Genomic DNA, 55,741 nt, shown 5'->3' with positions numbered 1-55,741 from the left:
CGTTCGCACCCTGTCCCTGAGCCTGGAGTCTGCGGACAACCTCGCCGCCTTTCGCGCGAAGCAGGAGAAGCAGCGCCAGGAGTGGGGAGACGCCTACAACGAGAGCGGCCGGGTGTGGACGCACGAGAACGGCGAGGCGCTGCACCCCGACTGGATATCCCGACGCTTCACCCGCCTGGTCGAGCTGTCCGGCCTGCCGCCGGTCCGCCTCCACGACCTGCGCCACCTCGCCGCCACCCTGTCCCTGCTCGCCGGGCACGACATCAAGGTCGTCCAAGAGAAGCTGGGACACTCCTCGCGCCAGATCACCTCCGACACGTACACCAGCGTGCTGCCCGAGATGCTGCGGGCCGAGGCAGAGTCGGTCATGGCCGTCGTCCCCCGCGACGTCCCCTTCCAGGTGCGCACCCCGCTGACGATCCCCGAGGCAGCTTGGCAGAACGACATCGCCGTCTTCTTCGCGCACGGCGCCAGGCAGTCAGGCGACACCTGGGCCGTCGGAGCGCAGACCCAACCGGACTCCGACCTCCTCGGCATGATCACCCTGACCGGCCGGGGTCAGGACGACGCCGCCAACGGAGCGGTGAAGTGGGTACGTGATCACTGCTCCGCGAGCGACCTGGAGCTGGTGCGCGTGGAGGACTTCAACGACCGCTACCTCGAGGAGCAGCGAGCCGACTTCTCGCTCACGCGCTTCACGGTCGCCCGCTCCGAGTCCCCGACCGTCGAGGCATGGGCCCTACCGACCGGCTTGCCTCCGGCGGCGTCCCGCCACGGTCTCCGGGCTCCGAAAGGGCGCCGGAAGGCGGCGTGAGGGCGCTTCTGTCCACTGAATCGCCCCCGCGTCCACTGTGTGTCCACTGGATCTTGGTCTGAACGGATGAACGGGGGGCACCACCTTGGAGTGGTGCCCCCCGTTCTTACGTTTCCGCAGGTAGAAACGGTTCTCCCCGCGTAGTGGGTGGTGGGGCGGGTGGGACTCGAACCCACGGCCGACGGATTATGAGTCCGCTGCTCTAACCGGCTGAGCTACCGCCCCGTAACGGCGCGTCGTGCGCATCTGTGCGCGCCGTCTGCCGCAGCATAGCCGCTCATACGATCTGTTGCTTCGGCGGGCCGATGTTGTGCGCCCGCATGCCGTGGATCGGCCCGGGATCAGGGGGGTGACCAGGGCGTGAACAGGGGACGAGGGCATGAAAAAGGACCCCGCGCGGGGCCCTCTTCCGTGCTGCTCCCCCGACTGGACTCGAACCAGTAACCCTCCGGTTAACAGCCGAATGCTCTGCCAATTGAGCTACAGGGGACCGAGCTCCCCCGACTGGACTCGAACCAGTAACCTGCCGGTTAACAGCCGGCTGCTCTGCCAATTGAGCTACAGGGGATTGCTCCGTGTGCCTCGACCGCGCCCCCGTCCGGGGTTCCCGGAGGGCGTGCGCTCGCTGCGACACATACATTAGCGCAAGCAGGGGGGTGGTCCGCCAATCGGTATGCCCGTGGGTGATCGGAGGGTGATCTGCGGCGCGTGCGGGTAGACGTGCGGCACGACTCCGGGGTCCGAGACGAAGGACAACCAGAAGGGCAGGTCGATGCGCTACCGGCTGACGTTCATGAGCGGGTTGGCTGTGGGTTACGTGTTCGGCACGCGAGCCGGCCGCGAGAGGTACGAGCAGTTGCGTGCGTGCACGCAGCGGTTCGTGCGGAACCCGGCCGTCCGTAACACCGCCGAGTCGGCCGCGCTGGGCGGCCGGGAGGCCGCCACGAAGGCGCTCGGCAAGGTGCGGCCGCTGCGGGACAAGATCACGCAGCGGGAGTCACGCTCCGCGGCGGAGGAGGACGACTGGGGCACCAGCAACACCTAGCCACCGCGGTGGCATGATCTGGTCCATGGGGATAGTCGCCGGGTTGGACAGTTCGTCCGAGAGCACGCGCATCGTCGTCTGCGATTCGGATACGGGTGCCGTACTCAAGCAGGGGTACGCGCCGCACCCGGCGCCGTCCTCCGGGGGAACACCCCATGATGTGGACCCGCAGGCGTGGTTGCTGTCCCTCGGGGAGGCCGCCGAGGGCGGGCTGCTGGAGGGGGTGCGGGCCATCGGCGTCTCGGCGCAGCAGCACGGGCTGCTGACGCTGGACGGGAACGGGGCACTGGTGCGTCCCGCGCAGATGGGCAACGACCGGCGGGTGCAGTCCGCGGCCGCCGATCTGATCGAGACGCTGGGCGGGCGGGCGGCGTGGGCCCAGGCCGTGGGCGCGGTGCCGACCGCCGCCCAGTCGGTGGCGAAGCTGCGCTGGATGGCGCGGTCGGAGCCGGAAGCGGCGCGCCGGGTGGCCGAGGTGCTGCAGCCGCACGACTGGCTGGTGTGGCAGCTGCTCGGGCGGCCGCTGCGGCGTACGACGGACCGCGGTACGGCCTCCGGCACCGGCTACTGGTCGGCGGCGACCGGCGCCTGGCGGTCGGATCTGGTCGAGCTGGCGCTGGGCCATCAGGTGCGGCTGCCGGAGGTCATCGGACCGGCCCAGCCCGCCGGGCAGACGCCGGAGGGGCTGCTGATATCGGCCGGTACGGGCGAGACCATGGCCGCGGCCTTCGGTCTTGGCGTGGGGGTCGGCGACGCGGTGATCTCGCTGGGTGCCTCGGGTTCGGTCTTCTCCATCCACCATGAGGCGCTGGCCGACCACACCGGCACGATCCTGTCGTACGCCGACGCCACCGGCATGCACCTGCCCGTCGTGCACACGCTCAACGCGGTCCGGGCCCTGCGCGGTACGGCGGAGCTGCTGGGCACGGACCTGGAGGGGCTGTCGGCGCTCGCGCTGAACTCCACCCCCGGGTCGTACGGGATGGTGATGCTGCCGTATCTGGAGGGCGAGCGGACCCCGTACCTGCCGCACACCGCCGGGACCCTGACCGGACTGCGGCGCGAGTCCATGAAGCCGGAGCATCTGGCGCGGGCCGCGTTCGAGGGCATGCTGTGCGGGCTCGCCGACGCGCTCGACATCCTGCGGGGGCGCGGGGTCGGGGTGCGTCGGGTGTTCCTGCTGGGCCCGGCGGCCGATCTCCAGGCGGTACGGGCGATCGCGCCCGCGCTGCTGGGGGCGCAGATCGTGGTGCCGCAGCCCGCCGACTACGCCGCGCTGGGCGCCGCCCGGCAGGCCGCGTGGGCGCTGGGCGCCGCGCAGGGGACGCTGTCCCCGCACGAGCCGCCGCGCTGGCCCGCGGCCGCCAGCCAGGTGTTCGAGCCGGGCGACGACCTGGCGGTGGGGCAGGCGGTGCGGCAGCAGTACGTGGCGGTACGGGAGCAGACGCATCCGGGGGCGTTCGAGGCGCAGCCGTAGTTAGTCGAGGTAGCCGCGGAGCTGGTCGGCGAAGGCGTGGTCGCGGAGCTTGTTGAGGGTCTTGGACTCGATCTGGCGGATGCGTTCCCGGGTCACACCGAAGATCCGGCCGATCTCCTCCAGCGTGCGGGGGCGGCCGTCGGCCAGTCCGTACCGCAGCTGGACGACCTTGCGCTCGCGCTCGCCGAGCGTCGACAGCACGGCCTCCAGATGCTCGCGGAGCAGCAGGAACGCCGCGGATTCGACCGGTGAGGCGGCGTCGCCGTCCTCGATGAGGTCGCCGAGCGCGACGTCGTCCTCCTCCCCGACCGGCGCGTGCAGCGACACCGGCTCCTGGGCGAGGCGCAGCACCTCCCCGACCCGCTCCGGGGTGAGATCGAGCTGGAGCGCGACCTCCTCGGGGGTGGGCTCGTAGCCGCGCTCCTGCAGCATCCGGCGCTGCACCCGGACGACCCGGTTGATCAGCTCGACGACATGGACCGGCACCCGGATGGTCCGGGCCTGGTCGGCGAGGGCGCGGGACATCGCCTGGCGGATCCACCAGGTCGCGTACGTCGAGAACTTGTACCCGCGGGCGTAGTCGAACTTCTCGACCGCGCGGATCAGGCCAAGGTTGCCCTCCTGGACGAGGTCGAGCATCGTCAGGCCGCAGCCCACGTAGCGCTTGGCGACGGAGACGACGAGGCGCAGGTTGGCCTCGATCAGCCGGCGCTTGGCCATCCTGCCCAGGACCACCAACCGGTCCAGGTCGAGGGCGAGTTGGCTGTCGAGGTCGGGGGCGGAGGCGAGCTTCTCCTCGGCGAACAGGCCCGCCTCGACCCGGCGGGCCAGCTCGACCTCCTCGGCGGCGGAGAGGAGCGGAATCCGGCCGATTTCGCGCAGGTATTGGCGGAAGAGGTCGGAGGAGGGGCCGGTGGTCTCGGGGCGGGCGGGGCGGTCGGCGGGGCCGCTGTCCGCCTCGACCTCGACCTCGGCTTCGGCTTCGACCCCGGCTTCGGCTTCGACCCCGGCTTCGGCTTCGACCCCGGCTTCGGGCTCAGCTTCAGGCTCGGCCTCGGCTTCGACCTCGGGCTCGGCCGGTTCGGCGGCCGGCTCGGTGCCTGGTGCGGCGTCGGTCCCGGCGTCCTGGGGCTCCGGGACGAGGGCCGCGTCGGGGGGCGCGGGGGGTTCCGGTGGTCCCATGGCCGACGGGGCCGGGGACTGCGGCGGCGCCATGGAGGCCGCGTCGGTGAGGGTCTGGGTCTGCACGGGGGCGACCTCCAGGGTGATCGCTGCTGAGGCGGCAGAACGATCGGGTACGAACGCGCCGGCCACGCCGCCGTCCGTCCCGTACATCATGAGCGGATCTGCGGGGGATTCCGGCCTACCCGGCCAACACCGCCGCGCTCCGAGGACTCAGGCACCGCACCCCAGTGTGGAGTACGACACACGCCCGCCACGAGGGGCGTGCGGGCACTTTTTACGCAGCGGCCGGTGACCGCCCGGTCACGCGACGTCCGCGGTGCCCGGCCACGGCCCCGGCCGCGGCCCGGTCAGAGGGCCGCGGCGCCCTGGGTCTGGAGGGACTGGGCGTACTGCTGGAGGACCCACAGCTCGTTCTGGACGGCGGCCAGATGGGCCGGGTCGGCGCGCTGCCCCAGGCGCTGCAGGGTGCCCTGGACCTCCCTGACGCGGTGGTTGACGGCGGCCTGGCGGACCCGGACCAGATGCTCGCCCGCGTACGCCTCGTCCGCCTCGCGGCGGGTGTGGAGGGGCTCCACGGCCAGCTCGGTGACCATGGCGCGAACCGTGTCGTCGGGGGCGGCCTCGCGGACGCGGCGCAGATAGTCGGTGTCGGCGCCCTCCGCGCCGCCCGCGTCCTCGATGGCGCGGCGCACGGCGGCGTAGGGCGGGGCGGTGAACTCGTCCTCGCCGTAGGCGTCGAAGGCCGGGGAGACCAGCTCGGGGCGCTGGAGGGCCAGCTTCAGCAGCTCGCGCTCGACCCGGTGGGCGGGGCTGCGGAGGTTCAGCGCGGGGCCCCGGGGGCCGGTCGGAGCCGCCGGGCCCCGGGCCTGGCCGGGGCCGCCCGGGCCGCCGGGCCCGCCGGGGGCCGCGCCCCGGCGGCCGCGCTGGTCGGGCCGCTGGTCGCCGCCCCGGCCGCGGTCCCGCGCCCAGCGGGCCAGCTGGCTGACGCGCTGCACGACGAACTGGGTGTCCAGGATGCCCAGCAGACCCGCGAGATGGACGGCCGACTCGTGCTGGATGGAGCTGTTCTTGATGCCCGCGACGACCGGCGCCGCCTCGTCCAGGGCGGCGGCGCGGCCCACCGCCGTGTCGAGGTTGTGGCGGGCGACGATCTGCCGGATGGCGAACTCGAAGAGCTGGGTGCGGCTCTCGACCAGCTCCTTGACCGCGCCGTCGCCGTGCGCGAGCCGCAGCTCGCAGGGGTCCATCCCGCCCGGGGTGATCGCGATGTAGGTCTCGGCGGCGAACTTCTGGTCGTCCTCGAAGGCGCGCAGGGCGGCCTTCTGGCCCGCCGCGTCGCCGTCGAAGGTGAAGACGACCTCGGCGCCGGAGTTGTCCATCAGCAGCCGCCGGAGGATCTTGATGTGGTCGCCGCCGAAGGAGGTGCCGCAGGTGGCGATGGCGGTGGTGACACCGGCCAGATGGCAGGCCATGACGTCGGTATACCCCTCGACGACCACGGCGCGGCTGGTCTTGGCGATGTCCTTCTTGGCGAGGTCGATGCCGTACAGGACGTGGGACTTCTTGTAGAGGGGGGTTTCGGGGGTGTTGAGGTATTTGGGGCCGTTGTCGTCGTCGCGGAGCTTGCGGGCGCCGAAGCCGACGACCTCGCCGGTGATGTCGCGGATGGGCCACATCAGGCGGCCGCGGAAGCGGTCGATGGGGTTGCGGCGGCTCTCCTGGGCGAGGCCGGAGGTGAGGAGCTCCTGGTCGGTGAAGCCGCGGCCGCGCAGGAAGCGGACGAGGTGGTCCCAGCCGGCCGGGCTGTAGCCGACGCCGAAGTGCTGGGCGGCGGCCTGGTCGAAGCCGCGCTCGGCGAGGAACGTGCGGCCGATCTCCGCCTCGGGGCTCTCCAGCTGCTCGACGTAGAACTGCGCGGCCGCCCGGTGCGCCTCGACCAGGCGGGTGCGCTCGCCCTGCTGGCGGCCGGGGGTGGCGCTGCCCTGCTCGTACCGCAGGGTGATCCCGGCCTGGGAGGCGAGCCGCTCGATCGTCTCGGCGAAGGAGAGGTGGTCGATCTTCATGACGAAGTCGACGGTGTCGCCGCCCTCCTGGCAGCCGAAGCAGTAGTACAGCCCCTTGCTGGGGCTGATCTGGAAGGACGGTGACTTCTCGTCGTGAAAGGGGCAGAGCCCCTTGAGATTGCCACCGCCCGCGTTCCGCAGCTGGAGATATTCGGATACGACGGCGTCGATCGGGACCGCGTCCCGCACCGCCTTTACGTCGTCATCGTTGATCCGGCCTGCCACGCGTGAATTCTACGGCCGGGGTCCGACACCGGTGTCCGTCCCGGGTCGGGCCCCCGGCGCGCTGGGGAGTCCTACGGCAGCAGGGAGCCGAGCGGGACGGACGGGTCGGCGAGGGCGCCGGGGTCGGGCCGGGCGCCGGTGCGGATGAGCCGCTGGATGGGCTCGGTGACGTCCCACACGTTCACGTTCATGCCCGCGAGCAGGCGGCCGTCGCTCAGCCAGAAGGCGACGAACTGCCGCTTGCCGACGTCGCCCCGGATCAGGACCTGGTCGTACGAGCCGGGCGGCGCGTAGCCGGAGTACTCCAGGCCGACGTCGTACTGGTCGGAGAAGAAGTACGGCACCCGGTCGTACGAGACGTCCTGGCCGAGCATGGCGCGGGCGGCGGCCGGGCCGCCGTTCAGCGCGTTGGCCCAGTGCTCGACACGCAGCCGGGCGCCGGGCGGGAGGGCGGTGCGCGCCGGGGTGCCTTCGAGGAAGGCGAGCGGGGCGGAGGCGGCGTCGCCCGTCGCGAAGATGTCCGGGTCGCTGGTGCGCAGCGCGGCGTCGACGGCGATGCCGCCGCCCGACGCCCGGTCCACCACCTCCAGCCCGGCGGCCTCGGCGAGGGCGGTGCGCGGGGCGGCGCCGATGGCGGCCAGCACACTGTGGCAGGGGTGCTCCTCGCCGTCGTCGGTGAGGGCGGCGAGCACCATGCCGTCCTGCCCGGTGATCTCGGTGAGCGTGGCGCCGAAGTGGAAGCGGACGCCGTGCTCGCTGTGCAGGTCGGCGAAGAGGGCGCCCAGCTCGGGCCCGAGGACGGAGTGGAGCGGGGTCGGCTCGGGCTCGACGATGGTCACCTCGGCGCCGTAACCGCGGGCGGCGGCCGCGACCTCCAGGCCGATCCAGCCCGCGCCCGCGATGACCAGCTGTCCGTTGTCGCGGCCGAGGGTGGTGAGGACGCCCTTCAGCCGCTCGGCGTGGGCGAGGCGGCGCAGGTGGTGCACCCCGGCCAGGCCGGTGCCGGGGATGTCCAGGCGGCGCGGCTCGGCACCGGTGGCCAGCAGGAGCCGGTCGTAGTGGATCCGGGTGCCGTCGCCGAGGGTCACGGCCTTGGCGGCGCGGTCCAGGTGGGTGGCGGGCTGGCCGAGGTGGAGTTCGATGTCGGCCTGGGCGTACCAGGCGGGTTCGTGGACGAAGACGCTGTCGCGCTCCTGGCTGCCGGTGAGGAAGCCCTTGGACAGCGGCGGACGCTCATAGGGGTGGTCGCGCTCGTCACAGATCAGGATCACCCGGCCGGTGAACCCCTCCGAACGGAGGGTTTCCGCGGCTTTCGCCCCGGCCAAGCCCCCTCCGACGATGACGAACGTCTGGTGTGCGTCGACCACTTGTTTTCCTCCTCGCTGCCGGGCGGTGCCTCTGCGTTTGCTTCTACCCCGGTCGCGTCGGCCAGTCGCATCGGCCGGAGCCTTGGCCGAGGGAAGCCGCTCCGGGGAGCCTCCCGCACCAAGCGGGGCGGGGGAAGGGGGCCGTGCGGAGTGGCGGGAACGGGTCGTGGGGGGGGTGGCACGTGGTTCTACGGGGTCATACGTGGCGTACCGAGCGCGGGACCGTCAGGCGGGCGTGGAGGGAGCGGGCCGAGGCGTCCGTCAGGGCGGCGATCTGGTCCACGATCGCGCGCAGCCGCCCCGTGTCGTCGCCCGCCGCGTCGGCCGCGTCGAACAGGGCGCGGAACTGCGGGTCGAGCCCGTCCGGGGCGCGGGCGATCAGCGCCTCGCCGAGCTCGGCGATCACGACGCGCTGGTCGGCGCGGACCAGCTCCTGGTCGGCGCGCTGGATGACGTAACGGTCGGCCACCGCCTTGAGCACCGCGCACTCCAGCCGGGCCGTGCGCGGCACCACCAGCTCGGCGCGGTAGCGGGTGAACCGGCCCGTGCCGTACGCCGCCCGGGTGGCGGCCTCGGCGGCGAGGCAGAACCGGCCGATCAGCTGGCTCGTGGCGTCCTTGAGGCGGGCTTGGGCGACGGACGTGCCGTCGTAGCCGTGCGGCCACCACTCCTGGTCGAGCAGCCGGTCCAGCGCCTCGGCCAGCTCCTCCGCCCCGGCGCCCGGCGCGTAACGGGCGGCGGCGACCGCGAACACCTCGCGCCGCTCGGGCTCGGCGAGCAGGCTGTTCGGGTCGAGATGGCCCGCGTGCAGTCCGTCCTCGACGTCGTGCACCGAATACGCCACGTCGTCCGCCCAGTCCATGACCTGGGCCTCGAAAGGAGTACGCCGCTCGGGCGCGCCGCGCCGGAACCAGGCGAACACCGGGAGGTCGTCCTCGTACACCCCGAACTTCGGCGAGTCCGGGTCGCGGGGGTGACCGCCGCGCGGCCAGGGGTATTTGGTCGCCGCGTCCAGGGCCGCCCGGGTGAGGTTGAGCCCGACGCTGACCGGTTCGCCGGTCTCGGTGTCGGGGACGAACCGCTTCGGTTCGAGCCGGGCCAGCAGCCGCAGCGACTGGGCGTTCCCCTCGAAGCCGCCGCAGTCGCGGGCCACCTCGTTGAGGGCCTGCTCACCGTTGTGACCGAAGGGCGGATGGCCGAGGTCATGGGCGAGGCAGGCCATCTCCACCAGATCCGGATCGCAGCCCAGGGCGGCCCCCAGCTCCCGGCCCACCTGGGCGCACTCCAGGGAGTGGGTCAGGCGGGTGCGGGGCGTGGCGTCCCACGCCGGGGTGCGGGCCGTGCCGCCGAGGTCCGCGTCGGTGGCCGGGGCGGCGGGCACGACCTGCGTCTTCCCGGCCAGCCTGCGCAGCGCGGCCGAGTGCAGCACCCGGGCCCGGTCCCGCTGGAACGCGGTCCGGCCGGGCCGCTTGTCGGGCTCCTGGACCCAGCGCTCCAGGTCCGCCGCGTCATAGCCGGGGGTCGTTGGTGCGGTGGTGCGGTGTGCGGTGCGATCTGTCGTACGACCTGCTCTGCGGCTCATACACCGACAGTAACCGCCCGGTCCGACAGCGGAGCACCGGCGAGGGCCTGTGCGTACCGGTGGAGCACCAGCCGGGCGACGGCCGGGTGGGCGCCGAGCGGGGCCGCCGCGATGCCGGGAGCGGCGTCCGCGCACTGGGTGGCGAAGCGGCCGGGGGCGGTGAAGTACGAGGCCACGGCGATGTCCCGGGGGTGGCCGCGCCGGGTGGAGGTGAGGGTGCGTACGGCGTCGGCCACCGTGGGGGCGACGGCGGAGGCGTAGGCCGGGACGACCGGCACGCCGCCGAGCCGGGTGCTGAGCAGGGCGGCCGTGGCGGCGGCGTCGGCGGCCGCGTCGGGGTCGCGGGAACCGGCGGCGGCGAGGACGACGGCCTGGATGGTCCTCGGGTGCTGGTGGGCGGCCTCGTCCAGGCGTGCGTGCAGGGCCTCGGCGAGGAGCGGGTGGGGGCCGAGGGGTGCGGCGATGCGCGTGGTGAGGTGGCCGGCCCTCGCGGCCGCCTCCGGAAGGTCCGCCTTGACGTGATGGCCACGGCCGAGCAGCAGCGGTACGAGGACGGCTTCGCCGCGCAGTGCCTTGAGGGTGTCCGCGAGGAGCGGTCGGTCCAGCTCGATGTGCCCGAGCCGTACGGGTACGTCGGGCCGCAGGGCCCGGACCGCGTTCACGAGCGCCGTCACGGTGCGTAGCGCCGCCGGGTCCCGGCTGCCGTGCGCCACGGCGACCAGCGTCGGGGGACGCGTGCCGGTGGGGCGGCCGGAGGGGCGGGGGCGGAGCAACGCTGTCATGACGCGACTGTGGCAGGGGCGTGTTGCGCCGCCGTTGCGCGGCCGTGACGGGGGATTTCGGTGACTTCACGGTGGGGTGCGGTGCTTGGTGCGGGAGCCGGGTGCGGGCGGACGCCGTGGCCGGCACGGTCCACGCCGAGGATGTCCAGCGCCTTCCAGACGTACGCGGGCGGACCCTCCTCGCCCGCGCCCGGCTCCTTCTCACCGCGCCGTACGGTCGGCCGGGCATCTCGAAACTCGCCGCCCACCGGGCAGTTCGCCGATGCCAGCCGCTTCACCCGGGCCTTCGAGAAAGCGCTACGGCCGGGCACCCACCCCATACGCACGCGCGGTCAGCTCGGCCGATCGGTCATCAGCCGGGCCCTTCGGCATCAGACGTCGGCCTGCTTGAGGATGCGGGCTGCCGCGTTGAGCCCCTGGCGGACGGCCTGGTCCATGTCGATATAGGTGTACGTCGCCAGCCGTCCGGCCAGGTGCACGTGCGGGCCGAGCTCCTCGGTCACCAGCGCGCGGTAGTCGTTGGCGAGGCCGCGGTTCTTGCCCTCGACATCCTCGACCGGGTAGTGGCGTGCGGGCGCGCCGGGATATTCGTAGCTGACGACGGTGCCCTTGAGGGTCTGGCCGCTCATCCACTTGGTCTCGATGCGCCGGGTGTAGGCCTGGTCCAGCCCCGGATGGTTGACCACGCCGCAGGGCAGTACATGGTCGGCACCGGGGATGAAGTGGTTTTCCAGGCGTACGCCCCGCCATGGCAGCTCGCCCAGGGCATGCTCGAAGAAGACGTCGAGGGGTGCTGTGAGCACGACGGCGTCCGTTCCCCGGGCGTACTCGGCAAAGGACTCGACCGTCACGCCGGCGCCAAGCTCGACAGGGACGTCGCGGAGCAGGGCGTCGATGAGCTTGAGGTAGCCGCCGCGGGGCCAGCCCTGGTACGGATCCCGGAACAGGTCACGGTAACCGTCATGGCGCAGTTCGATCCGCTTGGGCGCCCACTGCGCGGCGAGGTTCTTCGGGTCGGTCCCCCACTGCTTGACCGTGTACGGCCTGACGAACAGCGAGTAGAGCGTCACTCCCATGATGTCCTCGCACCACGTCTCGAAGTTCGTGGTGCGCGCCCGTTCCGGACGTTGCTCGAGCTCGCGCCGGATGTCGGCCCACTGCGGCAGTTGCTCGAGCTCGGAGACCTGCGGTGGCCAGGAGAGCAGGCGATCGCAGACCTCGGTCATCACTTGGTGCCGGTAGGGCAGCATCTCCACCCGGTCGGTGACGAATTTCCACACCTGCTGGTCGGCGGTGTGCAGAATGTGCGCGCCGTGCGGCTCATACAGGATGCCGTTGGCATTCTCCGTGCGAAGCTGTCCTCCCCACACCGGTCTTTGCTCGATGACGCGGACCTCTGCGCCGGCATCTTTCAGGACTGCGGCTGCGGTGGCTCCGGCGAGGCCGCTGCCAATGATGAGCACCTTCAATTTTACGTATCCTCCTTGACCGAAAACGCGGCGTTCTCCTCGGCGAGAACGCGGCGGTGGAAAACCCAGAGCCGCAGCACCACGAAGCGGCCGATCGTGCCGGCGGCCGACGACACGACGAGGACTGCGAGCTCCAGCCGTCGTGGCGGCGTGGCCACCACGACGTCGAGCAGAAGCAGGGCGCCCGAGGTGAGCAGGTAGTACGCGGCGAAGACCAGCAGGCCTTGCAGCTGCGTCCGGCCGGCCGAGCCCCGGCCCGCCTCGAAGGTGAAGCGGCGGTTGGCCTCAGTGTTGAGGACCGTGCACACCAGCAGGGCCGCGAGGTTCGACACCAGCGGTGGCAGCCAGGTGCGCAGCAACGCGTACAGCGCGATCTGCAGCAGCACGCAGAGAGAGCCGACGAGGCCGAACCGGACGACCTGGCGGACGAGGGCCCGGTTCACGGCTCCTCGCCCGTCACCCGGCGCCACAGCGACGACGAGAAACGAGGGTCGACGAACTCGCGGAACGCCGTCCACTGCGGATACATCAGCTTGAACGTGCCCGGGTCGAGAGCCGAGTCCTTGGCCAGGTAGACGCGGCCGCCCAGCTCGATCATCAGCTCGTCCAGCTCGTGGAAGAGCCGCAGGGTGCGCTCGCCGCGGTTGACGAAGTCGAAAGCCCCGCCCACGCCATGGACCGGGAAGGACATCATGCCGGGCGCCGCGGACGGCCCATAGCGCTTCAGGATGGCGAGCACGGCGACGTTGTCCGAGCTGCGTACGGCGTCGAGCAGCCGGGGCAGCCCGTCCGGCACGGCCGCCGCCGGGATGAGGAAGTGATACTGGTAGAAGCCCTTGCGGCCGAGCAGCCGGTTCCAGTCGCCGAGCGAGTCCATCTGGTACAGGTACTTCTGATAGCTGACCCGGCCGGGCTTCTTGCGCCCGCACAGCCGAAAGTAGGCCAGGTTGAACGCGTGCATGTGAGGTCGGTTCACGCACAACCGCGGCAGGTCGAATGGCACTCGAGGCTGAAACCGATCCTGCGGGAAGGAGCGTTCGCCGGGACCTTCGTTGCCGATTTCGAGCACTCCGCGGAACGTCTGGCGGCCCACCAGGTCGAGCCAAGCGGTGGCGTACTCGTGGGTGTCGGCGGTCGCGTCGATGTGGGCCATCAGCTGGGACAGATCCGTGTGGCAGTGGGTCTCGACGTTGATGAACGACGACTTCACCGGCCGCAACTGGAGCTTCACCGTTGTGATCAGGCCTGTCAGCCCCATGCCGCCGACCGTCGCGCGGAAGAGCTGATCGTCGGCGCCTGGGCCGCACAGTCGGCGGCGGCCGTCACTGCGCATCAGCTCGATTTCGAGAAGGTGATGGCCGAAGGAGCCGGCGAAGATGTGGTTTCTGCCGTGTACGTCGTGGGCCACGGAACCGGCGACCGACGCGAGACCTGTGCTCGGCGAGACGGCCAGGCGCCAGCCGTACGGGGTGGCGTACCGCTGCACCGCGCCGATCGTCACGCCCGCCTCGCAGTGCAGGACGCCGGTCTCCGGGTCGAAGGAGAGAATCCGGTTCAGCCCCCGCGTATCGAGCAGCGTGTTGTCCGCGTTCAGGCAACTGTCGCCGTATGAGTGGCCGAAGCCTCGCGGCAGCACGGACCCGCTGGTCTCCGGCACGGCGCTCAGCCCGCGCGGCACTTCCAGCACCCGCTGCCGGTACCGGTGCACCCGGTTCCAGGCCAGTGGCGTGGTCCAGTCGTCAGTTCGCATCGTGTCCCACCAGTTCGTGTGCGGCGCGGCCACTGCGGAGCAGGGCAAGGCAGGCGCCAAGGGCCAGCAGGGCGGCACTGACCGGGAGCAGTGGCAGCTTTCCGGTCGGCTCGGGTGGCACGCCGCGGGACCGGAGTTCGTTGAGCGTCTGCTGATGCTCGGTCTCCCGGTCGCCGATGAAGACGTTCACATAGTCGTTGGCGGCCCGCCGGCAGGAATCCGCGGCATCCGCGTCGGGGTGCGCCCTCAGATCCGCCGCGATGCCGGTGGCGATCTGATAGTCGCGTACGGGCTCGTTCCAGCGGGAGTCGCCGCCGGCGTAGAAGGTGGGCGACTCGCTGCCGGACAGCATGAACGCCCCGATGAAGATCGCCACGGCCGGTACGGCCGTCAGCAGCAGGGTCCTGAACCGGACGCGCTGACTTCCGGCCGGGAACCACAGCTCCTGCACGGCGAGATAGTCACGCGTCAGGAAGTACGCGCTCACCCCGAGCGTACCGATCACCACCACGGTGGCGATCGTCGTGACGACGTCCGCGCTCACCGGATGGGGCCTGCACGGCGGCAGGTAGGCGATCAGTGCATCCGCCGGGTCACCGTATCCGTAGTACAGGCCGGATCCCAGATACTGCAGCCCGGCAAGCAGGTTCACGGCCCCGTACGTGATCAGGAAGAGCCGGAGCCACCGCGACCGGAACGGAATCCGGCTGAGCAGCATGGTGATCACGCCGCCGAGGATGTGCGACATCGGCCCGATGATCAGGGCGAGGAACCGCGGCGTGGCGCCCGTGTCCCCGGCGAACGAGAAATTGCCGTACCCGTCGCCGAACAGCGGCACGTGCAGCCCGGCGATGTCAGCGCCGAGCAGGCCGCTGACCAGCAGGTGCGACGACTCGTGGAGAGCCACACCGAGGCGCGACGTGATCCAGATCAGCAGGGTGAGCGCTACGGTGAAGCCGAAAAGGCGACGCCAGGTCACGGCTCAGACCGTCACGTCGAGCGGGCGCTGGTGCGCACACGGTACCTGGCCGGACACGTACGCGCCGTGGGCTGCGAAGATGTACCGGATCCGGCGGAACCGCAGCCGCCAGGCGAGCAGCTGCCCGAGGCACTGCAAGCACGCGCGCACCAGGCGCCAGCTGACGATGGACACCTTCCCGGTGGTCCGCTTCCGGTGGGTGATCGGTACGTGGATCACCGGAACCTGCAGGATGTGGGCGAGGATCGCGATGCAGACGTTGGGAATGAAGACGCCCGGCGGGATATTTTCAACCGCGAAACCTAAGTAGTAACGATTCATCAGACGGTATGGCACGTTGGAATCGGGAATGCGGACGCGGAACAAGAATTTCAGCAGCAACCGCAGGGAAAGCGATATGAACCGGCGCGAGGGCGGTGTGCTGCGCCGCACCCGGCACCCGAAAACGAACGGCGCACGGTCGCGGTGCTGCCAGATCTTGGGAAACTCGTACGGATCGAACTCGTTATCGGAATCGACTTGGAAAATGTGTTCGGCGCCGGAATCGAGGGCAAGTCGATAGCCATTCACCACTGAAGGGCCGTGCCCGATGCCAGTCTGTCGCACGAAGCGGATCCGAGGGTCGGCCGCTGCCAACTCCGCCAGGATTGCGGTGGTACGGTCCGTGGAACCGTCGTCGATGACGATCACCTGGACCGCCTTCTCGCTGGTGAGCCCCGAGCTACTCAGGACATTCAGCCATTCGTCCAGCGTCTGCCGGATGCAGCCCTCCTCATTGCGAGCGGGCATGACTATCGCGAGTTCCATTGTCACACAACACCTTTTCTCTACGCACTGGAGCATTTCCTCTTGGCGCGGATGTCAAGACGTGGGTACCTGCCGCGAGGCCTCGACTTTCAGCTCGGGCATGACGCGCCGGCGGCTGCTGCAGGACCCGACTACTGCCAGGACCACAACCTCTGCCGCGACCAACTTCGCGCTCGGAATTGCATGGCTTCTGGGATCTGCGCATCCGATGGGACATCCACGAAGTGTTCCTCGAAATCGCCCGTTGTCTCATCACCCACCGACAACTCGGCTCACCACATCAGCCGTTGTCAGCCGCAGCCGGCAAGCCTGTGCACACCTTCAGCCCCGAGCTGTTCCGCGTTCAATCCGTGGCCCTCACCTCGTCGATCGCGGACGGCGAGGCCGCGCGCGAGCGCGTCGGCGTCGAAGCCGGCGCCGAGCGCGCCGGTGGGGGCCAGGATGCGGAGTTCCATGAGGATGGCGCCTTTCGTTGTGTCCGGGAGTGGAAATCGCGAGGCGCCCTCGCGCTACATGCTATAGCAAACAAGAGAGAGATTCCTGTCCCGCAGGGGCACATCCCCTGCGCCGGGGCCCCAGGGCGGGCGGATCGACGGTCAACCGCCGCCCAACTGGGCCAGGGCAGCGCCGTGGTGCCGCATGGCAAGTTCCTCGGCACGGCCCTCGTCCCGTTCGAGGAGAGCGTCCAGCAACTCACGGTGCTCGTGGTAGCGAGTACGGAACGCCTCGACATGCCCGGGTACGAGCCTCAAGGCGAGGTCGAGCCGCTCCTCTTCGCTGAAGGCCCGGGTCTGCCCCAGCAAGCCTTCCAGAACGGAGTTGCCCGCACACGCCTCGACCTGGCGGTGAAAGAGGCGCAGCTTTTGGAAGATGTCCGCGAGCCGGTCGGCCACATCGGCTTCCAAACCCTGCTCGGCGACAGCCTTCAGCGATGCGGTCTCCACGAAACCCAGGGCGTCAGCGGTCATGTCGGTGACATTAGTTCTGCTATAGCAAACAGTCAATAGCTGAAGTTGAGTCGGTCCGGCGGCCCCTGCCCCAGTAGCGGCAGATGCGGTCGATGGCGCGCAGGAACCTGGTCCGCCACCGGCGGACCATCGACCGGTCGGTGTCCAGCCACGCGGCCACTGCGGTGTCGCTCCAGCCCTGGGCGCAGGCCGGACGGTGGTGAGGCTCGGCCGGGGCTCAGTGGTGCCAGGCGTGGCCGTTGGTGTTGTGGATCATGCGCTGAAGGACCTTCAGGGTGGCCACGTAGTCCTCGTCGGGGATGCCGTCATGGATGCGCCCCCGCATCGTCACCTGGTGGTCCGCCGCCCGGGCCTGTAGTGCGCGGCCCTCGGGGGTCAGGCGGAGGCGTTCGGCGGTGGTGGTCAGCAGGCCGCGCTCCAGGAGGGCGTCGATCTCGGGTTCCAGGGCGGTGCCCACGTCCAGATAGCCCTGGAGGACGGCCCGCACCTCGGCGCGGGTGCGGCCGTCCTCGCCGCCGTCGTGGACCTGGTTCAGCACCCACCACTGGGGCTGGCTGAGACCGAATTCGGACAGCCCTTCGCGGATGTAGGTGACGACCGCCTTGAAGGCGGCCCAGCTCCAGTAGCCGATGGGCTGGCGGATCAGTTCGTCGTCGCTGTGCGAGTACTCCATGCGGACGAACGTAGAACTTGAACCAAAGTTGAAGTCAAGACGCGTCGAGTTCCTTCAGGTACGCCGCACGTGTCTGCTCGTCCAGGAAGGAGGCCCGGAAGGAGTTGCGGGCCAGGGTGCGCAGCGTCGCCCGGTCGAGCCCGAGGGCGTCCCGTACGGCGGTGAAGTTGTCCTCCACGTAGCCGCCGAAGTAGGAGGGGTCGTCGGAGTTGACGGTCACCAGCAGGCCGGCGTCGAGCATCGCGGGGAGGGGGTGGTCGGCGAGGTGGTCGACGACGCGGAGGCGGACGTTGGAGAGCGGACAGACGGTCAGCGGCACCTGGTCGGCGACCAGCCGTGCGACCAGGGTGTCGTCCTCCAGACAGCGGACACCGTGGTCGACTCGGTCGACGCCGAGGATGTCCAGCGCCTCCCAGACATACGCGGGCGGGCCCTCCTCGCCCGCGTGCGCGACGCACTTCAGCCCGGCCTCCCGCGCCAGCGCGTACACCTCGCGGAACTTCGACGGCGGGTGGCCGACCTCGGCCGAGTCGAGGCCGACGGCGGTGATCCGGTCGAGGTAGGGACGGGCGGATTCGAAGGTGGCCAGGGCCGATTCGGCGGTCTCGTCGCGCAGGAAGCACATGATCAGGCGGGTGGTGATGCCGTGGGTGCGGGGCGCGGCGTCGAGGGCGCGGGTGAGGCCCCGGATGACGGTGCCGATGTCGACACCGCGGGCGGTGTGCGCCTGGGGGTCGAAGAAGATCTCGGCGTGCCGGACGCCCTGCTCGCGGGCGCGGGTGAGGTAGGCGTTGGTGAGGTCGGCGAAGTCGTCCTCGGTGCGGAGGACGGTCATGAGCGCGTAGTAGAGGTTGAGGAAGTCCTGGAGGTCGGTGAAGGAGTACGCGGCGCGCAACTCGTCCTGGGTGGCGTAAGGCAGCTCGATGCCGTTGCGCTCGGCGAGCGCGAAGGCGAGTTCGGGCTCCAGGGTGCCCTCGATGTGGAGGTGGAGTTCGGCTTTGGGGAGCGGCGGCACGGCTCGATCACCTGCTGGTTTCGCTGGTACGGGACGACTCCCCAAGGCTATGCGGGATGGGGCACATCGCTCGTTCGGGGTAATGCGAACGGATAACGGATACGAGTCACGCACCGTCGCTACGGTGAGGCCGAGAGTACGCTCCGTAGCAGATGGAGGATGCAGTGACCGCGATATTGGAGCGGCCGATGACCACAGACACACCGGACACCGATGAGCCCCAAAAGGGGTTCGACGACCTGCTCCGGACCACGGAGGAACTGGATACACCGGACGGCTTCAAGGCCGAGCTCATCAGGGGGAAGATCGTCGTGTCGCCGTGGTCGAGGCCGTTCTACAAGCTGTCCATGAGGTCACTGCGCCTTCAGCTTGCGGCCCATGTCCCCGAGGGGCATGACGCGGACACCTCGCCGTTTCTCTTCAGCTTCGCCACCTCCGAGCGCGCCTACGGACCGGACCTGCACGTCGCGGACTTGGCGGCCTTCCGCGGCAGTGCGCGCCACGTGGACGGCGATGCGCTCTCTCTTGTCGCAGAGTTGACCTCGGTCTCCACGCGTGACGTCGACTGGCAGGAGAAGCTCGAGGTCTACGGTCGCCATGTGCCGGTCTATCTCGTGCTCGACATGCAGGCCCAGGAGATCACCGCCTTCTGGGACCCGTCGGACCACGGCTACCGGGCCCATATGACCGTCCCCTTCGGCAAGCCACTGCCCATCCCCGCTCCGTTCGGTTTCGATCTCGACACCAGCGAATTCGTTGTGACCGAGGAGCCCGAAGAGGACGACGACGCCGAATAGCCCGGCGCAACCGCCGCGCCCCTTGGCCGCGTCACACAGCGCGATGGTGCTGGTGGGGCCAAGGGGAGGCGGGCATGTTCGGGTGGGTACGGCGGCGGTTGCCGCGGACGCGGCGGGGGTGGCAGCGGGCGTTTCAGGTCGCCGTGCTCGTCAGCGTGCTGGCACTGCTGCCCGCGACCTGGCTGCGGCTGAGCACCGACGGGCGGGTGGGGACGGCGGCCGGGGGCGCGCCCTCGGCGCCGGTGGGGGTGGTGTTCGGGGCGGGGCTGTGGGACGGGGAGCCGTCGCCGTATCTGGCGCACCGGCTCGACGCGGCCGTCGAGCTGTACCGGAACGGGAAGGTACGGGCGCTGCTGGTCACCGGGGACAACAGCCGCGACGACTACGACGAGCCGAACGCGATGCGCGGCTATCTGGTGAAGCGGGGCGTACCGGACCGGCGGATCGTCCGTGACTTCGCGGGCTTCGACACCTGGGACTCGTGCAGCCGGGCCCGGCGCGTGTTCGGGGTGCACCGGGCAGTGCTGGTGAGCCAGGGGTTCCACATCCGCCGGGCGGTGGCGCTGTGCGAGGCGGCGGGGATCGACGCGTACGGGGTCGCGGTGGACGAGCCGCACGACGCGACGTGGGGCTTCGGCGGGCTGCGGGAGACCGTGGCGGCGGGCAAGGCGGCGCTCGACGCCACGTTCCGGCCGGACCCGCGCTTCCTGGGGCCACGGGAGCGGGGTATCAGCGATGCGCTGGCGGATGACGGATGACGGATGGCGGATAACAGGTAGTGGGTAACAGATATCGGGCAACAGATGACAGGTGACAGATTTTGTTTTCTGTTAGTCAATGGTCGTTTCCGCTACGACCCAGGCCAGATAGTCCTCACTGCCCTGCGTGATCGGCGTCGCGATCACTTCCGGCGTCTCGTAGTCGTGCGCCTCGCGGATGTGCGCCTCCAGCTCGTCGTACCGCGCGGCGGTCGTCTTGAACAGCACCTGCCACTCGGCGGCGGTCTCGATGACGTCCTGCCACCGGTAGACGGAGGTCACCGGCTGGCTGATCTGCGCGCAGGCCGCCAGCCGCGCCTCCACGGCGCCGCGCGCCAGCGCCTCCGCCTTCTCGGGGGTGTCGGTGGTCGTCAGGACGGTCAGGTAGTCGGCCACGGCTGCCTCTCTCGATGTCGCCGGGTTGTTTTTCGCGAGGTGCGAACTGGCGCGCATCACGCTAGCCGGTGACGATTGAGGGAACCCGGCGACGATCAGATCAGGCCGATCGAGGGGCACTCATGGATGACCTCACCGCGCTCGCGCGCCACCATCTGGACCAGGCGAAGGCCGATCCGCACGGGCGCAGCGCACATCTGTTCCTGCACGACGGGCCACTGCGGCAAAGCGTGATCGCGATGGTCTCCGGTTGTGAGCTGGACGAGCACAACGCTCCCCCGGCGGCGAGTCTGCACGTGCTGCACGGTCATGTGCGGCTGACCGGGAGCGGGGTGCGGACGGATCTGATCGCCGGGCAGGTGGAGCGCATCCCGCATGAACGGCACGGGGTGCTCGCGCTGGAGGACTCGGTGATGCTGCTGACCGCCGTGACCGCCACGGTGGGCTGTCCCACCCCCACCCAGGACGCGGCGACCGCTTGAGGGTCCGCGGCCCGGGAGCGCGCCGTCCCGGCGTCGTACCGCGCTGACGCCGGGGCGGGGACAGGGCCCCGGTGCGCTGCACGCCGCACCGGGGCTCATCGTGCGGTCAGCCGATGACCGGGGCCAGGTCGATCCGGTCGAGGTGCGGGGCGTACGCGCCCGGGTTGGCGAAGGTGAGCTCGGCAACGGCACGCCCAAGTTCGCGGTCAGCACGGTGACCGACCGGGTCCGTCCGCCGGCCAGGGCGAGCGCGGTGGCGCTGCGGCGGAAGCCGAGGGTCTCGATGGCGGCGAGGACGCGTTCGCGGGTGGCCGGTCTGACGCTCGGATGGTCGTTGATCACCCGGGAGACGGTCTGGTACGAGACCCCCGCGGCGGCGGCGACGTCGCGGATGCCGGGCCGCTTGCCGCCTCTTGTGTGACCGGTCACATGCACGCCAGGATTGTGACCGGTCACACAGGGGGCGTCAAGGGACGCGTCGCGGGCGCGGATGCGCGTCAAGTGGCCGCCGGCGGAAGGGGCGTGGCGTGCTGCAGACGTTCACCTGGGGCCATGCGGCGCTCACGGCCGCGTTCGCGACCGGGCCGGACGGGGTGCTCCGGCTGATGCGGCTGGGGCCCCCGGGCGAGGCCGCTCCGCCGGACGAGGGCGCACCGCTGCCGGTGGTGGAGGTGCTGGCGCTCGGCTACGGCAGCGAGTGGTCGGGGCAGCGCGGCATCGAGACGGCGCTCGGCGCGCGGCTGCGGTACCGCGGCCACCGGACCGGGACGGGCCAAGGCGAGAGGGGCGAACGCGGCTGGCACCGGCTGACGCTCGACCTCCACGACCCCGGCTCCGGCCTCACCGCCGAGGTCCGCCTCTCCTCCCCCGACGGCCTGCCGGTGCTGCGCTCCGAGGTGCGGCTGACCAACGAGGGCACCGGCCCGCTCGTCGTCCAGGCCGTCCCCGGCCTCGTCCTCGGCGGCCTCCCCTCCCCCGACGCCCTCGACGTGCACTGGGCGCACAACGAGTGGCTGGCCGAGTGCCGTTGGGTCGCCGTACCGCTGCGCGACCGGGTCGTGGACCTGTCGCGAGGCGCCCACGGCCGCGACAGCCGCGCCGCCCTCGTCCTCGGCGGTGTCGGCAGCTGGCCCACCGATGGCCATCTGCCGATGGGCGCCCTGACCGAGCGCGCCACCGGCCGGGCCTGGCTCTGGCAGATCGAGTCGCCGGTGGGGTGGCGGTGGGAGGCCGGGGAGCGCGCCCACGGGACGTACGTGGCGCTCGGCGGCCCGACCGACGCCGAGCACCAGTGGCGGATGCGGCTCGAACCCGGCGCGTCGTTCACGACCGTCCCCGCCGCCCTCGCGCTCGCCGGCCGGGGCGGTTTCGACGCGGCGATGGCCCACCTCACCGCGTACCGCCGGGCTGTCCGGCGCCCGCATCCCGACCACACCGCCCTGCCCGTCGTGTTCAACGACTACATGAACACCCTGATGGGCGACCCCACCACCGAGCGGCTGCTGCCCCTGATCGACGCCGCCGCCCGGGCCGGGGCCGAGTACTTCTGCGTCGACGCGGGCTGGTACGACGACACCGGCGCCTGGTGGGACGGCGTCGGCGCCTGGCAGCCCTCCACCCGCCGCTTCCCCGGCGGGCTTCAGGCCGTCCTCGACCGCATCCGCTCCCTCGGCATGGTCCCCGGGCTGTGGCTGGAGCCCGAAGTCGTCGGCGTCCGCAGCCCGGTGGCCGCCGAACTGCCGGACGACGCCTTCTTCCAGCGCGACGGCGTACGCCTCACCGAAGACGGCCGCCACCACCTCGACCTGCGCCACCCCGCCGCCCGCCGCCACCTCGACACGGCCGTCGACCGCATCGTCGGCGACTGGGGCGTCGGCTACCTCAAGCTCGACTACAACATCAGCGTCGCCCCGGGCACGGACTGGGATCCGGAACACGGCCGTGCCGCCCCCGGCGCCGGCCTGCTCGCCCACGCCCGCGCCTACCGGCGCTGGCTGGCCGAAGTGCTCGACCGCCACCCCGCCCTCGTCATCGAGAACTGCGCCTCGGGCGGTATGCGCATGGACGGCTCCTCACTCGCCCTCACCCAGCTCCAGTCCACCAGCGACCAGCAGGATCCGCTCCGCTGCCCGCCCATCGCCGCCGCCGCCCCGACCGCGGTGCCACCGGAGCAGGGCGCGGTGTGGGCGTACCCGCAGCCCGGCTTCACCGACGACGAGATCCGCTTCACGCTGACCGGTGCCCTGCTGGGCCGGGTCCACCTGTCGGGCCACCTCGACCGGATGACACCGGCCCAACTGGACCTCGTACGCGACGCCCTCGCGGTGTACCGGCAGGTCCGCCCCGACCTGCCCTCCGCCGTCCCCTTCTGGCCGCTGGGGCTGCCGGGCTGGGAGGACGCGTGGGTGGCGCTGGGGCTGCGTACCGGCGAGGGCCGGACCGGGCGGACGTACCTGGCCCTCTGGCGCCGGGGCGGCGAGGCACCCGAACGGGCCGTGCCGCTCCCCCACTTGGCGGGCCGCGCGCTGCGTGTCGACCACCTCCACCCGGCCGCCGCTTCGGGCACGACGTGGTTCCCGGACCGCGCCGAACTCACCGTCGCGCTCCCCCACACCCCCGCGGCGCTCCTGCTCCGCCTGACCGCCGCCGAGGGCGACGGCTAGTGCCGCGTCAGTCAAGGTTTGCCCGGTAGCGAGGCGTCCTGGTGCGGTCAGATGCAAGGCGCCGGATCGGCCTCGTAGTGGGCCTACTCGGTCGATTCGGCAACGCCGCAGATGGCCGTGCCAGGGCGGCGAGCGGGGTGAACCTTGGCTGACGCGGCACTAGCGGATATCGCGGCAGGTCACCCGTTCTGGCGCCCGGCGCGAGGGCGCCGCCGGTCAGGCGGCGGGGCGCCGCAGGGCGCGCAGTACCTCGGCGTCGCTGGCCGGGCGCGCGGTGCGCAGCATGCGGCGCAGCTCGTCGTGGTCGGCCGGGCCGCTCGTGCCGCGTGCGGTCACCGTGAGCCGCATCCCGTCGCGGTGCGCCCACAGGACGACCTCGACGACCCCGCTGCCGAGGTGCCGGGTCGTCCCGGCGATGCCGTCACCGCCCGGCCCGTGCTCGCGCGTCACCATGAACGCCACGTCGGCCGCGCCCGGGACGTACGGGAGGTAGTGGACGCGGAAGCCGTCGACCGTCAGGTTCCCGTTGCCCGCGTCCACGCGGTATCCGGCGGGCGCGTCGGGCAGCAGCAGCTCCTGGCGGGCCAGTGAGGTGCCGGACATCAGGCCCCGCATCTCCCTCTCCTGCTGGGACTTGTGCGTGACGGCCGTGCCGTACGCCATCACCCCGAGCACCGCCACTCCGGAGATCAGGCGCACCGTCACCCCCGCGATGAACAGCGCGGCCACCAGCGCGTACGGCACCCCGCACAGTGCGGCGCGCTGTGCGGGCCCGCCCACGTGCAGCGCACCGGAGCGCCAGGCCCCGATGCCCGCCGCGAGCCCGACCGTGCCGCCGAGGAACACCGTCGTGGCCCAGCCGAGCCGTCCGCCCGCCGTGTGGCACGGCCGCACCACATGGCCCACCGGCGCCACGCCGACCGCGAGCACGCTGACCATGGCGGCCGCGCCGATCGCGACGGCGGGCAGCCGGTCGACGTCGAGTCCGAGCCCGTGCCGGAAGCCGATGCGGTAGGTGCGCGGCACCACCAGTGCCCCGGCCGCCCACACCAGCCCCAGATACAGGGCGAGATGCGTCCATCGTTTCCCCGTGGCCTTCACCCCTCGATCATGTCAGGGCGTCTCCCCCGAGGGCCTGAGCACCCCTGCCTACGTCAGTCACCACCGCCGCCCCCGCCGCCGGTGTCGTGGTCGTGGTCGTGGCCCGGCCCCCGTCGTCGAGGGTCTCGCCCAGGCGGATCAGACGGTGGCCGAGGCCGGGCGTCGGCGTCAGCACTTCAGAGAGAGAGGTGAGGTTGACCGCACCGGACCCGAACTTGCCTAAATCTATTAGGCAAATCCATAATCTCTTATGCCTGAGCGACGACGGACCGAGCTGACCACCCCCATCACCCCTGAACTCCTGCGCGGCGCTCTCGATCTGGAGCGCACCGCGCACGGGCTGCTGCCGCACCGGTTGCCGGCCCGGGCCCGCGCGCAGTGCGCCGACGGGCAGTTGGCCATGGCGGAGGCTCAGTCCTCCGGCGTACGGCTGGTGTTCCGCACCCGGGCCACGGCCGTCGAACTGGACGCGCTCCGCACCAAGATGGCCTACCGGGGCGCTCCGCCCCGCCCCGACGGGGTGTACGACCTGCGTATCGACGGCCGCCTGACCGCGCGGGCCAGTGTGACCGGCGGCAACGTCCGGACGGCGGACATGACCACCGGATCGGTGGAGACCACCCCGGGCCCGGTCGGCACCGTACGGTTCTCCGGGCTGCCCGACCACATGAAGGACGTCGAGATCTGGCTGCCGTACAACGAGATCACCGAGCTGGTCGCCCTGCGCACGGACGCCGCCGTCGAGGCCGTACCGGACAGGGGCCGCACAGTGTGGCTGCACCACGGCAGTTCCCTCAGCCATGGCTCCAACGCCGAGAGCGCCAGCACGACCTGGCCCGCGCTGGCCGCCTCGCTCGGCGGCGTGGAGCTGATCAACCTCGGGCTGGGCGGCAGCGCCCTGCTCGACCCGTTCACCGCCCGTGCGATGCGGGACACTCCGGCGGATCTGATCAGCGTCAAGATCGGTATCAATCTGGTCAACGCCGATCTGATGCGGCTGCGCGCCTTCGGCCCGGCGGTGCACGGCTTCCTCGACACCCTCCGCGAGGGTCACCCCCGCACGCCGCTGCTGGTCGTCTCCGCCACGTACTGCCCCATCCACGAGGACACCCCCGGCCCCAGCGCCCCGGACTTCTCCCGGATCAGCGAGGGGAGGCTCCAATTCCGGGCCACGGGCGACCCCGCGGAGCGTGCGGCGGGGAAGCTGACGCTCACCGTCGTACGAGACGAGCTGGCCCGCATCGTGCGGCAGCGGGCGGCCGACGACCCCCATCTGCACTACCTCGACGGACGCGACCTCTACGGCGAGGCCGACTTCGCCGAGCTGCCGCTGCCCGACCAGCTGCACCCGGACGCGGCCGCCCACCGCCGCATCGGCGAACGCTTCGCCGACGCGGCGTTCGGCACCGGCGGCCCGTTCACCGCAGCGCTCGGCTGAGGACGGCGAACACGCCCCGGCTCTCGCCGCCGTCGGACAGCTGCCAGGTGGCGATGACATGCCCCTGGGCCTCGGGCGCCTGCCCAGCCGGTTCGAGGACGCGCCTCACGTCGAGGGTCAGCCGCCCCTCCGCCACCGCGAGGCGGGTCCCGTCCGGCCCGTTGGTGACGGACGCGGCGCCCACCGCGTCCGGAACGTCGGCCGCCTGGACGGTGACGGACGGATCGGGAGCGTCGGACACGCTCTGCATCTGCGGCTCGGCGCGGCCCTGGAGGAGGGCGAACAGCTGGGCGACGAGGACCGGGTCATGGGTCCCGTCGTACACCCACCGCCGCCCCAGCACCCCGTGCTCCGACGTGCCGATCAAGGCCTGTTCGGCCCCGCCGAGCGGGGCGGCGCGGTAGCTGAGCGGCAGGTGGTACCAGACGGGGCGGTCCCCGGAATCGTCCCTGACCACCATGAACTCGATCCCCACTTCGCCCTGCGGGTCATCGAGCCGGAAGCCCCCGGCCCTGGACAGCTCCGGCTCGCGGCCCGCGCCGGGATACCACGGCTGGGCGGGTAGCCAGGACGTCAGAAGCTCCAGCTTGGTGGGGCGCATGGTGGTTTTATGGATGACAGCCATGCCTCCTGAAACCCCTCCCGACGGCGCCGTGTTCCCCATGACGGCCATCAGCCGGGGCCCGGCATCCCGATCCCCCGGCCACGGCGGACATGACCACGGCGACCCGCCAGGACCGCCATCAGCGTCCACGTCACCGTGCCGCCGATCAGACCGCCCAGCCTGCCAGCGGCGTCCACCTCATCCGCTTGCTCCATCGGCACCTCGCCCTCCGGATCCCGCAGGACGTCCAGCCGTTCGCCCACCTTCGGAGCCCAGGTGTCACCGCCGTACTCCAGCTTCTCCTTCAGCTCCTTTCCGTCCGTGCCACGGAGGGTGAAGCGATGGTTGTCGCCGGACGTACCGGCCGCGCTGTCCGCCACGATCACCACGCTCTCGCGTACGCCACGCCGCTCCAGGGCCGCTTCGGGCGCGTACTGGACCGCCCCGACGAGGACGAACAGCCCGGGGGCGGCGGCCAGCACGGCCAGCCAGAAGGCGCGGTGGAGCAGGCTCAGCAGCACGATGAAGACGAGGCAGAGGACCAGCCCGACCGCGATCGGCACCGCCTCCGAGCCCACGGCCAGGTAGGCGACCCAGGTGGTGGCCGCCGCGGCCGCCCACGCGAACACCACCAGGGCGGCTGTGCGTCGCACCGATGTCCATGGGTTGACCCTGCCGCCGCGTATCCCCGTTGTCATTTCCGCTCCTTGTGTCGCCTGCCGCTCCCCGCGGTCTCATCCGCTGGAAGACGCCTGGTCAGGCGAAGGGTATGAGACCGATGGCCAGAGTTGCCGAGGCGCACCCCTGCCTGGCTGGTCACCGCCAACCGCCCGAAGTCGCCGGACCCGGCTCAGGACAGCCACTGGTCGTAGCCCAGCTTGACCACCAGGGAGACCACGACCAGCACCAGGATGCCGCGGACGAAGCCGCTGCCCCGCTTCAGGGCCATGCGCGCGCCCACCATGCCGCCCGCCAGGTTGAAACAGGCCAGGAGCGCGGCCAGGCGCCACAGCACCGTGCCCTGGAAACCGAAGGTGACCAGGGCGCCCACGTTCGTGCAGACGTTGACGACCTTGGCGGTGGCCGAGGAGGTGACCAGGTCGGTGCCCAGCGTCGCGGCCAGGGCGATGACCAGGAAGGTGCCGGTGCCCGGGCCGATCAGGCCGTCGTAGAAGCCGATGCCGAGGCCCACGCCCAGCACCGCGGCGAGCACGCGGTGGCGGGACAGCGGGCCGGCGAGGGCGGGGGCGGTGCCGAAGGCGGGGCGGAGGAGGACGAACGCGAGGACCGCCAGCAGGACGACCATGATGAGCGGGCGCAGGACGGCGCCGTCGATGCCGGAGGCGAGGGAGGCACCGGCCAGGGAGCCGATGGCGGCCGCGATGCCGATGCGTACGGCGATCCGGACGTCCACCGGGGCCTTGCGGGTGTACGTGACGGCGGCGCCCGTCGTACCGCAGATGGCGATCGCCTTGTTGGTGCCGAGGATGTACGTGGGCTGGAAGCCCGGCAGTCCGACCAGCAGGGCGGGGAGCAGCAGCAGGCCCCCGCCTCCGACGACGGCGTCGATCCAGCCGGCCGCCCCGGCGGCCAGGCAGAGCAGGAGCAACGTCATCAGCGGTATGTCAGGCATGGTCGGGAGCCTATGGTCCGGCGTGCCGAAGCCTGGATGCGGCCTGCGCCTACCGCATGTTCGGGCCGCTGTGAAGGCGTGATCCGTCACGGGTGAGAGTTTGGCAACTACCAAGCGACACTGATCAGTTGATGAGTAGTATCTGCCCGGTTCATGGCCGTGTCCCGGATGGAGGTGTCCTAGGTGCTATCGGGGACGGTGGCCGTCATCGTGGCTTTGTCCGTCGTTGTGGTGCTGGTGTCGCTCCTGGGGCTGATGTGGGTCTCCAGACTGCGCGGAGCCCTCGCCCGGTCCCGGGCGGCGACGGAGCGGGAACGGGCCGTCGCCGAACAGGAACGCGCGACCGCCGAGCGGGAGCGGGCGCGCGCCGCCGAGCGCGCCGAGGAGATCGCCCGGCTGGCGGCCGTACGGGCGGAGCTGGACGAGGCGGCCCGCCGGGAGCGGATGCTGCGCGACTCCGTCCAGGCGTCGTTCGAGTCCGTGGCCCGGAACATGCACGCCATGTCGACCGTGCAGCAGCAGGTGCTCGACGGTCTGGAGCAGCACGTGGCCGACGCGCGGCTGATGGCCGAGGTGATGAAGGCCGACCACGCCGCCGCGCAGATGACCCGCAAGGCGCAGACCCTGCTGGTGATGTGCGGGATCTGGCCCGCCCGGCGGGAGACCCGGCCGGTGACGCTCTTCGACTGCGTGCGCGGCGCCCAGTCGCGGATCGTGGAGTTCGGGCGGGTGGAGGTGCACGGGGGGCAGACGCTGTACGCGGTGGCACCGGCCGTCGAAGGGCTGATGCACGCGGTCGCCGAACTGCTGGAGAACGCGACGGTGTTCTCCCCGTCCCGCACCCAGGTGGCCGTCTCCGTCCGGGAGGTGGCGGCGGGCGCGGTCATCGAGATCGACGACGCGGGCCTCGGCATGCCGACGGACGTCCTGGCACAGGCCACCGGACAGCTGCGCGAGGGTCTGGATCTGGCCCAGTTGGGAGCGGTCCCGCGGCTGGGCCTCGCCTGTGTGGGGCGATGGTCGCGGGAGCTGGGCTTCGGCGTCGAGCTGTCGGCCGCCTCGGCGTACGGCGGGACCCGGGTCGTGGTCTTCGTACCGCACCGGCTGCTGACCGAGCCGGTGGACAGCGCCCCGGAGACGGACGCCGAGCCGGTGGTCATCGAGCCGGTGATGGCGGAGCCCGCCCGCGCGGACCCGGCGGCCGCGGCGGGGGACGCCCCCACGGCGGGCGGCGGCGGCCTTCCGCAGCGCCGCAACCGGCGCCGTACGACCCCGCGTACGACCCCGCGTACGACCCCGCATACGCCCCCGCCCGCGAGCCCGCGTACGGCCGCCCCGGGCGCCGATGACGTCCCGCAGGCCGTCGCGGACGCCGACCCGTGGACCCCCGAGGCCGCCCGGGCCTCCATCGCGAGCGTGGTGTCCGGCACCCGCCGCGGGCGGGCCGAGGCCGCGGACACCGACCGGGTGCGCGTTCCTGATCACGGCCGGGACGGGGACGGGGACAGGGACGGGGACAGGGACGGGGACGGGGACCGAGAAGATCACGAGGACCGAGAAGGAGGCCGGTAGTGGCCGGAACCATATCCAGGCTGCCCGACGTTGGATGGATGCTGCGTCCTTTGACCCGGATTCCGGGGGTGCGGCACGCCGTCGTCGTCTCGGAGGACGGTCTGCGCATGGGGCACGGCTCCGCCGAGGGACTGACGGGAGAGGTCTCCGAACTGGGCGTCGCCGAGGCCGAGTCGCTGGCCGCGGCCTGCGCGGCGCTGACGGTGACCAGCCAGTCCACGGTGTCGCTGCTCTTCGGCGAGGAGGCGGGGGTGAGACAGCTGATGATCGAGTCGGACGGCGGTTTCGTCCTGTTCACCTCGGCCGGTCAGGGCGCCTCCCTGGGCGTGGCCACCGGCACGGAGGCGGATGTCGGCCTGGTGGCCCAGCAGATGCAGGTGCTGGTGGCGAAAATCGGCGCCCATCTGAGCAGCCGGCCACGGGAGCAGATCAGCGCGCCATGACCGAGCCCGATGAGGAACGAACCACGACCGCGGTGCGCCCGTACGTGATCACACGCGGGCGTGCGGGTTCCTCACGGGACGCTCTGCCGCTGGAGACGCTGGTGCAGGCCTCCGGAAGCGCCCTGCCCCCGGCCCTTCAGCCCGAGTACCGGCGGATCGTCCGCCGCTGTCAGGGGCTGCTGTCGGTGGCGGAGGTCGCCGCTCACCTCGGTCAGCCACCTGCCGTGGTGCAGGTGCTGCTCGCCGATCTCATCGACTGGGGGCACATCGTGGCGCGCCCGCCCATCCGGGTGGCCGAGCGCGCCGATATGGACTTGCTGAGGAAGGTGCTCGATGGGCTTGAAAGCAAGCTCTGAGATCTCGATGCCCGACACCGGCCGCACCGGCGGTGCGAACGGCGTGGAGGGTGCGAACGGCGTGGACGACGACATGGATGACACCCACGGCATGAACGGCACGGACAGCACGGCGCCCGTGAACGGCGTGGATGACGTGGACGGCATGGACGGCATGGACGACATGGACGACGCGACGGTCATGTACGTCCAGCCCAGCGTGTCCGGCGCGGCGAAGATCCTGGTCGTCGGGCCGATGGGGGTCGGCAAGACCACGCTGATCGGCACCGTGTCGGAGATCAAGCCGCTGTCCACCGAGGCGACCATGAGCCGGGCGGGCGCCCGGCTGGACACGGCGGTGCGGCCGACGAAGTCCACCACCACCGTCGCGCTGGACTTCGGGCGGATCACGCTGGGCGGCGATCTGGTTCTGTACCTCTTCGGCACCCCCGGCCAGCAGCGTTTCCTGCCCGCGTGGAAGGACCTGGCGCGCGGCGCCCTGGGCGCGCTCGCGCTGGTCGACACCCGCGATCTGGAGGCGTCCTTCGACGCCATCGGCCATCTGGAGGACCTGGACGTTCCGTTCTCGGTGGCCGTCAACTCCTTCCCGGACAGCGTCCTGCACACAGAGGACGATCTGCGCTCGGCGCTCGATCTGCTCCCCCACACCCCGCTGGTCATCTGTGACGCGCGCGAGCACAGGTCGTCGGTCAAGGCGCTGATCTCGCTGGTGAGCCATCTCATCGAGTCCGTCACGGAGGCGACATGACGGCGTCGGGCGCGGCCGGTACGGCGATGCAGCGGGTGCCCCTGTACGGGGCGGCGCTGGACGGGCCGCTGACCGAGAGTTACGAGCGGATGCGCCGCGACCACGGCAATGTGGTGCCGGTCGAGATCGCGCCCGGGATCGAGGCGTGGCTCGTCATCGGCCACCGCGAACTGCTCCATCTCACCCGTGACGAGCAGTACTTCTCGCACGATCCGCGCCGCTGGACCCCGCTGCGCGACGGCCGGGTGCCGGCCGATTCGCCGCTGATGCCGCTGGTGGGCTGGCGGCCCGCGCTGCTGTTCGCCGACGGTGCGCAGCACCGCCGGATGCGTTCGGCGGTGGCCGACGCGCTGGGCCGGGTGAACGGGCACGAGCTGATCCGTATGGTGCGGGCCACCGCGGAGCGGCTGGTCGCCGGGTTCGCCGATCGGCACCGGGCCGACCTGGTGGCGCAGTACGCGCGCGTCCTGCCGCTGCAGGTGGTCACCGAGTTGCTGGGGCTCGACGAGGAGAGCGGACCGCGGCTGGTCGAGACGCTGACCACGATCGTCGCCCCGACCGTGGCCGCCACCGGCGCCAACAAGCGGATGGGCCGCATCCTGCTGGAGCTGATCGCCTGGAAGAAGCAGCGGCCGGGCGCGGACCTCACCTCCTGGCTGCTGGAGCACCCGGTCGGGCTGAGCGACGAGGAAGTGCTGCACAACCTGGTGGTGATCATCGTCGCGGGAAACAACACCACCGTGAACTGGATTGCCTCCACCACGCAGATCCTGCTCACCGATCCCGCGTTCCGCTCCTCGCTGGCCCGCGGCCACCTCACCGTGGACGACGCGCTGGACCTGGTGCTGTGGCGCCAGCCGCCGACCCAGAACTTCCCCGGCCGCTACGCCACCCGCGATGTGCGCCTGGCCGGCCAGGACATCCGCGCCGGGGACATGCTGATCCTGGGGCTGGCCGGGGCGAACGCCGATCCGGAGGTGCTTCCGGAGGACGGCCGCCCGGTGGTCGGCAACCGCTCGCACCTCGCGTTCGGCGCGGGCCCGCACACCTGCCCGGCGCAGGACCCGGCCCGCCTGATCACCCGTACCGCCGTGGACACGCTCCGCCACCGGCTGCCCGATCTGGAGATCGCGGTACCGGAGGAGCAGCTTCCGTGGATCACCTCGCCCTGGTCCAAGGGGCTGGCCAAGCTGCCCGTGCGGTTCTCCGCACCGCAGCTCGCCGCCGACGCCCCGGCCCCACCTCCGCCCCACCAGTGGCCCCCCGCGCCCGACTCGCCTCCAGGAGACCGCAGATGACCGACGGCCGCTGCCCCGTACCGCACGACACCCCCGTCTCCCCTGACGGCCCCGCGCCGCACCGGCTGCACCCCGACGACCAGCACGCGGTCAACACCCGGTTACGCGCACGCGGGGCAGCGGTCCCGGTCCTGCTGCCCGGTGACGTGACGGCGTACGCCGTCACCCGGCACGAGGAGCTGAAGTCCTTCCTCACCCATCCCGACGTGGCCAAGAACGCCTGCCACTTCGCTGCCCTGCGAAGCGGTGAGATCCCGCCCGGCTGGCCGATGCTGACCTTCGCCACCGTGCGGGGCATGACCACCGCCGACGGCGAGGACCACAAGCGGCTGCGGTCCCTGGTGACCCGGGCGTTCACCCCGCGCCGGGTGGAGGCGCTGCGCCCGGTCGTCCACGAGCTGACCGGCACCCTGCTGGACCGGCTGGCCGAGGCCGCCGCCGCGGACCCCGGCGGGGTGGCCGATCTGCGCCGCCACTTCGCGCTGCCGCTGCCGATGAGCGTGATCTCCCGGCTCCTGGGCGTCGACGAGGCGTACCAGGACCGGCTGCACGAGCTGTCCAACGAGATCGTCTCCACCGCCACCGCGCCCGAGCGGGTCCCGGAGGCCAACCGCGAGATGGTGACCATCCTCGGCCAGGTGGCCGCGGCCCGGATGAAGGACCCGGGCGACGACCTGACCAGCGCGCTCATCGCGACACGGGCGGAGGACGGGGACCGGCTCAGCGAGGAGGAGCTGATCGGCACCCTGATCCTGACGATCATCGCCGGGCACGAGACCACCCTCAACCTGATCACCAACGCCGTACGGGCGCTGTGCAACCACCGCGACCAGCTGGAGCTGGTCCGCTCCGGGGCCGCGGCCTGGGACGACGTGGTCGAGGAGACGCTGCGGTACGACAGCCCGGTGAGCCACTTCCCGTTCCGCTACCCCACCCGGGACCTGCCCGTCGGCGACGCGGTGATCCCGAAGGGCACGCCCGTGCTCGCCTCGTACACCTCCGCCGGGCGCGACGAGCGGGAGTACGGGCCGGACGCGGACCGCTTCGTCGTGACCCGGGCGGCGCGCCATCTGTCCTTCGGCCACGGCGCCCACTTCTGCCTGGGCGCCCCGCTGGCCCGGATGGAGGCCGTGATCGCCCTCGAAGGGCTCTTCACCCGCTTTCCCGGCCTCGATCTGGCGGTCCCGGACGATCAGCTCGTGCCGCACCGGAGCTTCGTCGGCAACAGCCCGCAGAAGCTGCCGATCACGCTCCGCTAGGGCTCACAACGGCTGAGGCCGCGCGCTGAGGGCAGCGTTGCGTCCGGGAAACGACGGTGATGCGGTCGGGAAACAGCGTTCCCGCACGCTTCCTGGCATGACGAAGAGCGCACCGAAGTCCGAGACTGCCACCCCCACGATCGTGCTCGTCGGGCACGGCATGGTCGGCCAGCGCTTCCTGGAGGCCCTGGCCGACCGGGGCGTGACGAGCCGCGCCCGGGTCGTGGTGCTGTGCGAGGAGCCCCGGCCCGCGTACGACCGGGTACAGCTCACCTCGTACTTCTCCGGCCGGACCGCGGACGATCTGTCCATGGTCGAGGACGGCTTCATGGAGCGGCACGGCATCGAGCTGCACCTGGGCGACCCGGCCGAGGCCATCGACCGGGCGGCGCGCACGGTCACCGCGCGCTCCGGGCTCACCGTCACGTACGACACGCTCGTGCTGGCCACCGGCTCGTACCCGTTCGTGCCGCCGGTGCACGGCAAGGACAGCGCGGGCTGCTTCGTCTACCGCACGGTCGAGGACCTGCTCGCGATCGAGGAGTACGCCAAGGACCGGGCGACGGGCACCGTGGTCGGCGGCGGGCTGCTCGGACTGGAGGCGGCGGGCGCGCTCAAGGGGCTCGGGCTGACCACGCACATCGTGGAGTTCAACGCCCGGCTGATGGCGCTCCAGGTGGACGAGGGCGGCGGCGCCGCGCTGCGCCGCACCGTCGAGGACATGGGGCTGATCGTGCACACCGGCGTCGGCGGCAAGGAGATCATCGCCGACACCGGCGGCGCGGTGACCGCCATGGCGCTCTCGGACGGCTCGTCCATCGACACCGATCTGGTGATCTTCTCGGCCGGGGTGCGCCCGCGCGACCAGCTCGCCCGGGACTGCGGGCTGGACGTCGGCGAACGCGGCGGCATCACCGTCGACGAGCGCTGCCGCACCAGCGACCCGGCGGTGTACGCGATCGGCGAATGCGCGCTGACCGCCGACGGGCGGGTGTACGGGCTGGTCGCGCCCGGGTACGAGATGGCGCAGACCGTCGCCGACGACCTGGCCGCGGTGGACTGCGAGGGCTTCACCGGCGCCGACACCTCCACCAAGCTCAAGCTGCTCGGCGTGGACGTGGCGTCCTTCGGCGACGCCCACGGCACCGCCGACGGCTGTCTCGACGTCGTCTACTCCGACGCCCGGGCGGGCGTCTACAAGAAGCTGGTGGTCGGCGCCGGCGGCGAACTGCTCGGCGGGGTGCTGGTCGGCGACGCCGAGTCGTACGGCATGCTGCGGCCGCTGACCGGTTCCGTGCCGCCCGTCGCCCCCGAGCAGCTGGTGCTGCCCGCGGGGCTGGGCGCGCCCGCCGCGCTCGGCCCGTCCGCGCTGCCGGACGACGCGGTCATCTGCAGCTGCCACAACGTCACCAAGGGCTCGATCCGGTCGGCGGTCACCGATCACGGGTGCGCCACCGTGCCCGAGGTGAAGAAGTGCACCAAGGCGGGCACCGGCTGCGGAAGCTGCGTCAAGACGCTCACCACGCTTGTCAACGACGAGCTGGAGGCGAGCGGGATCAGCGTCGACAAGGGGCTGTGCGGCTGCTTCGGGTACACCCGCGCCGAGCTGTACGAGATCGTCCGCACCCTGCGCATCACCACCTACGCGCGGCTGCTGGAGGGCCACGGCCGCGAGGAGGCGCGCAGCGGCGACGGCTGCGAGGTGTGCAAACCGGCCGTCGGCTCGATCATCGCCTCCCTCGCCCCGACGCTGGGCACCAGCGGCTATGTCCTGGACGGCGAACAGGCCGCGCTGCAGGACACCAACGACCACTTCCTGGCCAACCTCCAGCGCAACGGGTCGTATTCGATCGTGCCGCGCATCCCCGGCGGTGAGATCACCCCGGAGAAGCTGATCGTGATCGGCGAGATCGCCCGGGACTTCGGCCTCTACACGAAGATCACCGGCGGTCAGCGGATCGACCTGTTCGGCGCCCGGGTGGACCAGCTCCCGGTGATCTGGGCCAAGCTGGTGGACGCCGGGTTCGAGTCCGGGCACGCGTACGGCAAGGCGCTGCGCACCGTGAAGTCCTGCGTGGGCCAGACCTGGTGCCGCTACGGCGTCCAGGACTCGGTGCGCATGGCCATCGACCTGGAGCTGCGCTACCGGGGCCTGCGCTCCCCGCACAAGCTGAAGTCGGCCGTCTCCGGCTGCGCCCGCGAATGCGCCGAGGCGCGCGGCAAGGACTTCGGCGTCATCGCCACGGCAGCCGGCTGGAACCTGTACGTCGGCGGCAACGGCGGCGCCGAACCGCGCCACGCCGATCTGCTCGCCCAGGATCTGAACGACGAGGAGCTGATCCGGCTCATCGACCGCTTCCTGATGTTCTACATCCGCACCGCCGACCGGCTGGAGCGCACCTCGGCCTGGCTGGAGCGCATCGAGGGCGGCCTGGACCACGTACGGGACGTGGTGGTCCACGACTCCCTGGGGCTGTGCGCCGAACTGGAGGCGCTGATGGCCGACCACGTGGCGGGCTACCGCGACGAGTGGGCCGAGACCATCAACGACCCGGAGCGGCTGCGGCGGTTCGTCTCCTTCGTCAACGCGCCCGAATCACCCGACCCGACGGTCGCCTTCGTCCCCGAGCGCGACCAGGTCAAGCCGGACCTGACGCTGCTGTCCGGCCCCACCATCCCCGTCCGTACCGCACGCACTCTCGAAGGGACCTCGAGCCGATGACCATGGCGCCCGAGCGGATCGACCTCCGCGTGGAACTCCTCATCGACCAGCGGTGGTTCGCGGTCTGCGACCTCACCGACCTCATCCCCGGCCGTGGCGTGGCCGCCCTGCTGCCGGACGGCAGCCAGGTGGCGGTCTTCCTGGACCGGGCGGGCCGCCCGTACGCGATCGACAACCGCGATCCGTTCACCGGCGCGTACGTCCTCTCCCGGGGGCTGCTGGGGTCGGCGGACGGGCGGCCGTTCGTGGCCTCGCCGCTGCTCAAGCAGCGCTTCGACCTGGAGACGGGGCGGTGCCTGGACGATGAGACGGTCACCGTCCAGGCCTACGCCACACGGGCCGGTGACGTGATGTCAGCGCAGGTCGCGTGAGACCAGCATCCCGCACTGGACGGGATCGCTCGCGCAGCCGGCCGTCCCCGCGGCGAACACGCCCTTCGTCCCGGGGACGCCCGCGATGCCGAGCACCGAGGACATCTCACTCTTCCCGGTGACGTCGGCGGGCAGCTTCTCGGTCACCCACGCGTTACCGGTCCAGCGGGACAGCACGGAGTGGGGGTCGCCCGGGGTCCAGCCGGCGATCCACAGCCGTCCGGCACCGTCCGCGCCCACGGCGTTCGCCTCCTCGACGGGGAGCGCGGGCAGCGACTCCCAGCGGCTGCCGGTCCAGCGGGTGGCCATGGTGGCCGCGGGCCTGTCCTCGTTGGTCTTGCCGACCAGATAGACCGAGTCACGGCCGGTGGCCACGGCGTGGCCGGACGTCCAGCCGGTCGGCGACGCGCTGGGGGTGGGCACCTCGCGGACCGTCCAGCCGCCGCCGTTCCAGTGGTACAGCAGCGGTGCGGACACCGTGCCGGTGACGGCGTCGGCGGTGACCCAGACGTCGTCCGGTCCGGTGCCGGTGATCTCCGAGGGGCGCACGTCCCCGCCGCCGGGTGCGGCGGGGAGCGACACCTTCTGCCATCCGGAGCCGGTCCAGCGCTCCAGGTAGCCGGTGTCGGCGCCGCTGTTGGGATCCCAGTCGAAGCCGGTCAGCCAGGCGGCCTTCTTGCCGAAGGTGGCGATGTCGGCGACGAAGCCGAGCGATCCCTCGGGCGCGGCGGGGTGGTCGGTCCTGTTCCACCGCTTCCCGTCCCAGTGCTGGAGCACGATGGAGGTGTTGTCGTCCAGCGTGCCGGCCGCCCAGGCGTCGTCGGGCGCGGAGGCGGCGACCTCCTCCAGGCGCGCGGCCTTGCCACCGGTGGAGGCGGCGGGCACGTCCCTCCAGGCGGTGCCGTTCCAGTGCCTGATCAGCGGGGTGGACCCGGCGGGGCCGTCCGTCGTCCGGCCCACGGTCCAGGCGTCCCCGGCGCCGGTCGAGGCGATGTCCCAGAACTCCCGCGAGGCGGTCTCGCTCAGCGGCGTCAGCAGCTTCCACGGGGTGGCGGCGCCCGAAGTGGCGTCCGGCGCGGCGTTCGCCGGGGTGCCGAGGGTGCCGAGCGCGACCGCGCACACCGCGACCGCCGTGCGCAGCCATCCGCGGCGCGTTCCGGTTCGCCCTGTGGTTCCGGCCATGTGGTGCTCCTTCTGCTCGGTGTGGGGTTCTCAGAAGGAAGTGGCCGCCGCCCGGCGTTTCTTACCGGCCGCCCCGAGCGATTATTCGGGGGTCTTCAGCTGCCGGTCGGTCCACTCCGCCCGCACGGTGGCGGTGTAGTTGACCACCGTGCCGGCCGTGAGCCCCGCCTCGGCGGCCTTCGCGTTCGGCTTGGTCAGCGTCTGCCGGTCGGCCAGCAGGGCGCCGGTCGCCGGGTCCACGATCAGCTCCGACCGCACGGCCCCGTAACCGGGCCCCTCGACCGCGGGCAGGGCGAAACCGACCCCCTTGCGGCCCAGCGGGTCGGTCACCTCGCCGAGCGACCGGATGCCCGGCAGGCCCGCGATGACGCGGTACGCGGCGGCCCGGACCCCGGGCTTCACCGGCAGGGTGATCAGCCCGGCCGCCTGCTGCCACATCCACTCGGTGCGGTCCTTGACCTCGCTCCCGCCGTCCTCCGTGTACAGATCCGCCAGCACCTCCTTCAGCTTCGCGGCGTCGCCGGGGAGTTTCCGCAGGTCCGCGTAGGTCACATTGCGCGCGCCGAGGGCGGCGATCTCGTCACCGAGGTTGGTCCGGTCAACCATCGGCCGCTTCCTGCCCCGGTCCTCCATCGGCAGAGCCAGCGTGCCGCCGTCGTCCTCGGCGGCGAGCGTCACCTCCTTGGGCAGTCCGGCGGCCCGCCAGCGCTCCCGGTCCCGCGCGGTGCGGGGTTCGACGGCGGCGTCGAGCCCCCTGATCTCCAGGCTCTCCGTGCCGGGCCGCACCCCGACGGACCGCTGCCCCCGCTCGGAGTCGACGACCGCGAAGGTCTGCCCGGAGTGCTCGACGACGCCGGTCCAGGCCGATCGTGTGGTGGTCTGCCAGTACGTGCCCTCCTCGGCGGGACGATCCGCCCGGGCGGCCACGTTCAGCAGCGCGAGACGGCCGTTCCCGGGGGTGTGCCGGGGGCCGCCGGTGGCGGGCCCGGCGGTGGCCCGGGAGCCGTCCACGCCCTGGGGGCCCTGGGGCAGGGCCGCCACGACCACCCCGGCCGCGGCCGCCGCCACCGCGACGGGCAGCGCCCAGCGCCAGGTGAACGGCCGGGCGGAGCGGCGGGTTTCCGGCGCCTCCGGCGCACCGGCCAGGATGGTGATCAGGTCGTGCCGGGCGCGTGCGGAACCGGCCAGCTGGTCCGGGTCCAGCTCCCGGGGCCGCGCGTCCGCCAGCGTCTTCATGACATCGGGCCGCGTGCGTGCCATGTCAGTGCTCCTTCACTGTTGCTTTCGGGTGGGCGTGAGAGAACCCGACCGCGTCCACGGCCCGTTCCAGCCGCCGCCGGGCCCGGTGCAGCCGGACCGAGAAAGTGGCGGTGGTACAGCCGAGGACGCGCGCGGCCTGTTTCGGGCCCAGCCCGTGCCAGGCGACCAGCGTCAGCAACTCGCGGTCGGCGGCGGACAGCCCCGCCAGGGCCTGCAGCGCCGCCGCGCGTTCGGTCACATCGGCGGCCACGTCGTCGACCCGGGCACCCGAGGTGATGAGGCGCCGCGCCTCCTCGGCGGCCAGCGCGTACTGCCGGCCGTCGCGGCGCCGCAGCTCACGGGTCAGATTGCGGGCCACGCCGAGCAGCCACGGCAGCGGCGGCGTGGGAATGTCCCGCATCCGGCGCCAGGCGACGGTGAAGGTCTCACTGGTGATGTCCTCACCGACCTGCCGTCCCACCAGGCCGGCGGCGTAGGCCAGCACACGGGGGTGGCACTCCTCGTACAGGTCCCGGAAGCGTTGGGCGTCGGTCACGCGCCGTCTCCTCATCTTGGCTCTCTCACCTGGGAATGGCGGGGAGCCGCGATTTCTTACAGGCGCGTCGGGTCAGGCGCGATCGCCCGGGCGGCGCGGCGGTGTCCCGTCCGGGCCGCCCAGGGCGGGTCATGATGGGGCGCAGCTCGGTGTCGGAGAACGAGCCGTTCTCCAGCCGGCCCGGCATCTGGCTGTGCCAGACCAGAGTGTGGCCGTACACCTTCTGGTTGTTGGCCTGGGCGAACGAGACGAGGCGGTCGGCGGCGGCCCACCGAGCCGTCCGTCGTTGACGGCCGTGCCGACGAAGCGGCCGGTGCGGGCGGCGACTTCGCGCAGCGTGGGGTTGGCGGCGTGGGCGTCGGCCTGGGCGGCGGGGCCGAAGGCGAGCGCTGCGGAAACCGCCGCCAGCGTGGTGGCGTGGGCTCTGCGTAAGCTCAGGAGCTGGAGCTTCATGGGGATTGTCCCTCTCTTCTCTTCACGTCTGATCCGGTTTTCCGGAAGACTTCTGCAAGGTTGCGAGGGTACGACCGGAAAGTCAGAGGCGGGCATGAGGCCCGTCAACGGAGGAGGCGGAAATGGCTACGGAGAGCGCGGGCCCCGACGGCGGTACCAAGCCGAAGGTGACGATCACCGCCATCGCCCAGGAGGCCGGGGTGTCCGTCCCCACGGTCTCGCGGGTCGTCAACGGACGGTCGGACGTCTCCCCCGAGACCCGGGCCAGGGTCGAGGACCTGCTACGCGTCCACGGCTACCGCCGCCGTCACACCGCCCCCGGCGACCGCGCCGCCCTCGTCGACCTGGTCTTCAACGACCTCGACAGCCCCTGGGCCGTGGAGATCATCCGCGGGGTGGAGGAGATCGCGCACCAGGACGGTGTCGGTACGGTCGTCTCCGCCATCCACGGGCGGGCGGGCTCGGCCCGGCAGTGGCTGAAGAACCTGCGGGCCCGCGCCTCGGACGGGGTGATCCTGGTGACGTCCGTCCTGGAGCCGGTGGTCCACGCCGAGCTGCGGCGCCTGAACGTCCCCATCGTGGTCGTCGACCCGGCGGGCTCCCCCGCCCTCGAGGCCCCGACCATCGGCGCGACCAACTGGGCGGGCGGCATGGCCGCCACCGAACATCTGCTGAGCCTCGGCCACCGCAGGATCGGCCTCATCGCGGGCCCGCCCCGGCTGCTGTGCAGCCGGGCGCGGCTGGACGGACACCGGGCGGCCCTGGAGGCGGCGGGTGTTCCGTTCGACCAGGCTCTCGTCGCGCAGGGGGACTTCTACCACGAATCCGGTTTCCACGGCTGCGACCAGCTCATGGCCGCCCCCACCCCGCCCACCGCCGTCTTCGCCTCCAGCGACCAGATGGCCCTGGGCGCCATCGAGGCCCTGCGGAGGCGGGGGCTGCGGGTGCCGGAGGATGTGAGCGTGGTCGGCTTCGACGACCTCCCCGAGGTCCGCTGGTCCGCCCCGCCCCTGACGACGGTGCGTCAGCCCCTGGCCGACATGGGCAAACTGGCGGCCCGCACGGTGCTGCGGCAGGCCCGGGGCGAGGAGATCGACTCCCCTCGCGTGGAGCTGGCGACCCAGCTGATGGTGCGGGCCAGCACCGCCCCACCGACGGCCGGCTGATCCCCCGCCCCGCCCCTTCCCGAACCCGGGGCCGGAGCCCCGGGCCCGGGTCGTTGCCGGAGGTATTGACACCGCGTCAGGCCCCCCATACCGTCCACGCAACCGCTTCCGAGAATTATCGGTCTGCTTCCGGAAGGCACGTGATGCGCATACCTCGGTCAAGGTCATCTCTCCGTGCGACGGGCCTCGCGGCGGCAGCCGCACTCGTGTTGGGGGGAACGCTCAGCGGCTGCGGAAGCAGTGGGCCCGGAGGGTCGGGCAGTGGGGAGATCAGCGTCTGGGTCTACCAGGACCCCTCGACCAAGGTGCAGCGCCAGGTCGCCGAGCGGTTCAACAAGACCTCGAAGATCAAGGTCAAGCTCACCCAGGTGCCCGGCGACGGGTATTCGGACAAGCTGCGCACCTCCATGGGCACGCCCAACGCGCCCGACGTGTTCTTCAACTGGGGCGGCGGCAGCATCAGCGAGTTCGTCAAGAAGGACATGCTGCTGGATCTCGACCCCGCGATGAAGAAGGACCCGTCGCTGCGGAAGGGGTTCATCCCGTCGATCCTCGACGCGGGCGCCGTCGACGGAAAGCACTACGGCATCCCGATGCGCGGAATGCAGCCGGTGATCCTCTTCTACAACAAGGACGTGTTCAAGAAGGCGGGCGCCGAGCCGCCCACGTCGTGGAACGACATCCTGGGGCTCATCGGCACCTTCAAGGGCAAGGGCGTCACCCCGTTCGTCGTGGCGGGCACCGACCCGTGGACCGAGCTGATGTGGGTGGAGTACCTGGTGGACCGCTACGGCGGGGCCGGGGTGTTCAAGAAGATCCAGAGCGAGGGCAAGGACGCCTGGGGCGACCCGGCGGTGCTGAAGGCGGCGCAGGCCGTCAAGGACCTGGTGGACCGGGGTGCGTTCGGCAAGAACTACAAGTCGGTCAACTACACGGCGGACGGCGCGTCCACGTACTTCGCCAAGGGCAAGGCGGCGATGCACCTGATGGGCAGCTGGGAGTACGCCAACCAGAAGACCAACCAGCCCGCGTTCGCCAAGTCGGGCCTCGGCTGGACGACCTTCCCGGCCCTCCCCGGCGGCACCGGCGACCCCAAGAACGTGGTCGGCAACCCGACCAACTACTGGTCGATCAGCGGAAAGCTCAAGGGCAAGAAGCAGCAGGCGGCGATCGACTTCGCGAAGTTCGCGGCCAAGCAGGACTACGCCAAGGCGCTGATCGCCAACGGCGACGTTCCCACCACCTCCGACGCCTCGTCGCTGCTGAACGGGCACGAGAACCCCACGTACGCGAAGTTCCAGTACGACATGGTGCGAAAGGCCCCGGACTTCACGCTCTCCTGGGACCAGGCGCTGCCCGCCAAGTACACCCCGCCCCTGCACACCAACGTCCAGAAGCTGTTCAACGGCCAGCTCAGCCCGGCGGCGTTCGTGGACGCCATGAAGGGCATGTGATGGCGGACACCGCCACCCGGCACCAGAGCGTGGGGCGGCCCAGCGCCGTCTGGGCCCTGCCCGGCGCCCTGTTCTTCGTCTTCTTCGCCGTCGCCCCCATGGTCCTCGTCGTCGCGCTGGCCTTCACCGACTGGGACGGCATCGGCACCCCGCAGTGGGCGGGCCTGAGCAACTGGACCCGGCTGTGGGACGACCCCGAGACCCATCAGGCCATCCGGCTCAGCCTCGTCCTCACCGTGCTGACCTGGCTGGTCCAGACCCCGCTGGCGCTGCTGCTCGGGGTCTGGGCGGCGGGCCGGCAGCGCAACCGGGCCGTGCTGTCGGCGGTCTTCTTCCTGCCGCTGCTGGGCTCGTCCGTCGCGCTCGCGCTGGTCTGGAAGTCGCTGCTGGACCCGAACTTCGGCCTGATCGCCGACATCGGCCCGGCCCTGGGGTTCGAGGACGGCGATCTGCTGGGCAGTTCCACGGGCGCGTTCGGCGCGATCCTCTTCGTCACCGCGTGGCAGTTCATCCCGCTGCACACGCTGATCTACCAGGGCGGCGCCCGGGCCGTCCCGCGCTCGCTCTACGACGCGGCGGCGATCGACGGGGCGGGCACCGTACGGCAGTTCTTCTCGGTCACCCTGCCGCAGCTGCGGAACACCATCGTCACCTCATCGGTGATCATGGTGGTGGGCGCGCTGACCTTCTTCGACACGGTCCTGATCCTCACCAAGGGCGGCCCCGGCTCCGACACCACGATCATGCCGTATCTGATGTACAAGAACGGCTTCCAGGCCTTCGACCTCGGCTACGCGAGCGCCGTCGCGACCATCCTGGTCGTCGTCGCCACCACCGTCTCCCTGCTGCTGGTACGGCTCACCGGCTTCACCGCGATGCGCAGCACCCGGGAGGGCATGTGACGGACGTCCTGCACGGCCGCCCCTCAGACGGCGTCCATACGCCGAAAAGGACCCCGGTGGCGTCACGCCCCCGCCGGCGCCGCCGGGGTCCGTCCCGCCGCAACTACCCCGCCGGGCTCGGCGCGCTCATCTGGCTGGCCATCGTCGGACTGCCGCTGTACGTGCTGGTCGCGGCCACCTTCCAGACCCGTAACGGCTACATCGACGACGGCCCGCTGGCCCTGCCCGACCACCCCACGCTCGCCAACTACCGGCGGGTGCTCAGCTCCGGCTTCGTCCACTACCTCCTGAACACCGCGCTGGTCACGGCCGTCTGCGCGGCGCTCGTGATCGTGCTGTCGGTGACCGTCGGCTACAGCATCGTCCGCACCCGCAGCCGTGTCTCCCGCCGCGTCTTCCAGATCTTCCTGCTCGGGCTCGCGATCCCCTCCCAAGCGGTGATCATCCCGATCTATCTGGTCATCACCAAGCTGCAGCTGTACGACACCCTGCTGGCGGTCATCCTGCCGACGGCCGCGTTCTCCCTCCCGGTCAGCGTGCTGATCCTGGTCGGCACGATGCGCGACATCGACGAGGAGATGTACGAGTCGATGGCGCTGGACGGCGCGAGCCCGATCCGGGTGCTGCTGCAGCTGGTCGTCCCGCTGTCCCGGTCCGGGATCTCCACGGTCGGGGTGATGTCCGCGCTGCACGCCTGGAACGGGTTCCTCTTCCCGCTGATCCTCACCCAGTCCAAGAGCAACCGGCTGCTGACGCTGGGCCTGTACGACTACGTCGGCGAGTTCCGGGTGGACACCCCGGCGCTGCTCACCGCGGTCGTGCTGTCCATCGTCCCGATCTTCCTCGTGTATCTGTTCGCGCGGCGCCAGCTGATCAACGGCCTGATGGGCGTGGGCGGCAAGTAGACCGTCCGCACACCCGCCGCTCACCACAAGGAGCTTCATGCCTCACCCCTGGCAGGACACCTCCCTCCCCGCCGAGGACCGCGCGGACGATCTGCTCTCCCTCATGACGCTGGAGGAGAAGCTCGCCCAGCTGTACAGCGTGTGGCCGGGCTCGCAAGCCCAGGAGGGCGAGGACGTCGCTCCGCTGCAGCACGAGGTGGCGGAGGACGTGGACCTCGACGACCTCCTCCCGCACGGCCTCGGCCAGCTGACCCGTCCGTTCGGCACGGCTCCCGTGGACCCCGCCGAGGGCGCCGCCGCGCTCGCCCGCACCCAGGCCCGTATCACCGCGGCGAACCGCTTCGGGATTCCCGCGCTCGTCCACGAGGAGTGCCTGACCGGCTTCACCGCCTGGCACGCCACCGTCTTCCCCACCCCGCTCGCCTGGGGCGCGTCCTTCGACCCGGCGCTGGTGGAGCGGGCCGCCGGACTCATCGGCGGCTCGATGCGGTCGGTCGGCGTCCACCAGGGCCTCTCGCCCGTGCTGGACGTGGTGCGGGACGCGCGCTGGGGGCGTACGGAGGAGGCGATCGGCGAGGATCCGTACCTGGTCGCGACCGTCGGCACCGCGTACGTCCGGGGGCTGGAATCCGCCGGGATCGTCGCCACGCTCAAGCACTTCGCGGGCTACTCGGCCTCGCGGGGCGCCCGTAACCACGCGCCGGTCTCGATCGGCCCGCGCGAGCTGGCGGAGGTGATCCTTCCGCCGTTCGAGATGGCGCTGCGGGACGGCGGCGCCCGCTCGGTGATGCACTCCTACAACGACCTCGACGGCGTCCCCTCCGCCGCCAACCCCTGGTTGCTGACCGAACTGCTGCGGGAGCGCTGGGGCTTCACCGGCACCGTCGTCGCCGACTACTTCGGCGTCTCCTTCCTGGAGCTGGCCCACCACGTCGCCGACTCCCCCGGGCGCGCCGCCGCCCTGGCCCTCGCGGCGGGCGTGGACGTCGAACTTCCGGCCGTGCGCTGCTACGGCACCCCGCTGCGGAACGCCGTACGGGCCGGGGAGGTACCGGAGGGGCTGGTCGACCGGGCGGTGCGCCGGGTGCTCACCCAGAAGTGCGAGCTGGGGCTGCTGGACCCGGACTGGTCACCGGAAACCGCTGATGCCCCGCAAGCCGTCGACCTCGATCCGCCCGCGATGCGGGCCGTCGCGCGGCAGCTGGCCGAGGAGTCCGTGGTGCTGCTCGCCAACGACCGGGACGTGCTGCCGCTGGCGCCCGCCGCCCGCATCGCCGTCGTCGGACCGCTCGCCGACGACCCCGCCGCCATGCTCGGCTGCTACACCTTCCCCCGCCACGTCGGCATCGAACACCCCGAGCTGCCCATGGGGGTCGAGGTGCCGACGCTGCTCGCCGCGCTGCGCGCCGAGCTGCCCGACGCCCGGATCAGCCACGCCGAGGGGTGCGCAGCGCCCGGCCCCGCCGCCCCGGCCGGGTCCGGTTCGGCGGGGGCGGCGGCGCTGACCGCCGAGAGCCGGCTGGCGCAGGCGGCGCGTACGGCGGCGGACGCCGAGGTGTGCGTGGCCGTGCTCGGCGACCGCTCCGGGCTCTTCGGCCGCGGCACCTCGGGCGAAGGATGCGACGCCGCCGACCTCGAACTCCCCGGTGAGCAGGGCGCGTTGCTCGACACCTTGCTGGCCACCGGCACGCCCGTGGTGCTGGTGCTGCTCACCGGCCGCCCCTACGCCCTCGGCCGCTGGTCGGGGCTGCTGGCGGCCACCGTGCAGGCGTTCTTCCCCGGCGAGGAGGGCGGCCCGGCGGTGGCCGGGGTGCTGGGCGGGCGGGTCGGCCCGTCCGGGCGGCTGCCGGTGAGCGTGCCGGCCGCGCCGGGCGGCCAGCCCTGGACGTATCTGCAGCCCCCGCTCGGCCACCGCAACGACGCCAGCACCGTCGACCCGACCCCGCTGTTCCCCTTCGGCCACGGGCTGACCTACACCTCGTTCACCTGGGACCGCCCGGGGGCGGACGCCGCCGAGGTGCCGACCGACGGCGAGACGACGGTACGGCTGACCGTGCGCAACACCGGCGAACGGGCCGGGACCGAGGTGGTGCAGCTGTATCTGCACGACCCGGTGGCCCGCACCGCCCGCCCGGTGGTTCGGCTGATCGGCTACACCCGGGTGCCGCTGGGCCCGGGCGAGTCGGCCGAGGTGCACTTCACCTTCCACGCCGACCTCGCCTCTTACCCGGCGGACCAGGACGGCACCCGGATCGTGGAACCGGGCGCGCTGGAGCTGCGGTTTGCGTCCTCCAGCGCCGAAGCCGACGTACGCCACACCGTCCCGCTGACGCTGACCGGGCCCGAGCGCCGGGTGGACCACCGGCGGCGGCTGGTGTGCGAGGCGCGCGTGAAGTAGGCGGCAGCGGGTCGCGGTGGATCCGGGAGTCCAGGAGGCGCCCCTCCTCCTCGCACCTTCACGGCCGCGCGCTTAGGCTGTCGCTCCGAGCGAGGGCTACCGGTGCGTAGCGCAGTGCCGCCTCAGACCGCGAAGGAGCGCGTGATGAAGGGCTGGACCGCGAGCGACATCCCCGACCAGACCGGCCGCACGGCCGTGGTGACCGGGGCCAACAGCGGCCTCGGTTACGTCACCGCCCGCGAGCTGGCGCGGCACGGCGCACACGTGGTGCTGGCGTGCCGGGACGCGGCGCGTGGCAAGGCGGCCGAGGAGCGGATCCGGGCCCAGGCACCCGGCGCGGCGGTGCGGGTCGCGCCGCTGGACCTGGCGGACCTGGCGTCCGTACGGGACTTCGCGGCCGGGTACGAGGGCGACCGGCTCGATCTGCTCATCAACAACGCGGGCGTGATGGCCCTCCCGTACCGCAGGACCGCCGATGGCTTCGAGACCCAGTTCGGCGTGAACCACCTCGGCCACTTCGCGCTCACCGGGCTGCTACTGCCCAGGCTGCTGGAGGCCGGACCAGGGGCACGCGTAGTGACCGTGTCCAGCTTCATGCACATGCTGGGCACGGTCGACCCGGGCGACCTCAACATGGAGCGCAAGTACCGGCGTTGGGTCGCCTACGCCCGCTCAAAGAGCGCCAACCTCCTCTTCACCCACGAGCTGGCCCACCGCCTGCGCGCGGCGGACGCCCACCTGGTGGCCGCCGCCGCGCACCCCGGCTACGCGTCGACCAACCTCCAGACCGCCGCCGCGAAGATGGAGGGCCGCCGGGCGACCGAGCGGTTCATGGAGATCGGCAACCGCTTCTTCGCAGGGACCCCTGAGCAGGGCGCACAGCCCACCCTGTACGCGGCCACCGGCCCCGACGTCCACCAGGACGACTTCTTCGGCCCCCCGCTCCAGGGCCTGCGCCCCGGCTCCCCCGTCCGCTCCGCCCGCGCCAGGTGGACGCTCAGCGACAAGGCGGCACGCGGCCTGTGGGCGGCGTCGGAACGGCTCACGGGCGTGCGGTACGACGCGCTCGGGGGCTGAGTCACCTTCTTCGCTGCGGGCAGCCGATCTCCGGGCGCAAGCGGTGGGGATCACAGGCGATCAGGCATACGGAGAGAAACCGCTGCCCGGTGAGGTACCACCCGCCCGCCACGTCCTCTCCCGCCGCGACGGCCTCGCCCGCGCCCCGGGCCCTCGCCCGCAGCCTATCGGGTGCGCGATCGTGCCCGGAGGCGAAGGAGTCGGCGTGTTCGCGAGCCCGGTCGCCGAACCAGTCTGCGGCCTGCTTGGGGTCGGTCCAGGTGCCCTGGACGAACGCCGACGGCTTGAGCAGCCAGTGGGCGAGTTCGAGGGGAACGACCCTGGACGATGTGAACTCCGGGTGGATGGGGCGTCTGGGGCCGTCCCTCAGGAGGTCGTGGCCCGAGCCGAGCCACACGTAACCGTGGTGGTGGTGCACTGTGCCGCCTTCGCTGACCACGGAGGACGGCCCCGGCGCCGGCCGGGACCACCCCCTGCCTACCGGGTTTACTGACGGCCGCAGCCGTCGCCGCCACCGCAACCGCCGCCCGCAGGGGGCGACGGCGCGTCGGTGTCGGGCATGGTGTCGCCGTCGTCCGGGTCCTGCCGTAAGACGGTCTTGTGTCCAGTCAGCCGCATCGGGATGATTCCGTCCTGTGCTGTCGGCACGGGGGCCTTCCTCGCGCCGTCGCGCATGCGCACCCGTTCCGGCCGGGCTCGACCTGCCAGGGCTCCGGTCCAGTCGGTACGGGGGTCTTACGAGGCCGCTCAGCTCGCGGCGGCGTTCTTCGTCTGCTCCTCCAGCGCGGCCCGCATCAGGACATCGGCGAGCCGGTTCGCGCTGTCCAGGGGGATGCGGCCGAGGGCCACCAACGGGTAGCCGGACACCGTGAGTTCGCCCCGCAGGGTCGGCCAGTACAACTCGCCGCCCTCGACGCCGTGCGGGATGTCCGGGGTGAAGCCGAGCCGCGCCAGTGCCTGGCGCAGCAATTCGGCCACGGCCTGGGCTTCGGCCCTGGGCCTGGCGTGGTCATCGGCTCCCACTGCCTCGATGTCCTGCTCGCGGATTCTCATCGGTCACCTCTCCCGCGTTTCTGCGTGAACGGGACATTAGGGAGAGGGGGCTGCGGGGTGCGAGGCGATGTTCTCGAATGTTCTCGACACCGAGCGGGATGTTCTCGATTGATCTCACACAGGGTCAGCGGATCACTACCGAGTGCGCCCACGGATGCGACATGCTCGGAGTGTCCAGATCAACAAGGAAGGACGTGATCATGGCGCGTCGACTGCGCTTCAACGGCACGGGTTCGGACATTGTGGGCTGCCCCGCCGTGCACGAGGACTTGGACAGCGGAGAGATCGTCATCCACGGAACACCGCTTACCGACCCCGAGGACGTTGCCCAGCTCCAACACCTGGGAGAGGGCGAGACGCCGATCGTGGTGCCACGCGAACTGCTGGTCGACTTCGGCCCCAAGGAGGTCACTCGCACGCCGCGCACTATCGACCTCGAGGAATTCGGCAAGCTCTTCGAGAACTTCGAGCACACCGCCTGGCGTCTGGAGACCCGACGCCGGTTCGCGAGTGATGAAGCGGCGCCCGGCTACCAGGCGTTCGTCGAGACGGGCGAGGCTCCGCTGGACCTCTACCATCCATTCTTCACCACGATCCGTGACCAAACGCAGCAGGGCAAGCGGGTCGAGCGAGTGCGCATCGTGGACGATCCGGCCACGATCGGTCAGCGCTATCTTCTCTACAGCGCCAAGCGGAACTGCGCCGTGGGAGAGGACATCCGCAACCTGTGGCGCACCGACGCCGACCGCCTGCGGCTGCCCGCCGAGGACTTCTGGGTCTTCGACTCCCGGCTGGTCGCTCTCCTCAACTTCGATGACGACGACAATCTGCTCAACGTCGAAGTGATCACCGAACCGGTGGCGGTCAACCGCTACCTCCAGGTACGTGACGCGGCATGGCACTACGCCGTCCGGTACGACACCTTCGCGGCGGGACTCCCTACGTAGATTGCACGTACCGTGTGACCGGTGAGCACTGACTTTCAGCAGGCACGAGTGGCCCTAGGAGCGCGGCTTCGGGAGCTGCGCGCGTCATGCCCTGGAGGTCGGCTCACCGGTACCCAACTCGCCGAGCGCCTGGGCTGGCCGCACTCCAAGATCTACAAGCTGGAGAACGGGCGCCAGACAGCGACAGCCGAGGACCTGCGCGCCTGGGCCACTGCAACCGACCAGCCGGAAGCCGCCGAGGAACTGCTCTCCCGGTTCAACGGACTGGAGTCCCACATCCGGTCGTGGCGCCGCCAACTGGCCGCCGGACACAAGCCCGTTCAGGACACCATCAACGCCGAGCATCAGCGCTCGACCACTCTGCGCGGCTGGCAAAACTGTGTCGTGGTGGGCATGCTCCAGACGCCCGACTACGCACGAGCCGTTTTCGCCCAGAACGCAGCCCTGCACAAGTCCCCATCAGACACTGAGGCCGCAGTCCGTGCCCGGGTGAAGCGCCAGGAAGGGCTGTACAACTCGCGCAAGCGGTACCACATCATCATGTGGGAAGGGGCGCTGCGTGCTCGCGTCTGCCCGCCGCCGGTGCTCGCCGCCCAGCTCGACCGGCTCATGAGCGTCATCGGCCTGGACACGGTCGAGCTGGGGATCGTCCCGTTCGCCGCGCCCTTGAAGATCCAACCAGCGAATGGCTTCTGGATCCACGACGAGCGGCTGGTGCTCGTCGAGGACTGGCACGCGGAACTCTGGATCAACGAAGCCGACAGCATCGCCCTCTACCTGCGCGCCTGGAACGCCCTCCGCGAATCCGCCGTCTTCGGCGCCGACGCCCACCGCCTGATCCACGAAGCCCGGAGGGCGCTGATCGGGTAATGTGGCGGTCACCCGTGCGCACCGAGGAGGTGAGACCCATCAACGCCAGTTCAGGCTGGGTGCTCTCACCTCAGGGCCGCGCATACGCGGGATAGCTGACCGTCGGGAGCGTCCTCAGGGATTCCGAAAGGCTTCCGGCTTCCATGTCAGCAGCACCTTCGCTCATCAGCTTTTCCACCGTCGTCACCAGGCTCCGCGCCGCCGGGTGCGTGTTCGCCGAGGACGAGGCGCGGCTGATCCTCAGCACCGCTCGTAGCGCCGCAGAGACGGACGCCATGGTGGACCGGCGCGCCGCCGGGCTTCCGCTGGAACACGTTCTGGGCTGGGCGGATTTCCGGGGGCTGCGGATATCCGTCGACGCCGGGGTGTTCGTGCCGCGCCGACGTACCGAGTTCCTGGTCGAGCGGGCGGCCGCGCTGGCGCGGGCCGGGGCGGTGGTGGTGGATCTGTGCTGCGGATCGGGCGCGTTGGGGGCCGCGCTGGTGGCGGAGCTGGGGGGCCGGGCCGAGTGGTACGCGGCCGATATCGACCCGGCCGCGGTGCGCTGCGCCCGCCGCAACGTGGAGCCCGCGGGCGGCAGGGTGTACGAGGGCGATCTGTACGAGCCGCTGCCCGCCGCGCTGCGCGGCCGGGTCGATGTGCTGCTGGCCAACGTGCCGTACGTCCCCACCGAGGAGGTCGGGCTGCTGCCACCGGAGGCGCGGATCCACGAGGCGCGGGTGGCACTGGACGGGGGTGCGGACGGGCTGGACGTGCTGCGCCGGGTGACCGCCGGGGCACCGGAGTGGCTGGCGCCGGGCGGCAGCCTGCTGTTCGAGACGAGCGAGCGGCAGGCGTCGCGCGCGCTCGGCATCGTCGCCGCTGACGGGCTGGTCCCGCGCGTGGCGGTGTGCGAGGAGCGGGAGGCGACGGTGGTGATCGGGACCCGCTGAGTCCGTCATCCCAGGCGCCGGGTCGGCACTGGCGGGACTTTGCGGACACGCCTACGACCGCAGTTCCTCCGCCGCGTCCGCCACCCGCCCGATCAGCCGGAGCAGCAGCTCCCGCTCGTCGTCGTCCAGCGGGGCCAGGAACACCCGGTTCATGCGCGCCGTCCGTGTCACCAGCTTCCGGTGCAGCCGCACGCCCTCGTCGGTCAGCTTGAGGACGTTGCGGCGCCCGTCGCGCGGGTCGCGGACCCGCTCCAGCAGCCCGCGGCGGCCGAGCCGGGCGACCACGTCGGCGATCGTGGAGCGGTCCAGATGGACGTGTTCGCTCAGGGTGCGCTGGTCGATGTCCGGCTTCTCGACCAGCGCGTTGAGCACCGCGAACTGCGGCGAGGTCGTCTCCTCGGAGACCATCGCGCCCCACAGCAGCGAATGCGCCTGCTGGAGGCGACGGGCCAGATGCCCGGGGTGAGTGTTGAGGTCGACCGCGCCCATGCCCTGACCTCCCCTGTTCGGAGCGTTTGGTTTGTACACTGAACGATTCTGCCCTGTGGAAGGACCAGTGTCGAGCGGCGAACATTCGCCCTAGACTCCCTTGACGAGCACATCCAGCGATGGGAGTGTTCGGAATCGGCAGGAAAATAGTCAGTACACTGAGCATTCCGAAAACGGCGTGCGAACGTGTGCGATCACCGCGGAGTGACGATGGCCGAGATTCGAAGCCTGCACGACGCCGTGGCGGGCCTCATCCACGACGGGGACACCGTCGCGATGGAGGGTTTCACCCACCTGATCCCGTACGCCGCCGCGCACGAGGTCATCCGCCAGGGCATCACCGACCTCACCCTCGTCCGTATGACCCCCGACGTCGTCTACGACCAGCTGATCGGCGCCGGACTCGTCCGCAAGCTGGTCTTCTCCTGGGGCGGCAACCCCGGCGTCGGCTCTCTGCACCGCTTCCGCGACGCCGTCGAAAACGGCTGGCCCCGGCCCCTGGAGCTGGACGAACACAGCCACGCGGGCATGGCCAACCGCTATGTGGCGGGCGCGTCCAAACTGCCGTTCGCCGTGCTGCGCGGCTACCGGGGCAGCGACATCCCGGCCCGCACGGACACCATCTCCACCATCACCTGCCCCTTCACCGGCGAGGAACTGGCCGCCGTCGCCGCACTCAACCCCGACGTCACCGTCATCCACGCCCAGCAGGCCGACCGCGCGGGCAACGTCCAGCTGTGGGGGCTGACCGGAGTGCAGAAGGAAGCCGCGCTCGCCGCCGGGCGAGTGCTGGTGACCGTCGAGGAGATCGTCGAGGAACTGCAGCCACGCCCCGGCGGGATCGTCCTGCCGACCTGGGTGATCGACGCGGTCTGCGTCGTCCCCGACGGCGCCCACCCCTCCTACGCCACCGGGTACTCGGTCCGCGACAACGCCTTCTACCAGGCATGGGACCCGATCGCCCGGGACCGCGAGACGTTCACCCGGTGGATCGAGGAGAACGTGCGTACCGGACTCGACGAAGAGGCGGCCATCCGATGACCGAAACCCCCGCCGGCTTCACCCGCGACGAGCTGATGGAGGTCAACGCCGCCCGCGCCCTCGCCGGAGCCAGGACCTGCTTCGTCGGCATCGGCCTGCCCAGCACCGCCGCCAACCTCGCCCGCGCCACCGTCAACCCCGGCCTGGTCCTCATCTACGAATCCGGCACCATCGGCTCCAAGCCGACCCGGCTCCCGCTGTCCATCGGCGACGGCGAACTCGCCGAGACCGCCGACTCCGTCGTCCCCGTGCCCGAGATGTTCAACTACTGGCTGCAAGGCGGCCGGATCGACGTCGGCTTCCTCGGCGCCGCCCAGGTCGACGCATACGCCAACATCAACACCACCGTCGTGGACCGCGGCCCGGACAAGCCCGAGGGCCGCCTGCCCGGCGCGGGCGGCGCCCCCGAGATCGCCTCCAACTGCGGCCGGGTGCTGATAGTGCTGCGCCACACCACCCGCAACTTCGTGCGGCAACTCGACTTCGTCACCACCATGGGCCACGGCAGCGGCCCCGGCGACCGCACCAAGCTCGGCATGCCCGGCGCGGGCCCCGTCGCCGTCATCACCGACCTCGGCATCCTGCGCCCCGACCCGGCCACCGCCGAACTGGTGCTCACCGAACTCCACCCGGGCGTCACCGTGGAGCAGGTGCGGGCCGCCACCGGCTGGGAACTGACGGTCGCCGAGACCGTGGGCACCACCGAGCCGCCGACCCCCGACGAACTGGCGGCGCTGCGCGCGCTCAAGGCCGCCGGGAAGGAAGCCTGATGAACGCCCTGCGTGACGTCTACATCGTCGACGCCGTCCGCACGCCGATCGGCCGTTACGGCGGCGCGCTCGCGGGCGTGCGCCCGGACGACCTCGCCGCCCACGTCGTCCGCGGCCTGGTCGCCCGTACGCCCGCGCTCGACCCGGCCCGTATCGATGACGTCTACTTCGGCAACGCCAACGGCGCGGGCGAGGAGAACCGCGACGTGGCCCGCATGGCCGTCCTGCTGGCCGGGCTCCCGGTCAGCGTGCCCGGCGCGACCGTCAACCGGCTGTGCGCCTCCGGTCTGGAGGCCGTGCTCCAGGCCGCCCGCGCCATCGCCACCGGCGACGCGCACATCGCACTCGCGGGCGGCGTGGAATCCATGTCGCGCGCCCCCTGGGTGCTGCAGAAACCGGAGCGCGCCTTCCCCGCCGGGCACCAGCAGATGTACTCCACCACCCTCGGCTGGCGCATGACCAACCCCGACATGCCGCCCGAGTGGACCGTCGCCCTCGGCGAGGGCGCCGAGCTGATCGCCGACAAGCACCGCATCACCCGCGAGGCGCAGGACGCCTTCGCGCTCGCCAGCCACGAGAAGGCGGCGCGGGCATGGAAGGACGGCGCGTACGAGGCCGAGGTGCTGCCGTACCCGGACACCGATCTGCTCCGCGACGAAACCATCCGCGACACGACGTCGATGGAGGCGCTGGCCAAGCTCAAGCCCGCCTTCCGCACGCCGGGCGGCACCGTCACCGCGGGCAACTCCTCCCCGCTCAACGACGGCGCCGCGGCCCTCCTCCTCGTCGACGACGAGGGCCTGAAGGCCACCGGACGCGAGCCCCTGGCCCGCATCGGCGCCTCCGCCGTCACCGGCATCGAACCGCAGTACTTCGGTCTCGGCCCCGTCGAGGCCGTACGCCGCGCGCTGGCCAAGGCGGGCCGTGGCTTCGACGGCCTGACCACCCTGGAGCTGAACGAGGCCTTCGCCGCCCAGGCGCTCGGCTGCCTCGCCGAATGGCCCGGCCTCGACCCCGCCATCGTCAACCCGCGCGGCGGCGCCATCGCCATCGGCCACCCCCTCGGCGCCTCCGGCGCCCGCCTCACCGGCGCCGTCGCCCACCAGCTCGCCGCGGTCGGCTCGGGCACGGGCGTGGCAACCCTGTGCATCGGCGTCGGGCAGGGCCTCGCCCTCGTCCTCGAAAGGTAAGGCGCACGCTCCCCATGACACTCACACAAGCCGACATCGACCGCGAACTCGCCGGCAGCCGCGCCGCGTACGACAAGGCGCGCGCCGACGGCGCCCCGGCCGCCGACCACCCCGCGCGCGACTTCGCGCCGTACCGCAGCAGCCTGCTGCGCCACCCCAAGCAGCCGCTGGTCGCGGTGCAGGGCGACCCCGAGACCGTCGAGCTGCACACGCCCGTCTTCGGCCACACCGACATCACCGACATCGACAACGACCTCACCATCCAGCACCAGGGC

At 71.6% G+C, this 55,741-nt stretch carries 56 protein-coding genes, 3 tRNA genes and 3 pseudogenes (2 of these 62 only partly in view); 30 read left to right on the top strand and 32 right to left on the bottom strand.

Annotated features, from left to right (window positions below; genetic code table 11):
• Nucleotides 1-814, top strand: the final stretch of a protein-coding gene (locus ASC60_RS13080) for a site-specific integrase (RefSeq protein ID WP_055550283.1). Its footprint begins 1,076 nt before the window's first position; only the last 814 of its 1,890 coding nucleotides appear in the window; its start codon lies off the left edge, out of view; the stop codon is at nt 812-814.
• Between the two features lie 148 nt (nt 815-962).
• Here the strand turns inward: ASC60_RS13080 and ASC60_RS13075 are convergent.
• From ASC60_RS13075 to ASC60_RS13065, 3 genes are all read right to left on the bottom strand, one after another.
• Nucleotides 963-1,039 (bottom strand) — tRNA-Ile (locus ASC60_RS13075).
• Between the two features lie 192 nt (nt 1,040-1,231).
• A tRNA-Asn gene (locus ASC60_RS13070) sits at nt 1,232-1,304 on the bottom strand.
• Between the two features lie 5 nt (nt 1,305-1,309).
• Nucleotides 1,310-1,382: transfer RNA gene (locus tag ASC60_RS13065), tRNA-Asn, on the bottom strand.
• A gap of 204 nt (nt 1,383-1,586) precedes the next feature.
• Here ASC60_RS13065 and ASC60_RS13060 point away from each other — a divergent pair.
• Together ASC60_RS13060 and ASC60_RS13055 are read left to right on the top strand one after the other, a co-directional pair.
• Entirely contained in the window at nt 1,587-1,859 is a 273-nt protein-coding gene (locus tag ASC60_RS13060) for a hypothetical protein (protein WP_055550281.1), read from the top strand.
• Between the two features lie 25 nt (nt 1,860-1,884).
• The gene (locus ASC60_RS13055; RefSeq protein WP_055550279.1) at nt 1,885-3,336 is read left to right on the top strand and encodes an FGGY family carbohydrate kinase; all 1,452 of its coding nucleotides are present in this window, start codon (nt 1,885-1,887) and stop codon (nt 3,334-3,336) included.
• Here ASC60_RS13055 and ASC60_RS13050 read toward each other — a convergent pair whose 3' ends face one another.
• The 10 genes from ASC60_RS13050 to ASC60_RS13005 all read right to left on the bottom strand — a co-directional run bounded on the left by ASC60_RS13050 (nt 3,337) and on the right by ASC60_RS13005 (nt 15,545).
• Entirely contained in the window at nt 3,337-4,674 is a 1,338-nt protein-coding gene (locus ASC60_RS13050; RefSeq protein WP_234356925.1) for an RNA polymerase sigma factor, read from the bottom strand.
• A gap of 194 nt (nt 4,675-4,868) precedes the next feature.
• Complete coding sequence (gene dnaG / locus ASC60_RS13045; RefSeq protein ID WP_055550277.1) at nt 4,869-6,809, bottom strand: DNA primase; 1,941 nt, start codon at nt 6,807-6,809, stop codon at nt 4,869-4,871.
• A gap of 71 nt (nt 6,810-6,880) precedes the next feature.
• A complete protein-coding gene (locus ASC60_RS13040) occupies nt 6,881-8,176 on the bottom strand; it encodes an NAD(P)/FAD-dependent oxidoreductase (protein ID WP_055550275.1) in 1,296 nt (431 codons plus the stop codon).
• 196 nt (nt 8,177-8,372) lie between these two features.
• Nucleotides 8,373-9,758, bottom strand: a complete 1,386-nt coding sequence (locus ASC60_RS13035; RefSeq protein ID WP_055550273.1) for a deoxyguanosinetriphosphate triphosphohydrolase — start codon at nt 9,756-9,758, stop codon at nt 8,373-8,375.
• On the bottom strand, nt 9,755-10,540 hold the full coding sequence (locus ASC60_RS13030; RefSeq protein WP_055550270.1) for a sirohydrochlorin chelatase: 786 nt from the start codon (nt 10,538-10,540) through the stop codon (nt 9,755-9,757). The genes ASC60_RS13035 and ASC60_RS13030 overlap by 4 nt, the downstream gene beginning before the upstream one ends.
• Before the next feature lie 371 nt (nt 10,541-10,911).
• The gene (locus ASC60_RS13025) at nt 10,912-12,003 is read right to left on the bottom strand and encodes a UDP-galactopyranose mutase (protein WP_234356951.1); all 1,092 of its coding nucleotides are present in this window, start codon (nt 12,001-12,003) and stop codon (nt 10,912-10,914) included.
• A gap of 8 nt (nt 12,004-12,011) precedes the next feature.
• Complete coding sequence (locus ASC60_RS42190; protein ID WP_055550266.1) at nt 12,012-12,452, bottom strand: GtrA family protein; 441 nt, start codon at nt 12,450-12,452, stop codon at nt 12,012-12,014.
• On the bottom strand, nt 12,449-13,759 hold the full coding sequence (locus ASC60_RS13015; protein WP_063787126.1) for an FAD-binding oxidoreductase: 1,311 nt from the start codon (nt 13,757-13,759) through the stop codon (nt 12,449-12,451). Before ASC60_RS13015 ends, ASC60_RS42190 begins: the two co-directional genes overlap by 4 nt.
• The gene (locus ASC60_RS13010) at nt 13,749-14,738 is read right to left on the bottom strand and encodes a hypothetical protein (protein ID WP_055550262.1); all 990 of its coding nucleotides are present in this window, start codon (nt 14,736-14,738) and stop codon (nt 13,749-13,751) included. Before ASC60_RS13010 ends, ASC60_RS13015 begins: the two co-directional genes overlap by 11 nt.
• Before the next feature lie 3 nt (nt 14,739-14,741).
• Entirely contained in the window at nt 14,742-15,545 is an 804-nt protein-coding gene (locus tag ASC60_RS13005) for a glycosyltransferase family 2 protein (RefSeq protein ID WP_055550261.1), read from the bottom strand.
• A gap of 179 nt (nt 15,546-15,724) precedes the next feature.
• Here ASC60_RS13005 and ASC60_RS44035 point away from each other — a divergent pair.
• Nucleotides 15,725-15,814: pseudogene (locus tag ASC60_RS44035) on the top strand (IS5/IS1182 family transposase); the annotation flags it as partial.
• A gap of 21 nt (nt 15,815-15,835) precedes the next feature.
• Here the strand turns inward: ASC60_RS44035 and ASC60_RS41610 are convergent.
• The 5 genes from ASC60_RS41610 to ASC60_RS12990 form a co-directional block, all read right to left on the bottom strand.
• Nucleotides 15,836-16,000: a hypothetical protein gene (locus ASC60_RS41610; protein WP_159043245.1), complete on the bottom strand. Its 165-nt coding sequence runs from the start codon at nt 15,998-16,000 to the stop codon at nt 15,836-15,838.
• Between the two features lie 141 nt (nt 16,001-16,141).
• A complete protein-coding gene (locus ASC60_RS13000; protein ID WP_055550259.1) occupies nt 16,142-16,513 on the bottom strand; it encodes an FCD domain-containing protein in 372 nt (123 codons plus the stop codon).
• Nucleotides 16,514-16,532: 19 nt separating this feature from the next.
• On the bottom strand, nt 16,533-16,673 hold the full coding sequence (locus ASC60_RS44030) for a hypothetical protein (RefSeq protein WP_107097067.1): 141 nt from the start codon (nt 16,671-16,673) through the stop codon (nt 16,533-16,535).
• A 57-nt stretch (nt 16,674-16,730) separates the two neighbouring features.
• Nucleotides 16,731-17,186 carry a MarR family winged helix-turn-helix transcriptional regulator gene (locus ASC60_RS12995; protein ID WP_055550257.1) on the bottom strand — a complete coding sequence of 152 codons (456 nt, stop codon included), beginning with the start codon at nt 17,184-17,186 and terminating at the stop codon, nt 16,731-16,733.
• Nucleotides 17,187-17,220: 34 nt separating this feature from the next.
• Entirely contained in the window at nt 17,221-18,201 is a 981-nt protein-coding gene (locus ASC60_RS12990) for an adenosine deaminase (protein ID WP_055550254.1), read from the bottom strand.
• 152 nt (nt 18,202-18,353) lie between these two features.
• Here ASC60_RS12990 and ASC60_RS12985 point away from each other — a divergent pair, with 152 nt between their 5' ends.
• Both ASC60_RS12985 and ASC60_RS12980 read left to right on the top strand, forming a co-directional pair.
• Complete coding sequence (locus ASC60_RS12985; protein WP_079038367.1) at nt 18,354-18,998, top strand: Uma2 family endonuclease; 645 nt, start codon at nt 18,354-18,356, stop codon at nt 18,996-18,998.
• 74 nt (nt 18,999-19,072) lie between these two features.
• On the top strand, nt 19,073-19,756 hold the full coding sequence (locus tag ASC60_RS12980) for a vancomycin high temperature exclusion protein (protein WP_055550250.1): 684 nt from the start codon (nt 19,073-19,075) through the stop codon (nt 19,754-19,756).
• Nucleotides 19,757-19,828: 72 nt separating this feature from the next.
• Here ASC60_RS12980 and cutA read toward each other — a convergent pair whose 3' ends face one another.
• Entirely contained in the window at nt 19,829-20,152 is a 324-nt protein-coding gene (gene cutA / locus ASC60_RS12975) for a divalent-cation tolerance protein CutA (protein ID WP_055550247.1), read from the bottom strand.
• A 122-nt stretch (nt 20,153-20,274) separates the two neighbouring features.
• Between cutA and ASC60_RS12970 the strand changes: the two genes are divergently transcribed.
• Nucleotides 20,275-20,634, top strand: coding sequence for a hypothetical protein (locus ASC60_RS12970; protein ID WP_055550245.1), 360 nt, complete (start codon nt 20,275-20,277; stop codon nt 20,632-20,634).
• Nucleotides 20,635-20,832: 198 nt separating this feature from the next.
• On the opposite strand, the pseudogene ASC60_RS39060 reads toward ASC60_RS12970, so the two are convergent.
• Nucleotides 20,833-21,090 (bottom strand): annotated as a pseudogene (locus ASC60_RS39060) (LacI family DNA-binding transcriptional regulator); the annotation flags it as partial.
• A gap of 71 nt (nt 21,091-21,161) precedes the next feature.
• On the opposite strand from ASC60_RS39060, the gene ASC60_RS12960 reads away from it, so the two are divergent.
• Nucleotides 21,162-23,297 carry an alpha-galactosidase gene (locus tag ASC60_RS12960; RefSeq protein WP_055550241.1) on the top strand — a complete coding sequence of 712 codons (2,136 nt, stop codon included), beginning with the start codon at nt 21,162-21,164 and terminating at the stop codon, nt 23,295-23,297.
• Between the two features lie 216 nt (nt 23,298-23,513).
• Here the strand turns inward: ASC60_RS12960 and ASC60_RS12955 are convergent, their stop codons facing one another.
• Nucleotides 23,514-24,398 carry a hypothetical protein gene (locus ASC60_RS12955; RefSeq protein ID WP_055550238.1) on the bottom strand — a complete coding sequence of 295 codons (885 nt, stop codon included), beginning with the start codon at nt 24,396-24,398 and terminating at the stop codon, nt 23,514-23,516.
• Between the two features lie 250 nt (nt 24,399-24,648).
• Here ASC60_RS12955 and ASC60_RS12950 point away from each other — a divergent pair, with 250 nt between their 5' ends.
• A complete protein-coding gene (locus ASC60_RS12950) occupies nt 24,649-25,836 on the top strand; it encodes a GDSL-type esterase/lipase family protein (protein ID WP_055550236.1) in 1,188 nt (395 codons plus the stop codon).
• Here ASC60_RS12950 and ASC60_RS12945 read toward each other — a convergent pair.
• The 3 genes from ASC60_RS12945 to ASC60_RS12935 form a co-directional block, all read right to left on the bottom strand.
• Nucleotides 25,817-26,461: a hypothetical protein gene (locus ASC60_RS12945; protein ID WP_055550235.1), complete on the bottom strand. Its 645-nt coding sequence runs from the start codon at nt 26,459-26,461 to the stop codon at nt 25,817-25,819. The two genes, ASC60_RS12950 and ASC60_RS12945, sit on opposite strands and share 20 nt — an antisense overlap.
• Nucleotides 26,462-26,508: 47 nt before the next feature.
• Entirely contained in the window at nt 26,509-27,093 is a 585-nt protein-coding gene (locus tag ASC60_RS12940) for a hypothetical protein (protein WP_234356924.1), read from the bottom strand.
• A gap of 197 nt (nt 27,094-27,290) precedes the next feature.
• Nucleotides 27,291-28,073 (bottom strand): sulfite exporter TauE/SafE family protein, encoded by a 783-nt coding sequence (locus tag ASC60_RS12935; protein WP_055550231.1) that lies wholly within the window; start codon nt 28,071-28,073, stop codon nt 27,291-27,293.
• 183 nt (nt 28,074-28,256) lie between these two features.
• Here ASC60_RS12935 and ASC60_RS12930 point away from each other — a divergent pair, with 183 nt between their 5' ends.
• The 8 genes from ASC60_RS12930 to nirD all read left to right on the top strand — a co-directional run bounded on the left by ASC60_RS12930 (nt 28,257) and on the right by nirD (nt 36,842).
• Nucleotides 28,257-29,645 carry an ATP-binding protein gene (locus ASC60_RS12930; protein WP_079038366.1) on the top strand — a complete coding sequence of 463 codons (1,389 nt, stop codon included), beginning with the start codon at nt 28,257-28,259 and terminating at the stop codon, nt 29,643-29,645.
• Entirely contained in the window at nt 29,645-30,088 is a 444-nt protein-coding gene (locus ASC60_RS12925) for a roadblock/LC7 domain-containing protein (protein WP_055550229.1), read from the top strand. The genes ASC60_RS12930 and ASC60_RS12925 overlap by 1 nt, the downstream gene beginning before the upstream one ends.
• Nucleotides 30,085-30,444, top strand: coding sequence for a DUF742 domain-containing protein (locus ASC60_RS12920; protein WP_055550227.1), 360 nt, complete (start codon nt 30,085-30,087; stop codon nt 30,442-30,444). The genes ASC60_RS12925 and ASC60_RS12920 overlap by 4 nt, the downstream gene beginning before the upstream one ends.
• Nucleotides 30,428-31,192, top strand: coding sequence for an ATP/GTP-binding protein (locus tag ASC60_RS12915; protein WP_370592909.1), 765 nt, complete (start codon nt 30,428-30,430; stop codon nt 31,190-31,192). Before ASC60_RS12920 ends, ASC60_RS12915 begins: the two co-directional genes overlap by 17 nt.
• Nucleotides 31,189-32,490, top strand: a complete 1,302-nt coding sequence (locus ASC60_RS12910) for a cytochrome P450 (protein WP_055550225.1) — start codon at nt 31,189-31,191, stop codon at nt 32,488-32,490. Before ASC60_RS12915 ends, ASC60_RS12910 begins: the two co-directional genes overlap by 4 nt.
• Nucleotides 32,487-33,749 carry a cytochrome P450 gene (locus ASC60_RS12905; RefSeq protein ID WP_055550223.1) on the top strand — a complete coding sequence of 421 codons (1,263 nt, stop codon included), beginning with the start codon at nt 32,487-32,489 and terminating at the stop codon, nt 33,747-33,749. The genes ASC60_RS12910 and ASC60_RS12905 overlap by 4 nt, the downstream gene beginning before the upstream one ends.
• Before the next feature lie 97 nt (nt 33,750-33,846).
• Entirely contained in the window at nt 33,847-36,471 is a 2,625-nt protein-coding gene (gene nirB / locus ASC60_RS12900) for a nitrite reductase large subunit NirB (RefSeq protein WP_055550221.1), read from the top strand.
• Nucleotides 36,468-36,842: a nitrite reductase small subunit NirD gene (gene nirD, locus ASC60_RS12895; RefSeq protein WP_055550219.1), complete on the top strand. Its 375-nt coding sequence runs from the start codon at nt 36,468-36,470 to the stop codon at nt 36,840-36,842. Before nirB ends, nirD begins: the two co-directional genes overlap by 4 nt.
• Here nirD and ASC60_RS12890 read toward each other — a convergent pair.
• From ASC60_RS12890 to ASC60_RS42820, 4 genes and pseudogenes are all read right to left on the bottom strand, one after another.
• Nucleotides 36,825-38,024 (bottom strand): hypothetical protein, encoded by a 1,200-nt coding sequence (locus ASC60_RS12890; protein WP_234356923.1) that lies wholly within the window; start codon nt 38,022-38,024, stop codon nt 36,825-36,827. The genes nirD and ASC60_RS12890 overlap by 18 nt on opposite strands.
• A gap of 81 nt (nt 38,025-38,105) precedes the next feature.
• Entirely contained in the window at nt 38,106-39,284 is a 1,179-nt protein-coding gene (locus ASC60_RS12885) for a CU044_5270 family protein (protein WP_055550217.1), read from the bottom strand.
• 1 nt (nt 39,285) lies between these two features.
• A complete protein-coding gene (locus ASC60_RS12880) occupies nt 39,286-39,819 on the bottom strand; it encodes an RNA polymerase sigma factor (RefSeq protein WP_055550215.1) in 534 nt (177 codons plus the stop codon).
• 25 nt (nt 39,820-39,844) lie between these two features.
• Nucleotides 39,845-40,048, bottom strand: a pseudogene (locus ASC60_RS42820) (endo-1,4-beta-xylanase); the annotation flags it as partial.
• Between the two features lie 346 nt (nt 40,049-40,394).
• Here ASC60_RS42820 and ASC60_RS12875 point away from each other — a divergent pair.
• The 6 genes from ASC60_RS12875 (at nt 40,395) to ASC60_RS12850 (ending at nt 48,174) form a co-directional block, all read left to right on the top strand.
• Nucleotides 40,395-41,438: a LacI family DNA-binding transcriptional regulator gene (locus ASC60_RS12875; RefSeq protein WP_055550213.1), complete on the top strand. Its 1,044-nt coding sequence runs from the start codon at nt 40,395-40,397 to the stop codon at nt 41,436-41,438.
• A gap of 143 nt (nt 41,439-41,581) precedes the next feature.
• Complete coding sequence (locus tag ASC60_RS12870) at nt 41,582-42,892, top strand: ABC transporter substrate-binding protein (protein ID WP_055550211.1); 1,311 nt, start codon at nt 41,582-41,584, stop codon at nt 42,890-42,892.
• The gene (locus ASC60_RS12865; protein WP_055550209.1) at nt 42,892-43,794 is read left to right on the top strand and encodes a carbohydrate ABC transporter permease; all 903 of its coding nucleotides are present in this window, start codon (nt 42,892-42,894) and stop codon (nt 43,792-43,794) included. The genes ASC60_RS12870 and ASC60_RS12865 overlap by 1 nt, the downstream gene beginning before the upstream one ends.
• A gap of 56 nt (nt 43,795-43,850) precedes the next feature.
• Nucleotides 43,851-44,699, top strand: coding sequence for a carbohydrate ABC transporter permease (locus ASC60_RS12860; protein ID WP_107097065.1), 849 nt, complete (start codon nt 43,851-43,853; stop codon nt 44,697-44,699).
• 37 nt (nt 44,700-44,736) lie between these two features.
• A complete protein-coding gene (locus ASC60_RS12855) occupies nt 44,737-47,097 on the top strand; it encodes a glycoside hydrolase family 3 N-terminal domain-containing protein (RefSeq protein ID WP_055550205.1) in 2,361 nt (786 codons plus the stop codon).
• A 144-nt stretch (nt 47,098-47,241) separates the two neighbouring features.
• Nucleotides 47,242-48,174: an oxidoreductase gene (locus ASC60_RS12850; RefSeq protein WP_055550203.1), complete on the top strand. Its 933-nt coding sequence runs from the start codon at nt 47,242-47,244 to the stop codon at nt 48,172-48,174.
• 1 nt (nt 48,175) lies between these two features.
• Here ASC60_RS12850 and ASC60_RS12845 read toward each other — a convergent pair whose 3' ends face one another.
• The 3 genes from ASC60_RS12845 to ASC60_RS12835 all read right to left on the bottom strand — a co-directional run bounded on the left by ASC60_RS12845 (nt 48,176) and on the right by ASC60_RS12835 (nt 49,227).
• A complete protein-coding gene (locus tag ASC60_RS12845; protein WP_055550201.1) occupies nt 48,176-48,592 on the bottom strand; it encodes a hypothetical protein in 417 nt (138 codons plus the stop codon).
• Between the two features lie 68 nt (nt 48,593-48,660).
• Nucleotides 48,661-48,822: a hypothetical protein gene (locus ASC60_RS12840; protein ID WP_159043244.1), complete on the bottom strand. Its 162-nt coding sequence runs from the start codon at nt 48,820-48,822 to the stop codon at nt 48,661-48,663.
• A gap of 99 nt (nt 48,823-48,921) precedes the next feature.
• A complete protein-coding gene (locus ASC60_RS12835; protein ID WP_055550197.1) occupies nt 48,922-49,227 on the bottom strand; it encodes a hypothetical protein in 306 nt (101 codons plus the stop codon).
• Nucleotides 49,228-49,427: 200 nt separating this feature from the next.
• Here ASC60_RS12835 and ASC60_RS12830 point away from each other — a divergent pair, with 200 nt between their 5' ends.
• The 3 genes from ASC60_RS12830 (at nt 49,428) to ASC60_RS12820 (ending at nt 51,976) form a co-directional block, all read left to right on the top strand.
• Complete coding sequence (locus tag ASC60_RS12830) at nt 49,428-50,174, top strand: DUF6879 family protein (RefSeq protein WP_055551041.1); 747 nt, start codon at nt 49,428-49,430, stop codon at nt 50,172-50,174.
• Between the two features lie 21 nt (nt 50,175-50,195).
• A complete protein-coding gene (locus tag ASC60_RS12825; protein ID WP_055550195.1) occupies nt 50,196-51,044 on the top strand; it encodes a helix-turn-helix transcriptional regulator in 849 nt (282 codons plus the stop codon).
• A gap of 143 nt (nt 51,045-51,187) precedes the next feature.
• Nucleotides 51,188-51,976 carry a putative protein N(5)-glutamine methyltransferase gene (locus tag ASC60_RS12820; protein WP_055550193.1) on the top strand — a complete coding sequence of 263 codons (789 nt, stop codon included), beginning with the start codon at nt 51,188-51,190 and terminating at the stop codon, nt 51,974-51,976.
• 51 nt (nt 51,977-52,027) lie between these two features.
• Here ASC60_RS12820 and ASC60_RS12815 read toward each other — a convergent pair whose 3' ends face one another.
• The gene (locus tag ASC60_RS12815; RefSeq protein WP_055550191.1) at nt 52,028-52,465 is read right to left on the bottom strand and encodes a MarR family winged helix-turn-helix transcriptional regulator; all 438 of its coding nucleotides are present in this window, start codon (nt 52,463-52,465) and stop codon (nt 52,028-52,030) included.
• Nucleotides 52,466-52,675: 210 nt separating this feature from the next.
• Here ASC60_RS12815 and ASC60_RS12810 point away from each other — a divergent pair, with 210 nt between their 5' ends.
• The 4 genes in view from ASC60_RS12810 to pcaH are tightly spaced (at most 14 nt apart) and all read left to right on the top strand, a layout consistent with a single transcriptional unit that may run on beyond the window.
• Nucleotides 52,676-53,506, top strand: coding sequence for a CoA transferase subunit A (locus tag ASC60_RS12810; RefSeq protein WP_055550188.1), 831 nt, complete (start codon nt 52,676-52,678; stop codon nt 53,504-53,506).
• Nucleotides 53,503-54,276, top strand: a complete 774-nt coding sequence (locus ASC60_RS12805; protein WP_055550186.1) for a CoA-transferase subunit beta — start codon at nt 53,503-53,505, stop codon at nt 54,274-54,276. Before ASC60_RS12810 ends, ASC60_RS12805 begins: the two co-directional genes overlap by 4 nt.
• Nucleotides 54,276-55,466: a thiolase family protein gene (locus ASC60_RS12800; protein WP_055550184.1), complete on the top strand. Its 1,191-nt coding sequence runs from the start codon at nt 54,276-54,278 to the stop codon at nt 55,464-55,466. Before ASC60_RS12805 ends, ASC60_RS12800 begins: the two co-directional genes overlap by 1 nt.
• Nucleotides 55,467-55,480: 14 nt before the next feature.
• Nucleotides 55,481-55,741 carry the start of a protocatechuate 3,4-dioxygenase subunit beta gene (gene pcaH, locus ASC60_RS12795; protein ID WP_055550182.1) on the top strand. It continues 507 nt past the right edge of the window, so 261 of the gene's 768 nt are visible here — the first part of the coding sequence; the start codon lies at nt 55,481-55,483; the stop codon falls past the right edge of the window.

The organism is Streptomyces sp. NBRC 110028, assembly GCF_001417735.1.
In the GTDB taxonomy this organism is placed as follows: Bacteria; Actinomycetota; Actinomycetes; order Streptomycetales; family Streptomycetaceae; genus Streptomyces.
This window is presented reverse-complemented; position numbering and strand designations above follow the sequence as displayed.

Coding starts and splice junctions, on each gene's coding strand:
- nirD (WP_055550219.1), top strand. CDS start 36,468: ATGACCATGGCGCCCGAGCGGATCGACCTCCGCGTGGAACTCCTCATC.
- ASC60_RS12865 (WP_055550209.1), top strand. CDS start 42,892: ATGGCGGACACCGCCACCCGGCACCAGAGCGTGGGGCGGCCCAGCGCC.
- ASC60_RS12935 (WP_055550231.1), bottom strand. CDS start 28,073: ATGCCTGACATACCGCTGATGACGTTGCTCCTGCTCTGCCTGGCCGCC.
- ASC60_RS13030 (WP_055550270.1), bottom strand. CDS start 10,540: ATGACAGCGTTGCTCCGCCCCCGCCCCTCCGGCCGCCCCACCGGCACG.
- ASC60_RS12870 (WP_055550211.1), top strand. CDS start 41,582: ATGCGCATACCTCGGTCAAGGTCATCTCTCCGTGCGACGGGCCTCGCG.
- ASC60_RS12830 (WP_055551041.1), top strand. CDS start 49,428: ATGGCGCGTCGACTGCGCTTCAACGGCACGGGTTCGGACATTGTGGGC.
- ASC60_RS13060 (WP_055550281.1), top strand. CDS start 1,587: ATGCGCTACCGGCTGACGTTCATGAGCGGGTTGGCTGTGGGTTACGTG.
- ASC60_RS13050 (WP_234356925.1), bottom strand. CDS start 4,674: ATGATGTACGGGACGGACGGCGGCGTGGCCGGCGCGTTCGTACCCGAT.
- ASC60_RS12805 (WP_055550186.1), top strand. CDS start 53,503: ATGACCGAAACCCCCGCCGGCTTCACCCGCGACGAGCTGATGGAGGTC.
- ASC60_RS12855 (WP_055550205.1), top strand. CDS start 44,737: ATGCCTCACCCCTGGCAGGACACCTCCCTCCCCGCCGAGGACCGCGCG.
- ASC60_RS12980 (WP_055550250.1), top strand. CDS start 19,073: ATGTTCGGGTGGGTACGGCGGCGGTTGCCGCGGACGCGGCGGGGGTGG.
- ASC60_RS12910 (WP_055550225.1), top strand. CDS start 31,189: ATGACGGCGTCGGGCGCGGCCGGTACGGCGATGCAGCGGGTGCCCCTG.
- ASC60_RS13005 (WP_055550261.1), bottom strand. CDS start 15,545: ATGGAACTCGCGATAGTCATGCCCGCTCGCAATGAGGAGGGCTGCATC.
- ASC60_RS12800 (WP_055550184.1), top strand. CDS start 54,276: ATGAACGCCCTGCGTGACGTCTACATCGTCGACGCCGTCCGCACGCCG.
- nirB (WP_055550221.1), top strand. CDS start 33,847: ATGACGAAGAGCGCACCGAAGTCCGAGACTGCCACCCCCACGATCGTG.
- ASC60_RS12950 (WP_055550236.1), top strand. CDS start 24,649: ATGCCTGAGCGACGACGGACCGAGCTGACCACCCCCATCACCCCTGAA.
- ASC60_RS12815 (WP_055550191.1), bottom strand. CDS start 52,465: ATGGGCGCGGTCGACCTCAACACTCACCCCGGGCATCTGGCCCGTCGC.
- ASC60_RS12875 (WP_055550213.1), top strand. CDS start 40,395: ATGGCTACGGAGAGCGCGGGCCCCGACGGCGGTACCAAGCCGAAGGTG.
- ASC60_RS12850 (WP_055550203.1), top strand. CDS start 47,242: ATGAAGGGCTGGACCGCGAGCGACATCCCCGACCAGACCGGCCGCACG.
- ASC60_RS12945 (WP_055550235.1), bottom strand. CDS start 26,461: ATGGCTGTCATCCATAAAACCACCATGCGCCCCACCAAGCTGGAGCTT.
- ASC60_RS41610 (WP_159043245.1), bottom strand. CDS start 16,000: ATGGAACTCCGCATCCTGGCCCCCACCGGCGCGCTCGGCGCCGGCTTC.
- ASC60_RS13055 (WP_055550279.1), top strand. CDS start 1,885: ATGGGGATAGTCGCCGGGTTGGACAGTTCGTCCGAGAGCACGCGCATC.
- ASC60_RS13000 (WP_055550259.1), bottom strand. CDS start 16,513: ATGACCGCTGACGCCCTGGGTTTCGTGGAGACCGCATCGCTGAAGGCT.
- ASC60_RS12920 (WP_055550227.1), top strand. CDS start 30,085: ATGACCGAGCCCGATGAGGAACGAACCACGACCGCGGTGCGCCCGTAC.
- ASC60_RS12835 (WP_055550197.1), bottom strand. CDS start 49,227: ATGAGAATCCGCGAGCAGGACATCGAGGCAGTGGGAGCCGATGACCAC.
- ASC60_RS12970 (WP_055550245.1), top strand. CDS start 20,275: ATGGATGACCTCACCGCGCTCGCGCGCCACCATCTGGACCAGGCGAAG.
- ASC60_RS12995 (WP_055550257.1), bottom strand. CDS start 17,186: ATGGAGTACTCGCACAGCGACGACGAACTGATCCGCCAGCCCATCGGC.
- ASC60_RS12985 (WP_079038367.1), top strand. CDS start 18,354: ATGGAGGATGCAGTGACCGCGATATTGGAGCGGCCGATGACCACAGAC.
- ASC60_RS12820 (WP_055550193.1), top strand. CDS start 51,188: ATGTCAGCAGCACCTTCGCTCATCAGCTTTTCCACCGTCGTCACCAGG.
- ASC60_RS13035 (WP_055550273.1), bottom strand. CDS start 9,758: ATGAGCCGCAGAGCAGGTCGTACGACAGATCGCACCGCACACCGCACC.
- ASC60_RS12885 (WP_055550217.1), bottom strand. CDS start 39,284: ATGGCACGCACGCGGCCCGATGTCATGAAGACGCTGGCGGACGCGCGG.
- ASC60_RS12905 (WP_055550223.1), top strand. CDS start 32,487: ATGACCGACGGCCGCTGCCCCGTACCGCACGACACCCCCGTCTCCCCT.
- ASC60_RS12890 (WP_234356923.1), bottom strand. CDS start 38,024: ATGGCCGGAACCACAGGGCGAACCGGAACGCGCCGCGGATGGCTGCGC.
- ASC60_RS12810 (WP_055550188.1), top strand. CDS start 52,676: ATGGCCGAGATTCGAAGCCTGCACGACGCCGTGGCGGGCCTCATCCAC.
- ASC60_RS13015 (WP_063787126.1), bottom strand. CDS start 13,759: ATGCGAACTGACGACTGGACCACGCCACTGGCCTGGAACCGGGTGCAC.